Origin of the sequence: Flavobacterium gilvum (assembly GCF_001761465.1) — a bacterium.
Taxonomy (GTDB): domain Bacteria; phylum Bacteroidota; class Bacteroidia; order Flavobacteriales; family Flavobacteriaceae; genus Flavobacterium; species Flavobacterium gilvum.
The window spans coordinates 1,901,997-1,959,667 of sequence record NZ_CP017479.1 but is presented as its reverse complement, the minus strand read 5'-3'; the positions used below and the strand labels follow the sequence as shown (position 1 = coordinate 1,959,667).

General features: G+C 35.4%; 48 protein-coding genes and 4 tRNA genes (2 of these 52 cut by a window edge). 13 read left to right on the top strand and 39 right to left on the bottom strand.

Annotated features, from left to right (window positions below; all coding sequences use genetic code 11):
* From EM308_RS08200 to EM308_RS08175, 6 genes are all read left to right on the top strand, one after another.
* Positions 1–409: the 3' end of a hypothetical protein gene (locus EM308_RS08200; protein WP_051877626.1), read on the top strand. It extends 839 nt beyond the left edge of the window; only the last 409 of its 1,248 coding nucleotides appear in the window; its start codon lies beyond the left edge, outside the window; the stop codon is at positions 407–409.
* Positions 410–557: 148 nt separating this feature from the next.
* Complete coding sequence (gene udk, locus EM308_RS08195) at positions 558–1,166, top strand: uridine kinase (RefSeq protein ID WP_035633703.1); 609 nt, start codon at positions 558–560, stop codon at positions 1,164–1,166.
* Positions 1,167–1,288: 122 nt separating this feature from the next.
* Positions 1,289–1,615: an FtsB family cell division protein gene (locus EM308_RS08190; protein WP_035633700.1), complete on the top strand. Its 327-nt coding sequence runs from the start codon at positions 1,289–1,291 to the stop codon at positions 1,613–1,615.
* Positions 1,616–1,649: 34 nt separating this feature from the next.
* Positions 1,650–3,014 (top strand): methylmalonyl-CoA mutase subunit beta, encoded by a 1,365-nt coding sequence (locus EM308_RS08185; protein WP_035633697.1) that lies wholly within the window; start codon positions 1,650–1,652, stop codon positions 3,012–3,014.
* Between the two features lie 129 nt (positions 3,015–3,143).
* Positions 3,144–5,354: a methylmalonyl-CoA mutase gene (gene scpA, locus EM308_RS08180; RefSeq protein ID WP_035633695.1), complete on the top strand. Its 2,211-nt coding sequence runs from the start codon at positions 3,144–3,146 to the stop codon at positions 5,352–5,354.
* 479 nt (positions 5,355–5,833) lie between these two features.
* Entirely contained in the window at positions 5,834–6,373 is a 540-nt protein-coding gene (locus EM308_RS08175; RefSeq protein WP_035633693.1) for a hypothetical protein, read from the top strand.
* 62 nt (positions 6,374–6,435) lie between these two features.
* On the opposite strand, the gene EM308_RS08170 is transcribed toward EM308_RS08175, so the two are convergent.
* The 4 genes from EM308_RS08170 to dapF all read right to left on the bottom strand — a co-directional run bounded on the left by EM308_RS08170 (position 6,436) and on the right by dapF (position 9,942).
* The gene (locus EM308_RS08170) at positions 6,436–7,071 is read right to left on the bottom strand and encodes a hypothetical protein (RefSeq protein ID WP_035633726.1); all 636 of its coding nucleotides are present in this window, start codon (positions 7,069–7,071) and stop codon (positions 6,436–6,438) included.
* A gap of 397 nt (positions 7,072–7,468) precedes the next feature.
* Entirely contained in the window at positions 7,469–8,509 is a 1,041-nt protein-coding gene (gene mltG, locus EM308_RS08165) for an endolytic transglycosylase MltG (RefSeq protein ID WP_035633691.1), read from the bottom strand.
* Between the two features lie 27 nt (positions 8,510–8,536).
* Positions 8,537–9,079, bottom strand: coding sequence for a GNAT family N-acetyltransferase (locus tag EM308_RS08160; protein ID WP_035633689.1), 543 nt, complete (start codon positions 9,077–9,079; stop codon positions 8,537–8,539).
* Positions 9,080–9,159: 80 nt separating this feature from the next.
* Entirely contained in the window at positions 9,160–9,942 is a 783-nt protein-coding gene (dapF, locus tag EM308_RS08155; protein WP_035633687.1) for a diaminopimelate epimerase, read from the bottom strand.
* A 142-nt stretch (positions 9,943–10,084) separates the two neighbouring features.
* On the opposite strand from dapF, the gene EM308_RS08150 reads away from it, so the two are divergent.
* The 3 genes from EM308_RS08150 (at position 10,085) to EM308_RS08140 (ending at position 14,260) form a co-directional block, all read left to right on the top strand.
* On the top strand, positions 10,085–11,485 hold the full coding sequence (locus tag EM308_RS08150; RefSeq protein WP_035633686.1) for a S1C family serine protease: 1,401 nt from the start codon (positions 10,085–10,087) through the stop codon (positions 11,483–11,485).
* 167 nt (positions 11,486–11,652) lie between these two features.
* Positions 11,653–13,101, top strand: a complete 1,449-nt coding sequence (locus tag EM308_RS08145; RefSeq protein WP_035633684.1) for a glyceraldehyde-3-phosphate dehydrogenase — start codon at positions 11,653–11,655, stop codon at positions 13,099–13,101.
* Between the two features lie 334 nt (positions 13,102–13,435).
* Positions 13,436–14,260: an SDR family oxidoreductase gene (locus tag EM308_RS08140; RefSeq protein WP_035633675.1), complete on the top strand. Its 825-nt coding sequence runs from the start codon at positions 13,436–13,438 to the stop codon at positions 14,258–14,260.
* A 61-nt stretch (positions 14,261–14,321) separates the two neighbouring features.
* On the opposite strand, the gene EM308_RS08135 is transcribed toward EM308_RS08140, so the two are convergent.
* On the bottom strand, positions 14,322–14,780 hold the full coding sequence (locus EM308_RS08135) for an Lrp/AsnC family transcriptional regulator (RefSeq protein WP_035633673.1): 459 nt from the start codon (positions 14,778–14,780) through the stop codon (positions 14,322–14,324).
* Between the two features lie 212 nt (positions 14,781–14,992).
* On the opposite strand from EM308_RS08135, the gene ald reads away from it, so the two are divergent.
* On the top strand, positions 14,993–16,117 hold the full coding sequence (ald, locus tag EM308_RS08130) for an alanine dehydrogenase (protein WP_035633671.1): 1,125 nt from the start codon (positions 14,993–14,995) through the stop codon (positions 16,115–16,117).
* A 115-nt stretch (positions 16,118–16,232) separates the two neighbouring features.
* Here the strand turns inward: ald and EM308_RS08125 are convergent, their stop codons facing one another.
* The 8 genes from EM308_RS08125 to EM308_RS08085 form a co-directional block, all read right to left on the bottom strand.
* Entirely contained in the window at positions 16,233–17,642 is a 1,410-nt protein-coding gene (locus EM308_RS08125; RefSeq protein WP_035633668.1) for an APC family permease, read from the bottom strand.
* Between the two features lie 144 nt (positions 17,643–17,786).
* Positions 17,787–19,253, bottom strand: a complete 1,467-nt coding sequence (locus EM308_RS08120) for a C40 family peptidase (protein WP_081907217.1) — start codon at positions 19,251–19,253, stop codon at positions 17,787–17,789.
* Positions 19,254–19,449: 196 nt separating this feature from the next.
* Entirely contained in the window at positions 19,450–20,082 is a 633-nt protein-coding gene (trhA, locus tag EM308_RS08115; RefSeq protein ID WP_035633664.1) for a PAQR family membrane homeostasis protein TrhA, read from the bottom strand.
* A gap of 211 nt (positions 20,083–20,293) precedes the next feature.
* Positions 20,294–20,677 carry a SpoIIAA family protein gene (locus EM308_RS08110; protein WP_035633661.1) on the bottom strand — a complete coding sequence of 128 codons (384 nt, stop codon included), beginning with the start codon at positions 20,675–20,677 and terminating at the stop codon, positions 20,294–20,296.
* Between the two features lie 39 nt (positions 20,678–20,716).
* On the bottom strand, positions 20,717–22,981 hold the full coding sequence (locus tag EM308_RS08105; protein ID WP_035633658.1) for an aconitate hydratase: 2,265 nt from the start codon (positions 22,979–22,981) through the stop codon (positions 20,717–20,719).
* A 126-nt stretch (positions 22,982–23,107) separates the two neighbouring features.
* Positions 23,108–25,879, bottom strand: coding sequence for a bifunctional aconitate hydratase 2/2-methylisocitrate dehydratase (locus EM308_RS08100; RefSeq protein WP_035633656.1), 2,772 nt, complete (start codon positions 25,877–25,879; stop codon positions 23,108–23,110).
* Between the two features lie 336 nt (positions 25,880–26,215).
* Positions 26,216–27,169, bottom strand: coding sequence for an AAA family ATPase (locus EM308_RS08090; protein WP_035639339.1), 954 nt, complete (start codon positions 27,167–27,169; stop codon positions 26,216–26,218).
* 82 nt (positions 27,170–27,251) lie between these two features.
* A complete protein-coding gene (locus tag EM308_RS08085; protein ID WP_035639341.1) occupies positions 27,252–28,682 on the bottom strand; it encodes a peptidylprolyl isomerase in 1,431 nt (476 codons plus the stop codon).
* A 331-nt stretch (positions 28,683–29,013) separates the two neighbouring features.
* Between EM308_RS08085 and EM308_RS08080 the strand changes: the two genes are divergently transcribed.
* Positions 29,014–30,603 carry a peptide chain release factor 3 gene (locus EM308_RS08080; protein WP_035639343.1) on the top strand — a complete coding sequence of 530 codons (1,590 nt, stop codon included), beginning with the start codon at positions 29,014–29,016 and terminating at the stop codon, positions 30,601–30,603.
* 75 nt (positions 30,604–30,678) lie between these two features.
* Here the strand turns inward: EM308_RS08080 and EM308_RS08075 are convergent, their stop codons facing one another.
* The 20 genes from EM308_RS08075 to EM308_RS07980 form a co-directional block, all read right to left on the bottom strand.
* On the bottom strand, positions 30,679–31,026 hold the full coding sequence (locus EM308_RS08075) for a hypothetical protein (RefSeq protein WP_051877864.1): 348 nt from the start codon (positions 31,024–31,026) through the stop codon (positions 30,679–30,681).
* Between the two features lie 271 nt (positions 31,027–31,297).
* Positions 31,298–31,609, bottom strand: coding sequence for a DUF3467 domain-containing protein (locus EM308_RS08070; protein ID WP_035639346.1), 312 nt, complete (start codon positions 31,607–31,609; stop codon positions 31,298–31,300).
* A gap of 65 nt (positions 31,610–31,674) precedes the next feature.
* On the bottom strand, positions 31,675–35,982 hold the full coding sequence (rpoC, locus tag EM308_RS08065; protein ID WP_035639352.1) for a DNA-directed RNA polymerase subunit beta': 4,308 nt from the start codon (positions 35,980–35,982) through the stop codon (positions 31,675–31,677).
* A gap of 233 nt (positions 35,983–36,215) precedes the next feature.
* Positions 36,216–40,028 carry a DNA-directed RNA polymerase subunit beta gene (gene rpoB, locus EM308_RS08060; RefSeq protein WP_035639355.1) on the bottom strand — a complete coding sequence of 1,271 codons (3,813 nt, stop codon included), beginning with the start codon at positions 40,026–40,028 and terminating at the stop codon, positions 36,216–36,218.
* A 277-nt stretch (positions 40,029–40,305) separates the two neighbouring features.
* Positions 40,306–40,677 carry a 50S ribosomal protein L7/L12 gene (gene rplL, locus EM308_RS08055; protein ID WP_035639358.1) on the bottom strand — a complete coding sequence of 124 codons (372 nt, stop codon included), beginning with the start codon at positions 40,675–40,677 and terminating at the stop codon, positions 40,306–40,308.
* 91 nt (positions 40,678–40,768) lie between these two features.
* A complete protein-coding gene (rplJ, locus tag EM308_RS08050) occupies positions 40,769–41,269 on the bottom strand; it encodes a 50S ribosomal protein L10 (RefSeq protein ID WP_035639361.1) in 501 nt (166 codons plus the stop codon).
* Positions 41,270–41,291: 22 nt separating this feature from the next.
* Positions 41,292–41,981 (bottom strand): 50S ribosomal protein L1, encoded by a 690-nt coding sequence (gene rplA, locus EM308_RS08045; protein ID WP_035639364.1) that lies wholly within the window; start codon positions 41,979–41,981, stop codon positions 41,292–41,294.
* Between the two features lie 13 nt (positions 41,982–41,994).
* Positions 41,995–42,432 (bottom strand): 50S ribosomal protein L11, encoded by a 438-nt coding sequence (gene rplK, locus EM308_RS08040; protein ID WP_035639405.1) that lies wholly within the window; start codon positions 42,430–42,432, stop codon positions 41,995–41,997.
* Between the two features lie 65 nt (positions 42,433–42,497).
* Entirely contained in the window at positions 42,498–43,049 is a 552-nt protein-coding gene (nusG, locus tag EM308_RS08035) for a transcription termination/antitermination protein NusG (RefSeq protein ID WP_035639366.1), read from the bottom strand.
* A gap of 9 nt (positions 43,050–43,058) precedes the next feature.
* A complete protein-coding gene (secE, locus tag EM308_RS08030) occupies positions 43,059–43,256 on the bottom strand; it encodes a preprotein translocase subunit SecE (protein WP_035639370.1) in 198 nt (65 codons plus the stop codon).
* Positions 43,257–43,275: 19 nt separating this feature from the next.
* Positions 43,276–43,346: transfer RNA gene (locus EM308_RS08025), tRNA-Trp, on the bottom strand.
* A 54-nt stretch (positions 43,347–43,400) separates the two neighbouring features.
* Positions 43,401–44,588, bottom strand: a complete 1,188-nt coding sequence (gene tuf / locus EM308_RS08020; RefSeq protein ID WP_035639372.1) for an elongation factor Tu — start codon at positions 44,586–44,588, stop codon at positions 43,401–43,403.
* A 54-nt stretch (positions 44,589–44,642) separates the two neighbouring features.
* Positions 44,643–44,714, bottom strand: a tRNA-Thr gene (locus tag EM308_RS08015).
* Positions 44,715–44,801: 87 nt separating this feature from the next.
* A tRNA-Tyr gene (locus EM308_RS08010) sits at positions 44,802–44,882 on the bottom strand.
* 27 nt (positions 44,883–44,909) lie between these two features.
* Positions 44,910–44,983 (bottom strand) — tRNA-Thr (locus tag EM308_RS08005).
* Positions 44,984–45,074: 91 nt separating this feature from the next.
* Positions 45,075–45,377 carry a ribosome hibernation-promoting factor, HPF/YfiA family gene (gene hpf / locus EM308_RS08000; protein WP_035639374.1) on the bottom strand — a complete coding sequence of 101 codons (303 nt, stop codon included), beginning with the start codon at positions 45,375–45,377 and terminating at the stop codon, positions 45,075–45,077.
* Between the two features lie 35 nt (positions 45,378–45,412).
* Positions 45,413–46,312, bottom strand: a complete 900-nt coding sequence (locus EM308_RS07995) for a tyrosine-type recombinase/integrase (RefSeq protein ID WP_035639376.1) — start codon at positions 46,310–46,312, stop codon at positions 45,413–45,415.
* 75 nt (positions 46,313–46,387) lie between these two features.
* Complete coding sequence (gene rpsU / locus EM308_RS07990; RefSeq protein WP_035639407.1) at positions 46,388–46,585, bottom strand: 30S ribosomal protein S21; 198 nt, start codon at positions 46,583–46,585, stop codon at positions 46,388–46,390.
* A 202-nt stretch (positions 46,586–46,787) separates the two neighbouring features.
* A complete protein-coding gene (locus tag EM308_RS07985) occupies positions 46,788–47,930 on the bottom strand; it encodes an acyl-CoA dehydrogenase family protein (protein ID WP_035639378.1) in 1,143 nt (380 codons plus the stop codon).
* Positions 47,931–47,947: 17 nt separating this feature from the next.
* The gene (locus EM308_RS07980) at positions 47,948–48,832 is read right to left on the bottom strand and encodes a ComEA family DNA-binding protein (RefSeq protein WP_035639380.1); all 885 of its coding nucleotides are present in this window, start codon (positions 48,830–48,832) and stop codon (positions 47,948–47,950) included.
* 247 nt (positions 48,833–49,079) lie between these two features.
* On the opposite strand from EM308_RS07980, the gene EM308_RS07975 reads away from it, so the two are divergent.
* Positions 49,080–50,534 (top strand): amino acid permease, encoded by a 1,455-nt coding sequence (locus tag EM308_RS07975; RefSeq protein WP_035639382.1) that lies wholly within the window; start codon positions 49,080–49,082, stop codon positions 50,532–50,534.
* 73 nt (positions 50,535–50,607) lie between these two features.
* Here EM308_RS07975 and EM308_RS07970 read toward each other — a convergent pair whose 3' ends face one another.
* The 5 genes from EM308_RS07970 to EM308_RS07950 all read right to left on the bottom strand — a co-directional run bounded on the left by EM308_RS07970 (position 50,608) and on the right by EM308_RS07950 (position 56,288).
* The gene (locus tag EM308_RS07970) at positions 50,608–50,835 is read right to left on the bottom strand and encodes a PspC family transcriptional regulator (protein WP_035639383.1); all 228 of its coding nucleotides are present in this window, start codon (positions 50,833–50,835) and stop codon (positions 50,608–50,610) included.
* A 53-nt stretch (positions 50,836–50,888) separates the two neighbouring features.
* On the bottom strand, positions 50,889–52,160 hold the full coding sequence (locus EM308_RS07965) for a DUF2851 family protein (RefSeq protein WP_035639384.1): 1,272 nt from the start codon (positions 52,158–52,160) through the stop codon (positions 50,889–50,891).
* A 142-nt stretch (positions 52,161–52,302) separates the two neighbouring features.
* Positions 52,303–52,785, bottom strand: coding sequence for a 3'-5' exonuclease (locus EM308_RS07960; RefSeq protein ID WP_081907340.1), 483 nt, complete (start codon positions 52,783–52,785; stop codon positions 52,303–52,305).
* Positions 52,786–52,852: 67 nt separating this feature from the next.
* A complete protein-coding gene (locus EM308_RS07955) occupies positions 52,853–54,214 on the bottom strand; it encodes a pyridoxal-phosphate dependent enzyme (protein ID WP_035639386.1) in 1,362 nt (453 codons plus the stop codon).
* Between the two features lie 106 nt (positions 54,215–54,320).
* Positions 54,321–56,288, bottom strand: a complete 1,968-nt coding sequence (locus EM308_RS07950) for a putative porin (RefSeq protein WP_035639389.1) — start codon at positions 56,286–56,288, stop codon at positions 54,321–54,323.
* A gap of 622 nt (positions 56,289–56,910) precedes the next feature.
* Between EM308_RS07950 and EM308_RS07945 the strand changes: the two genes are divergently transcribed.
* Positions 56,911–57,570 carry a ribonuclease HII gene (locus EM308_RS07945; protein ID WP_035637743.1) on the top strand — a complete coding sequence of 220 codons (660 nt, stop codon included), beginning with the start codon at positions 56,911–56,913 and terminating at the stop codon, positions 57,568–57,570.
* 86 nt (positions 57,571–57,656) lie between these two features.
* Here EM308_RS07945 and lipB read toward each other — a convergent pair whose 3' ends face one another.
* Positions 57,657–57,671, bottom strand: partial view of a lipoyl(octanoyl) transferase LipB gene (gene lipB / locus EM308_RS07940; RefSeq protein WP_035637741.1) — the final stretch only. 687 nt of this gene lie beyond the right edge of the window; 15 of the gene's 702 nt are visible here — the last part of the coding sequence; its start codon lies off the right edge, out of view; its stop codon occupies positions 57,657–57,659.

Here is a 57,671-nt window from a genome sequence, read left to right as displayed (position 1 = left end):
TTCGAAAACAAAAAACACTTTCAATATTCCGGAAATATTCGAAAAAGAGATTTTTATAAAAATAGAAAATCAGGATAATCAGTCCCTCACAATCACTTCTGTAAAATGTATGCAGATTCCCGTTTCGATAATTGCCGATTTGAATGCAAATACTGAATACACCGTAAAAACTGGGAATCCAAAACTAAGTTCTCCACAATACGATCTTTCGAATTTCAAAAAAAACATTTCTGTTAATTTACCCGAAACCACTATTTATGATATAAAAAAGAATATCCTCAAAGAAAACAACGACACAGTCAAATCATTTTGGCAACAAGCCTGGTTTATGTGGGTTTGTATAGTATTAGGTGGTATCGCAATTTTCTATTTCACAACAAGTTTGATTAAAGATATGAAAACGGAATAGCCAATAAACCTTAAACCAACACACTCCAAAAATGGTGTCTTCGCAAAAAACAACAAAAAAGAATGAGTGTTATTAACTTTAATTCAAAAAAGAAAATTCAATATCGTTAAATTCCTATTTTTGCCACATAAAAATCAACAAAAAATTTATGCTCATTATAGGTATCGCAGGAGGAACGGGATCGGGAAAAACGACCGTAGTGCATCAAATCATGAATGAATTGCCCGAAGCCGAAGTAGGGATTATCGCCCAAGACTCTTATTATAAAGAAACTCACGACCTGAGTTACGAAGACCGGTCCAAAATTAATTTTGACCATCCAAGAGCTATTGATTTTGAATTGCTTGTGGCGCACCTAAAAGAATTAAAAGCAGGAAAGACTATCAATCAACCTGTTTATTCGTTTGTTCAACACAACAGAACCGACGACATCATAATTACACATCCTCGAAAAGTAATGATCGTAGAAGGGATTCTGATACTCACCAATCCCGAATTGAGAAATCTTTTTGACATCAAAATATTTGTTCATGCCGATTCTGACGAACGATTAATTCGACGCATGAAACGAGATATTGCCGAACGCGGAAGAGACATGCATGAAGTACTCAGCCGTTACCAAAGCACCCTGAAACCAATGCATGAGCAATTTATTGAACCCTCAAAAGCCTTTGCCGATATCATAATCCCAAATGACAAATTCAACACTGTAGCTATTGATGTAGTTCGTGCTGTAATTAATCAACGTATTTTATAATTTTATCGTAATTTTATCCTGTTCAATTCGCTGTAACTTTAATGCATCAGTAAATGATAAAATTAAAATGCAGCAATACAATTAATCGCTTTGTATTCAATTGGATTTAAAAAACATTCCCAATGAAAAACCCATTTAAAGGCAAATCCTGGTATAAAATTCTAAGCAACAGATATGTTTGGGTCTCACTATCTTTCATAACTTGGATGCTTTTTTTGGACAACTACTCTTATTTTGAACACCGCTTTTTGAATAAACAAATCGACGAACTTGAGGAAAACGCCAGCTATTATCAAAACGAAATAAAAAAAGATGAGGAAAAAATCAAGCAGTTGAAGAATCCTTTACAAATTGAAAAATATGCCCGCGAAAAATACTTTATGAAAAAAGACAGTGAAGATATTTACATCATCGAATTTAAAGGTGACACTGTTAAAAAAGAAAAGTAATCCTATCGCATTTCAAATTTAATTCCAATTAATAATGGACCAAAATTTATTCGAAGATTTCAGCCCGGTTTCTACAAAACTTTGGAAACAAAAAATCCAGTTTGAACTCAACGGAGCCGACTATAATGAAACTTTAATTTGGAATTCACCCGAAGAAATCAAGGTAAAACCTTTTTATGATAGAGAGGATTTGTCCAAAAAACTTCACGTCACCACAAAAGCCTCACAATTCAGAATATGCCAAAACATCTTTGTTTTTGATTTAGAAAAATCAATAAAAAAAGCACTGGATTCGCTCAATCGTGGAGCCGAAAGCATTCGCTTCACTATTCCTGAAAGCACAATTGACGTAGCAAAAATATTGGAAAAACTTCCTTTGGAAAGAATAGTTATTTACTTTCATTTCAATTTTCTTTCAATCGATTTCGTCAAAAAAATTGACGCTATTGCAAAAGAAAAAAAAGCAACAATCTATTGCATTTTAGACCCAATCGGGCAATTGGCTAAAGAAGGAAACTGGTATAATACCCCTGAAAAAAACAATTTTGACGCATTAAATATTCTTACCAAAGAAACCAAATCTATTTCGTTTATAAGCATCAATAGCGGATTATATCAAAATGCTGGAGCCACAATAGTTCAGCAAATCGCTTACAGTCTGGCTCATGCCAATGAATATTTCAACCGAATTACTACTATAAACAATCCTATTGTTTTTCAGATTTCTGTGGGCAGCAATTATTTTTTCGAAATAGCAAAATTGCGCGCATTTCGAATCCTTTTCAATATCATTGCCAAAGAATACAATCATAATTTGGATTGCCATTTACTGGTTACTCCCACAAAACGCAACAAAACTATTTATGATTATAATGTAAACATGTTGCGCACCACTACTGAGTGTATGGGAGCAATTCTTGGCGGAGCCAATGCCATCGCCAATTTACCCTATGATTCTTTGTACCACAAAGACAATGAATTTGGAGACAGAATTGCCAGAAATCAATTGTTGATTCTTAAAAACGAAAGTTACTTCGACAAAGTGGACAACCCGGCCGATGGAAGTTATTATATCGAAAGTCTGACCCAACAATTGGCAGAAAAGTCACTAATTTTATTCAAAAATCTAGAAACCAATGGCGGTTTTCTGAAACAACTAAATGAAGGAGTCATTAAACGAAAAATTCAAGAAAGTGCCGATGCAGAACAAAATCTGTTTGATTCTGGAAAAGAAACGCTTTTGGGAACCAACAAACATCCTAATCCAAACGACAGGATGAAAGGCGACTTAGAATTATTTCCTTTTGTTAAAATAAAACCCAGAAAAACACTGATTACTCCAATAATCGAAAAAAGACTGGCCGAAAAACTAGAACAGGAACGCCTTTCGAACGAATAACAGTTATCGGTTTTCGGTCATCATTTTTTAAGATTCGTCCAAAAACTTAAATGACCTTAAATGACTTATATGGTTTAAAAAAAGTGATTTAAAAAACTTAAATTGCTTGTATGGTTAACCCAAAAAAAGATGAAAAGAAAAGATTTACGACATATAACTTTAGAAAACTCAAAAAATAAAATTGCTTCGCCAGTTCGCTATCCCTCGAGCCCAAATTCCAACGATAGGAAACTTAGTAATAGTTTTGAGAACATTTCAGCAGAACAAAATTTAAATCAAAAACAAAATTTCCTCACTTCCGAAGGGATTGAGTTACACAAAACTTATTTCGAAAAAGATATTGAGTCCATCGGACATCTTGATTTTGGGGCTGGCTTTGCGCCAAATTTACGCGGGCCTTATACCACAATGTACGTTCAAAAACCATGGACAATACGGCAATATGCAGGATTTTCAACTGCCGAAGACAGTAATGCTTTTTACAGAAGAAACCTTGCCGCAGGTCAAAAAGGACTTTCAATCGCTTTTGATTTACCAACACACAGAGGCTACGACTCGGATCACGAACGCGTTGTAGGCGATGTTGGGAAAGCCGGAGTAGCCATAGATTCTGTAGAAGATATGAAAACACTTTTCGACCAGATTCCGCTCAACGAAATGTCGGTTTCCATGACAATGAACGGCGCAGTTTTACCAATAATGGCTTTCTATATTGTAGCCGCCGAAGAGCAAGGTGTAGAACCAGAACAACTTTCGGGAACCATCCAAAATGACATTCTGAAAGAATTTATGGTGCGCAACACTTACATCTACCCTCCTGCTCCATCGATGAAAATTATTGCTGATATTTTTGAATTCACCAGCAAAAAAATGCCGAAATTCAACTCTATTTCCATATCCGGGTATCATATGCAGGAAGCCGGAGCCACAGCCGATATCGAATTGGCTTACACCCTGGCAGATGGTTTGGAATATATAAAAACGGGACTTGCTACTGGAATGAAAATTGATGATTTTGCACCACGCCTCTCTTTTTTCTGGGCAATCGGCATGAACCATTTTATGGAAATAGCCAAAATGAGAGCTGGAAGAATGATTTGGGCCAAACTAATAAAACAATTCAACCCAAAAGACGAAAAATCATTGGCATTGAGAACCCATTGCCAAACCTCTGGTTGGAGTTTAACCCAACAAGATCCTTTCAACAATGTAGCGCGTACTTGTATCGAAGCAGCCGCAGCAGTTTTTGGAGGAACACAATCGCTGCACACTAATGCGCTCGACGAAGCGATTGCTTTACCTACCGATTTTTCGGCTAGAATTGCGCGAAATACCCAAATCTATCTACAGGAAGAAACCAAAATCACAAAAACCGTCGATCCTTGGGCCGGCAGTTATTATGTAGAAAGTCTGACCAATGAAATAGCCGAAAAAGCGTGGAAACTCATCGAAGAAGTAGAAGCACTGGGCGGAATGACCAAAGCCATTGAAACCGGAATTCCTAAAATTCGGATTGAGGAAGCCGCCGCGCGAAAACAAGCCCGAATAGACAGCAGCCAGGATATCATTGTTGGTGTTAACAAATACCGCCTGGAAAAAGAAGATCCATTACAAATTCTGGATGTGGACAATCAAATGGTTCGACAACAACAATTGGAACAATTGGACAGAATTAAAGCATCCAGAGATTCCATCAAAGTACAGGAATCGTTGCAAAAGTTAAAACTTTGTGCCGAAACTGGAGAAGGAAACTTACTCGAATTTGCTATTGAATCGGCAAGAAACCGTTGTACTTTGGGAGAAATCAGTGATGCACTCGAAACTGCATTTGGAAGATATAAAGCACATATTAAATCTTTTAGCGGAGTTTACAGCAAAGAAATGAAAGACGATAAAAGCTTTGAAAAAGCAAAACAACTGGCAGACCAATTTGCCAAACAGGAAGGGCGCAGACCAAGAATCATGATTGCCAAAATGGGACAGGATGGTCATGACCGCGGCGCCAAAGTAGTTGCAACCGGTTATGCCGATGTAGGTTTTGACGTAGATATTGGCCCATTATTTCAAACACCTGCAGAAACGGCAAAACAAGCTGTCGAAAATGATGTGCATATCCTCGGAATATCCTCACTCGCGGCAGGTCATAAAACATTGGTTCCGCAAGTAATTAAAGAACTCAAAAAATACGGAAGAGAAGACATTATGGTCATTGTAGGCGGAGTTATTCCACCTCAGGATTATCCATTTTTATTTGATGCCGGAGCAGTTGCCATTTTTGGCCCCGGAACAAAAATTAGCGATGCCGCGATTCAAATATTGGAAATTTTAATGGATTCATAAAAGTTCTCTTTTGAATTACATCTTGTACTATTTGAAACAGCCTTTTATCATCTTCATTCGATACTTTAGCAATCAGTTAGAGTATCGATTTTTTTTATCAAAATCACTAAGAAAAACGCTGTCATTTGTAAATACAAAAAAGGTAGTGAAACAAACAAAAGTAAATTCCAAAATCAGATAATCAGCTGCTTTTTGATTCCAAATATTTTAAAACCTAATCCTACTATTTTATCGTTATGTAAAAAATACGGATTAAATACTTTAGAACTAAATATTATAACATTCTATCTGAATAAAATCATTCTATAAATTAACACAAACACACAAACCGTTAACACACAGCAAGTTATAATTAAGCTACATTTATCATAGATTTTTAAAATAAATAAACAACAAAAAGGGGAAGCAACCATGATAGACCTTCATCTTTATTTTAAAAGTCAGCTTTCAAAATATAATATTAATTTAAAGAGAATATTATGAAAACAGTTTTGATTATAGTATTAATTTTAGGAGTTCATCTCACCACATTCTCACAGAACAAAGAAATGGAAGGAAACGATGAAAAAGCAATGAAGTCAGTAGAACTGCCTGAGATTGTTGTTAGAAATGCAGGAAAAGATTTTTCATATTATTTGCCCGACAAAAATCCAGACCCAAGTGTAAAAAAACTTCAAAGTGATTTTGTTGCCTATAATTTAGGCAAAGATTACGAAGGTTATGACAATTTTCTCGTAATCTTGGAAGGAGAAAAAGGAATTTTGACCGCCACTTATGATGCAAATGGAAAACTTACCAGCGTTATAGAAAAATACAATAATACACAACTGCCCGTTCAAGTAATCTACTCTATCTACAAAGCTTACCCAGGTTGGCAAATTGTAAATGACAAATTTTTATACTCACAAGAAAATGGCAATATTAAGAAAAAAGAGTACAGCCTAAAACTGAAAAAAGAAAATGAAATAATTAAACTAAAAGTCGATCCCAATGGTCAGATTATTGCCAATGTAGATTGAATTTAAGAGGCGGTTTTGAAATTTTCAAACCGCCTCTTAAATATAATTTAAAATTCAAGAATTTATTCAAGACTTGGAGTACTGTCAGCTACAATAAAGGAAGTATCGTAACCTCCAAAATTTTTCAGATAACTTCTTAGTGAAGTTCCGTAAATGTCTCTAAAAAAACGTTTCCCATTGTATCTGAAAAACTTTTTTACAGATCCCACACCAGCAAGATGAGCAGCTGCCAAAATACCAGACTCCGTAATTCGGATTCCATTCAAAATGGTGCCGTCATACTTTTCAATTACCCCTCTTAATTCCCATTTGTTTTTGGATAAAAGGGCCACAAAAGCTTTTTCCTGCAATCGTGGACTGTTTAAGAATGCATCACTATTGTGAATTCCAATAGTTTTTAAAGTTTCTATACCAAATTGGTATTTTCCTAAATAGCCGAGAGAATTAATTTTTTTGTATTTTCCCTGTGATTCTTTGAAGCCTATCGCTTCCTTATAACCAATAAAAAAGTTCCCTGTATATGGAATCTCAGATTTGGTATAATCGCTCACATTTAATGATGGTAGTAAGTAGGATGTATCATCTGTTTCGTTAATTAGAAACCATGGGGTAGATTCTAATTTGGAGGGTTTAAAACCTAAGCTTAAAAAAGCAACTACGACAATTAAACTTGTGTAATAATACCATTTTTTTATCATATTTGAGTTTTCTTCAAAACCTGTCACATTCTGAAATTTCTACATCGCAAAGATACGACTTAAAAAACAAAGCTGAAAATCAACACTTTAAACTTATCAACTTTTTAAAATTTTCCCACCTTAAGCAACTGGTAGCTCGAGGGTTCTGACTTTCAGAAAAAAATGAAAAAGTTGCAAAAACACAAAATAATCAAACAAAATATATAAGTTTATTCTTGTTTAAAAAAAGTAAAAAAGTCTAAAAGAAATCAAAATAACACTGAAATAATTACAAAAAACCTATTTCATGATAACGTTTGAAATGATAATAATATATTTTTTTAAAGCAAAAAAAAACTTCAAAACTGTCCTTAAACAATTTTGAAGTTTTTTAAAATTTTCTTTTGATATAAAAAAACTATCGCTGTACTCCTTGGCCATTAATCCAATCCGAATATTTTTTGGCATTGACATTATGCTCCGCCAAAGTAGCGGCAAATTCGTGATAACCAAAACGGTCTACACTGGCACAAAAATAAATATAATTGTTCTTTTCGGGATTTAAAACCGCCTCTAGTGCCGTAATATCAGGCATGGCGATTGGTCCTGGAGGAAGCCCAACATTTACATAAGTGTTATAAGGCGATTTCATTATCAAATCATTATAAAAAACTCTTTTGATAACCTGATTAAAATCGTTGGATTTCTTTTTCATCGCAAAAATCACGGTTGGATCTGCCTGCAATGGCATTCCCAATTTCAACCTGTTCAAATAAACGCCTGCAATTCTAGGTCTTTCATCTTTTTTAACCGACTCTTTATGCACTATCGAAGCCAAAATCGTTGCCTGAACGGGAGTTAAACCTTGTGCTTCTGCTTTTGCGGTACGCTCTTTGTTCCAAAATTTATTATATTCCTTTATCATTTTATCACGGAACTTTACCGCCGGAGTATTCCAATAAACTTCGTATGTATTTGGAATAAACATAGCCAGTACGTTCTCTTCAGTAAATCCGTTTTCTTTCAAAAAAATGGAATCTCTAAATGTATTTAAAAGTTCCAAACTGTCCGGTTCGATTTGTGAACCCACTCTGCCAGCCAAATTCTCAATACGCTCTTGATTATTAAAAGCCAAACTTACGGGATCGTTTTTTCGCATCGCTCGAACCAAGTCATAGCTGCTCATTCCGTTTTTTAATAAAAAACGCCCTGGTTTTACATTTTCAGGATAGCTTGCTTTATTGGCAACCAACTCAAAACGATCCAAATTCTCTACATACGGCGCAATTATTTTCTTTACCTGCTCATAATCAGAACCTGTAGGTACATAAACGTACACTTCTTTTTCTTTAAATTTAGTGTTGCCACTAAAAACCTTATACATCAAAACTGCTCCACAAACAATCAATATGGATATTAATGCAACCGCAACTAATGAGATTATTTTTTTTTGCTTCAAAATAAAAAATTTAGATTACTGCGACAGTTAGCTGTCACTTGTTTGATTATTAATTAACTGAAAAATTGCCTCGTCTTTGTAAACTCCATTTATCAAAGTCCAATCTTTTTTTACGCCTATTTTTTCGAAACCAAATTTAGTAAAAAGAGACAAACTTGCCTTATTTTCGCAACCAATATTTGCATATAATTGGTGCAAATTAAGATTTATAAAAGCATATCGAATAAGTAAGCCCAAAGCTTCGGAACCAATATTTTGATTTCTGTTCTCTTCGCCCTGAATCACGATGCCAATTCCTGCTCTATTATTTTTTGGATCAAAATCAAATAAATCAATCAAACCCAAAGCCGGAAAGTCTTGATCCTGACAAATCGCTAATCGCAATTGTTTGGCTTCATAAATATCCTGATGGGCATTTTCCAAATACTGCTTCACCAAAAAACGACTGTAAGGCGTATGAGTATTGCTCACCTCCCAAATGCTTTGGTCATTTTCCATCGCATAAATAAATTCCAAATCATTGGGTTCAAGTGCTCGAAGGTAAATAGTATCGCCTTTTAATGTTATCATTAAGATTTCTGATTGTTGATTTCTGATTGTTGATTGCAGATAGCAGAAAATCTAAAATCTGCCATATTAAATCTACAATCTTAAATTTCTATTGTTCCTTTGAAAACGAATTCTGCTGGCCCTTTCAAGAAAACATTTGTAAAACCGTTTTCTCCTTTATCGAATGAAACTACTAATTTCCCACCTTCAACATTTACGTTAATGGCCGTAGCAGCTGTTTGTCCTGTTGCGTTCATAGCGATTGCGACTGCAGTTGCTCCAGTTCCACAAGCCAAAGTCTCGTCTTCAACTCCTCTTTCGTAGGTACGAAGTCTAAAAGTGGTATCGTCAATTTTTTTCACAAAATTAATATTACTTCCAGCTGCGCCGTATAATTCGCCATAACGAATTGCAGCACCTTCTGCTTTTATATTATAATGCTCTAAATCCTCAACCATTTGAACATGATGCGGAGAACCAGTATTCAAAAAGGAGTGGTCTTTTTTGATATCAATTATTGGAACATCAATCATTTGCAAAGAAACCAAGCCATTATCTTCAAATGAAGCGTGGTGTAATCCATCTGTAGCTATAAATGTGGTAGCATTTTCAATCACATTCAAATCTTTGGCGAAAGCCACTAAACATCTTCCACCGTTACCGCACATTGAACTTTGATTTCCGTCTGAGTTGTAATACACCATTTTGAAATCGGTTTCAGAATCATTTTCCAATAAAATAAGACCGTCTCCGCCTATTCCAAAACGTCTGTCACACAAATGAGCAATTAATTGCGTGTCTTCTTTTGGAAAAAAACCAGAACGATTGTCAATCATAACAAAATCGTTTCCAGTACCTTGGTATTTATAAAATTCTAATTGCATTATTATTTCAATTTTTTACCACACAAAAGTACAAACTATTAATGAATTGTTAATCATTGTTAAAGAGCGTTAATCCATATTCAACGAAAAAAAAAATCTGTTAAATTCGTTATCAGATAACTAAATAAAATATGTTTTAATCATGAAACAAATTTCAAAATTATTTCTGGTATCATTGTTGAGCGGCGCTACCACCCTGGGCGCATACAAATTATTATTTGACAACAATGGTTATTTTTCTTCCAACAAAAATGGAATTACTACAATCGCCCCCGACTACTACAATCGACAAACTAGTTTGGGCGCTGAAAACGTTGACTTTACAGTCGCGGCAGAAAAAACAATTCACACCGTAGTACACGTAAAAAATGTATCGGTACGAACTGTTACCAATCCTATTATGGAATATTTTTACGGTTATGGAGGCCAGCAACAACAGGAACAAGTTGGAACTGGATCGGGAGTTATTATTTCTGAAGACGGATATATTGTAACCAATAATCACGTGGTGAAAGATGCAACCGACATTGAAATAACCCTGAACAACAAAAAAACGTATAAGGCAAAACTTATCGGAACCGATTCCAAAATGGACATTGCCTTGCTAAAAATCAATGCCGATGAAAAATTGCCGTATTCCACATTTGCCAATTCCGATTCGGTTAAAGTAGGCGAATGGGTATTGGCTGTTGGTAATCCGTACAACTTGACATCAACCGTAACTGCAGGTATTATTTCGGCGAAAGCCAGAAACCTAGACACAAGAGGAATTCAGTCTTTCATTCAAACTGATGCCGCCGTAAACCCTGGAAACAGCGGAGGCGCACTTGTAAATACTCGTGGTGAACTGATAGGAATCAACACTATGATTTCGTCAATGACTGGTTCTTATGTTGGCTATTCCTTTGCTGTTCCTTCTAATAATGCCCGAAAAATAATCGAAGACATTATGGAATTTGGAAATGTGCAAAGAGGAATTCTGGGAGTTGAAGGCGGAGAACTAAACGGTACCGCTTCCAAAGAACTGGGAGTTACACAAACCGAAGGCTTTTACATTAAAGCTGTATCCAAAAACTCGGGTGCCGAAAAAGCCAAATTGCAAAAAGGTGATATTATTGTCAAGATAGACAATCAAGATATTAACACATTTGCCGATCTTTCGGGATATGTAAACACCAAAAGACCGAATGACAAAGTACAGGTAACCATTATAAGAGACAACAAAAATTTAGTGGTTCCTGTTGTGTTGAGTAAAAACGACAACTTTAATACAGAATTCAAAGGAATCGAACTTGAAAACATCGATGCTGCCGACAAAAAGAAATTCAAATTGGGCTATGGTGTGAAAATCAAATCCATTAACAACGAGAATTTGGAGCAATATAGTAATGAACTTGTCGGAAATATAATTTTGAGTATTGACAACGTAAAAGCAACCAATGTAGAAACGGTTTCTAAACTTTTGAATAATAAAGACGATAAACAAAGTATCCGTATCGAAATGATAAATAAAAACGGTGAGATCATGCGAATCATCATCTAAAAAGTTAAAACCATAAATTCTAAGCCAGCTTGTTTCTACAAGTTGGCTTTTTTTATTTCAAAAAAACACAAAAAAAGTTATAAAAAAAGTTACGAAATCGATTGAAATAAATACTTTTGCACAAAAATCACAAAAAAACATATTTATATAACAAGTAGCTTTTCAAAATGACTTACATAGATTTATACGAAAAAGAGGTCACGTTTCAAGCCGACAGAAGACGTTCCGGAGTAGAATTAATTAAAATAATTAGTGATTTATGGTACGACAAATCAATTGAACTTGTTTTGTTCCGCAATCAATTAATCGACAAAAATGTAAGCGAAATAATCAACTTACACGAATACGCAGGGAAGTTTGTAGGCAAACCAATCTCTGTTTCAGATTCTGTTGAAATTGCCAATGTTATCCTGACTTTGGATTTACCGCCTGCAAAACTAGACATCGGGAAACTCACTTACGAATACCGATTGGAAGATGAAAAATATCCAGATGCCAGACATTTTGTTTTGGACAAACTAAAGCAAGCCAAATTCTCAGAAGAAATCCAACCCAAAGATGTAGTACTTTATGGCTTTGGACGAATTGGCCGATTATTGGCACGAGAATTAATGTCCAAAACAGGAAAAGGAGAACAAATGCGTTTGAGAGCCATTGTAACAAGAGACAAAAACGATGCAACGAGCCTGGAAAAAAGAGCTTCTTTATTACGTTATGATTCCATTCATGGCGATTTTCAAGGTTCTGTAATTGCCGATGCAAAAAACAATGCGCTCATCATAAATGGAACTACTGTTCATATGATCACCGCCAATATTCCTGAAGAAATCGATTATACCCAATACGGAATCGATAATGCATTGGTAATTGACAACACAGGAGCATTCACAACAAAAGAAGCCTTGAGCCGTCACTTAATTTCAAAAGGCGTAGACAAAGTATTGCTTACTGCTCCTGGAAAAGGAATTCCAAACATTGTTCATGGAGTAAACCAAAACGAATACAACCCGGACGAAATTGACATTTTTTCGGCAGCATCCTGTACAACCAATGCAATTACGCCAATCCTAAAAGCTATTGAAGACACATTAGGCGTCGTAAAAGGACACTTGGAAACGATTCACGCTTATACAAACGATCAAAATCTGGTCGATAACATGCACAAAAAATACCGTCGTGGCAGAGCAGCCGCTCTCAATATGATCATCACCGAAACCGGTGCCGGATCTGCCGTAGCTAAAGCATTACCTTCACTGGAAGGAAAATTGACATCAAATGCTATTCGTGTGCCCGTTCCGAACGGTTCACTGGTAGTATTAAATCTTGAAGTAAACAAAAAAGCTTCCGTTGAAACCATTAACAACATCATAAAAAAATACGCACTCGAAGGCGAATTGGTAGAACAAATAAAATATTCTATCAACAACGAATTGGTTTCCTCAGACATTGTTGGAACTTCGGCACCATCGATTTACGACAGCAACGCCACAATTGTTTCCAATAACGGCAAAAATATAGTGCTTTACATTTGGTATGACAATGAATATGGCTACAGTCACCAAGTTATCCGACTGGCCAAATATATTGCCAAAGTAAGACGCTTCACATACTACTAACCAAAACCCCTGGACTGGGAATACTTTTTCTTCTTAATTACTCAGTTTTTCAACCATCAATTCCCAGTCCAAAATCACCAAAATCCGCCTTGTTTAACCAACTTGGCGGATTTTTTAATTTAAGCTGCACCATAAAACAACGTCAAATCCAACGAAAAGTTTCAAATTTAGCAGAATCATTTTTTTCTGATATCTTTGTTAAAAAACCAAAATACCAAATATTTATTTTCTCCAAAATAATAAAAAATGTTATTTTCACACTTTTTATTATTCAGCAAAAATTATCAAGAAAAAAAAGAAGAATTCGATATATAATAATTAATACAAATACTAAATGAAAACAGTAGTAATTACAGGAGCCGGAGGGATTTTGTGCAGTACACTAGCAAAAGCATTAGCCGCACAAGGGCATAAAATAGCTCTTTTGGATTTAAAGAAAGAAGCAGCCGACAAAGTGGCTCAAGAAATTAACGCAGAAGGAGGAATTGCAATAGGAGTTGAAGCAAATGTTTTGAAGAAAGAATCGCTGGAAGCAGCAAAAAAGGAGGTAAATTCAAAGTTAGGACCTTGTGATATTTTGGTAAATGGAGCTGGAGGAAATCACCCACTTGGAACTACAACTAATCCTCATTTATTGGCAGAAGATTTAATCAATGCAAAAGAAGGTTTTAAAACTTTCTTCGATCTGGATGCCGAAGGAATTCAGTTTGTTTTTAATCTAAATTTCATAGGTACTTTACTTCCAACACAAGTATTTGCTATTGATATGGTGGGAAGACAAGGATGTAGCGTATTGAACATTTCGTCAATGAACGCTTATACTCCTTTAACCAAAATTCCAGCTTACAGTGGCGCCAAAGCAGCAGTATCTAATTTTACGCAATGGCTAGCCGTTCACTTTTCAAAAGTTGGAATTCGTGTAAATGCACTTGCACCTGGTTTCTTTTTGACAGATCAAAACCGCACACTTTTAACTACAGAAAACGGTGAATTAACTGCCCGTGGAAACACAATTATTGAGCAAACTCCAATGGGACGATTTGGAGAGCCAAAGGATTTAATAAGTACGACACTCTTTTTGTGCGATGATGCCTCATCGTTTGTAACTGGAGTTGTTATCCCTATCGATGGAGGATTTAGTGCATTTAGCGGGGTATAAAAATCAATGAAAAAATATTTAGCAGCGGTAGACTTCGGTTTACTGCTGTTTTTTTTTACATCTAAATTGGCAATACCGTTGTGCTCTTCACTTCTGAAATGATAAAAAAACTATTTATCAATGAAACTTCAGGCAAAATCGAGAGTTTCATTTGATGAAAATGATGATAACTTTCCATATCAGGCAAAACAATTTTCAATAAATAATCAAAACTTCCCGAAACGAAATTACATTCCACTACTTCGGGTAAATTCAATATCGCCTGATTAAAACTTTCAGAAATATCGAAGGTTTGTTTTACCAACGTCACCTGACAGTAAACCGTCAAATTTATTCCCAATTTTTTTTTATTCAAAACAGACACATATCGCTCAATAATCCCCTCTTTTTCAAGTCTTTTGACCCGATCATGAACAGGAGTTAACGAAAGATTTATTCGATTTGAAATGTCTTTCAATGTCAAATGCGCATCATCCTGCAGGAGACGCAAAATTTTTCTGTCATTTTCATCTAAAATCATAACAAAAATTGAATTAAAAATATCGATTTATAACAAAACAATCCGATTAATTTTCTTTTTACAAATATAAAAAGACATGCATACCAAATTATTTTCTACCAAAGTACTAATTTAAAATAAAATTTTCTTATTTTTTATTATCATAAATAAAAATTTTCTTTATCTGTTAAATTTGTAATTATAATAAGATTTAACAATTAAACACAATAGTTATGATAATTGGTGTACCAAAAGAAATCAAGAATAACGAAAACCGTGTTGCTTTAACTCCAGGAGGAGTTGCCGAAATGAAAAATAACGGGCACAGTGTTTATGTTCAGGCAACAGCGGGTGAAGGAAGTGGATTTGCAGATGAAGAATATGTAACGGCTGGTGCGGTAATCTTACCTACTATCGAAGAAGTGTACAGTATTGCTGAGATGATTATCAAAGTAAAAGAGCCTATCGCTTCTGAATATCCTTTAATCAAAAAAGATCAGTTACTTTTTACGTACTTCCATTTTGCTTCATCAGAACCTTTGACTCACGCCATGATTGAGCGTCAAGCCGTTTGTTTAGCCTACGAAACCGTAGAAAAAGCAGACCGTAGCTTACCATTATTGGTTCCAATGTCTGAAGTAGCAGGTCGTATGTCAATACAGGAAGGTGCCAAATACTTGGAAAAACCATTAAAAGGAAGAGGAATTCTTCTTGGTGGTGTACCAGGAGTTCCTCCTGCCAAAGTATTAGTCCTTGGTGGTGGAATCGTAGGAACCCAAGCTGCAAAAATGGCCGCAGGTTTAGGAGCCCAAGTAACAATTATGGATGTAAGTTTACCACGTTTACGTCAATTGAGCGATATTATGCCTGCCAATGTGACAACCATAATGTCTAATGATTATAATATTAAAAAAGCTATAACCGAATCTGATTTGGTAGTTGGAGCCGTGTTAATCCCAGGAGCAAAAGCACCGCATTTGATTAAACGCGATATGCTAAAATTAATGCGCCCTGGTACCGTACTTGTAGACGTAGCTGTAGACCAAGGCGGATGTATCGAGACTTGTACTCCTACGACTCACGAAAACCCAACGTTCATTATAGATAATATTGTACATTACTGTGTGGCCAATATGCCAGGAGCAGTCCCATATACTTCGACATTAGCACTTACAAATGCCACTTTACCTTACGCATTGCAATTGGCAAACAAAGGATGGCAAGTAGCCTGTGCTGAAAATGAAGAATTAAAAAAAGGATTAAACATTGCCAACGGAAAAATCCTTTACAAAGGAGTCGCCGATGCCTGGAATCTTCCTTTTAATGAAGAGTTAATATTAGAAAACGCTGTTTGCTAATATTAAAATAAGTGCTTACTAAACACTGGAAAAGCCCGTTATGGTGATCATAATGGGCTTTCTGCTTTTTTGTATAACTGCTTACTCAAAAACTGTACACTGAATACTAAACCCTTTATTCTTTTGGTTTTGACAAATAATAAATTGGAATACCTGACAACATAATCAAAACTCCCCAACCACAGGTAGAAAACTTTGTAGCCAATAATCCAATACAAATTGCGATTGCCACAACAATATACACTAATGGTAAAAATGGATATCCAAAAGCCTTGTATGGTCTTTCTACTTCTGGCATTTTTTTTCTTAGAATAAAAATTCCGTAAATAGTAAGGATATAAAAAATCAATACGATGATAATTACAAAATCCAATAAATCACCATATTTTCCGGTCAAACACAAAGCCGAAGCCCAAAAACACTGAACCCACAAAGCCCATGCCGGTACACTGGCATCATTAAGAACAGCAGCTTTCTTGAAAAACAGACCATCTTTCGCCATTGTATAATACACTCTAGCTCCCGCCATAATTAATCCGTTGTTACAGGCAAAAGTTGAAATCATAATCATCAAAGCAATAATTATCGTTCCCATATCCCCAAAAGTATATTGCGAAGCTACAACTGCAACCCTATCCGATTTTGCGGTGGCGATTTCCTGCATTGGAATCACAGCCAGATACATCAAATTCGCCAAAATATAAATAATTGTCACAATAAAAGTTCCCAAAAACAAACTCAATCCTACGTTCCGTTCCGGTTTTTTTATTTCTCCCGCAATAAAAGTCACACCCACCCAGGCGTCACTTGAAAACAAAGCTCCTACCATTGCAGCAGAAATCCCGGTTAACAATGCAGTCCCTCCAATAGGTGACCACGATCCAGCCTCTGTATCATAAGCTCTTGAACTCCAGGCATCAGACCAGTTGGCATTCCAAATATCAGCTTTGGCAGCCAACACAAAGCCAAAAACAATCAATCCGAACAATGACAAAATCTTAATTATTGTCAAAATCGTTTGAAGAATTTTACTGTTCTTCACTCCACGGCTATTGATATAAGTCAATAAAACAATTGTAATTATGGAGACAATCTGAGCCGCATTCAATTTAAAAGCTCCAATTTCACATAAAATATTTTCATCACTCAAAGGCGGATACAAATAGGCCGCAAATTTGGAAAAACCAACACCAACCGCTGCAATTGTTCCTGTTTGAATTACAGCAAAGAAACTCCATCCGTACAAAAAGGCAACTAATTTATTATAAGCTTCCTTGAGATAAACGTATTGTCCTCCGGCGTTTGGAAACATGGCACTTAATTCTCCATAACTCACAGCAGCAATCATGGTAATCAATCCCGAAATTAGCCATATTAACACTAGCCAACCTGCCGACCCAACTTGTCTGGCAATATCGGCACTTACAATAAATATTCCGGATCCAATCATCGACCCTACAACAAGCATGGTTCCATCAAGTAATCCGAGTTCTCTTTTAAATTCTACAGGTTTATTCTCTTCCATTTTTTGGTTAATTATTTGGTTGGCTAAAGATATACTTTTTTTGGAAAATGAATGATATTATCCTTTCTACAGAAAAATATATTCTAAAAAAACAAAAACCCTTAGAAAATCTAAGGGTTTTTGTTAAAAATATTTTTTTTCGCTTTATTTTATTACTCTATTTACCTGAGCAAAGTTTCGTTGATAATAAGGTTCTTTTGTAGATGATATAATTACTCCGGAATGAATCGAAGAATGAATAAATTTAATTTCATCCTCAGCCACTTCAATCACCATACCGACATGATTGATCTGACGCCTTCCATTGGTCTTAAAAAAAATCAAATCCCCTTTTTGGACATCTTCGTCATTAACTTTTTCCCCAATAGCAGCCTGTTCTATAGAGGATCTAGGCAATTTTAAATCAAATTCAGCAAAAGTAGAATACAACAAACCAGAACAATCAAATCCTGCTGTTGTTGTACCACCGGTTCTATATCTAACACCTATCTTTTCGGATGCAGATTGAATAATTTTATCAATTAAATCAACATTCGGAATTGCAACAAATACTCTAGCTGTGTCTTTTACCTCAGTTGCTTTTACAATCTCCCTTGGAGATTCTTTTGCAATTTCTTCTTTATTCTCAACAATTTTGTCTTTATTTATTTCTTCAAATTTTTCATTGGAAACCTGAATATTCAACTTAGAACCAACCAGCAACTTTTGACGAGTCGCAGGATTTTGTTTTTCTAATTCCGAAACAGAAATCCCATACTTTTTGGCAATTCCGTACTTTGTTTCTTTAGTTAAAACTTCATGAATGATTTCTGACGTTTGAGTTTGAGGCTCTGTATTTTGCTCTTTTACTTTCGTTTCTTTTTCAACTACAGTAGGAACAATCTCTTTATTGCCTTTAACAGAAATTGGATTTTCATTAATTACCGTTTTTTTATCTTCAACTACAACTTCATTATCAGGCATTTTTCCGTTACTTGGAATCTGGATAATTTGACCAACACCCAAACCTTTTTTACCTATTGATGGATTCGCATTTTGAATTTCTTTCAACGTAACTCCATACATTTTTGCAATAGCGTACAAAGACTCTTTAGCTTTAACTTCATGCGTTAAAGAAACTTCTGTTTCAACTTTCGCAACCGACTCTTGTGTTGTTGAACTTGACAATCCTGCAATTTCTGCTTTGGTCAAAGTTGACGGAATAACAATAGTCTGTCCTATTTTCAAACCTTCCGTTTCTAATTTTGGATTGGCCTTATAGAGTAATTTTATATTTGTCTTATATTGTTTGATAAACCCGTACAATGTTTCCTTTGGCAGTACCACATGTGAAACTTCTATTGTTTTTTCAGAAACTTCACTTTCTGCAGTAATAGATTTATCTTTATCTGATTCTGATTTTGGAATACTCAAAACCTGATTGAGTTGCAGCGTCTTTTTGGCTTTAGGATTTAATTTATAAATATCAGAAATGGAAACATTATATTTTTGGGCTATACTGGAAATCGTTTCACCTTTTACTATAGTGTGTTTAATCGTATTTTCTTGCGAAAAAACACTCATACTACATAAAAAAAAGGCTATAACAATTAATTTAAAAAACTTCATCATTTTATTTTTTTCCTCATTATTTAAACATACACACTATCGAGGACTTTTTTTAATTAGTGCATTTTAAACCTCAAAAAACACTTTTTTTTTGAAGAATTACAAATATAAGTCTTTAACTAGATTTGAAAGCTAAAAGATTACCAAAAAATCGCTAAAAAAACAACAATCATCATCGTTTCAGCTTCAAAATACTAACTCACAAACTTTTCAAAACAGCAATATAATGGAATACGGTTCCGAGAAGCACAAAAAAATGCCAAACCGCATGAAAGTACTTTTTATAACTATTTACATAAAAATAGACACCCACCGAATAACTTATCCCTCCTGCCAGAATCCACAAAAAAACCGACAAAGGCATGATTCCCCACAAGGGTTTTATGACAAATACAATCATCCAGCCCATCAATAGATACATGACAACCGAAGCCTTTTTAAAACGATTACTATTGATTATCTTAAAAAAAGTTCCCAACAAAGCAATCAACCACATTATTCCCAAAAAAATCAAAGCTGTACTTCTATTCAAATAAGCAATCATCAATGGCGAATAGGTTCCTGCAATCAGGTAATAAATACTGATATGATCGGCTATTTTGAGCAATTGTTTTCTTTTCTTATTTTGCACTAAATGGTACAAAGTAGAAAATGAATACACCATTAACATCCCAATTCCAAATACAATAACGGAAGTTAGTGTCATAAAATTGTGATGCTCATTTGCTTTTGCAATGAGAAAAGGCATTCCGATCAAACAAAAAAGTATCCCGAAAAGGTGAGAAATCCCATTAACTTGCTCTTCTCTATGGGTTTGAATTCTCTTTGTCATTGTATTTATTGTTAATAAAAAAAGAATTTATTTTATTAAAGATAACCATCATAAGCTACATCATTAATCATCCTATTCAACATTTATTTTGATTCTTTCTATCAGATTTTCCTAAAAACATCTTGCAAAACAAGAAAGAAAACAAGAATAGCTCAACAAAAAAACTCCCAACTTGTCGTGAGAGTTTTGAATAAAAAAATGTTTAAGATATTTATCCTTCTATAAATTTTAATGCCTCGTCTAATTGCTCTGTATCAAAATATTTTTCTTCAAGTGCATTATTAAAAAAATGAAGCACTTTGTTTTCGACCTTGACTACTGTCTTGATAAAATCAGAATGTGCGACAACTGCGCAACGACCTATTTTACCAAAATGCTTGATCCCCCATATTTCGCCATCCCAAAAAGCTTTCAACTCCATGTTCTTGAGTATAGACATATCTTTTACCTTAATCAATATATTGACATGTTTGTGACCAGCACTCAATTTTTCCTCAAAAAGCTGTTCTATCAAAAGAGCATCACTCATAGTGAATGAATCCGTCAACTCCAATGCGATGGAATCACCTTCGAATATTTTGATTTGTTTTACCATAATTTAAAATTTAATAAATGTCCCGAAATATAAAACTGACTATACTTTGCCAGCAGCTATCAAATTAAGAGCCGAACCAGCTTTGTACCAACCAATTTGACTCTCGTTGTAACTGTGGTTCGCCAAGATACTATCTTTGCTTCCGTCTGTGTGAACGAATTCTAAAGTCAACGGTTTTCCGGGAGCGAAATCTATCAAATCAGTAAAATTGATGGTGTCATCTTCCTGAATTTTGTCGTAGTCTGTTTCATTGACAAATGTAAGTGCCAACATTCCTTGTTTTTTCAGGTTGGTTTCGTGGATACGGGCAAATGATTTTACCAGAACCGCTTTTACACCCAAAAAACGAGGCTCCATAGCGGCATGTTCACGGGAAGAACCTTCACCGTAATTGTGATCTCCTACAACAATTGAAGGGATTCCAGCGGCTTTGTAAGCACGAGCTACGGCTGGAACTGCATCATAAGTAGCTGTCAATTGGTTTTTAACCGAATTTGCTTTTTCATTAAAAGCATTAACGGCTCCAATCAACATATTGTTTGAAATATTATCCAAATGCCCACGGAAACGCAACCAAGGACCTGCCATAGAAATGTGGTCTGTGGTACATTTTCCGAAAGCTTTAATCAAAAGTTTTGCGCCCGTGATATTTTTTCCGTCCCAAGGATCAAATGGAGCCAAAAGCTGCAATCTATCCGATGTTTCAGAAACCACCACTTGAACCGAAGAACCATCAACTGCCGGAGCCTGAAAACCGGCATCCTCTACATCAAAACCTCTTTTAGGAAGTTCATCACCAAAAGGTGCGTTTAATTTTATAGCTTCTCCATTATCATTCAGCAAAGTATCTGTCAGCGGATTAAAATCCAATCTTCCCGAAATTGCCAATGCAGCCACCATTTCTGGCGAAGTCACAAAAGCATGTGTATTTGGGTTACCATCGGCTCTTTTGGAGAAATTACGGTTGAAAGAATGAACGATAGTGTTTTTCTCTCCTTTATCGGCTCCTGCCCTGTCCCATTGTCCGATACAAGGTCCACATGCATTAGTAAACACTTTGGTTCCCAATTTTTCGAAAGTGGCAATAATGCCGTCTCTTTCGATAGTATAACGAATTTGTTCTGAACCAGGATTAATTCCGAATTCGGCCTTGGGAGTGATTCCGTGTTCAACCGCTTGGTTAACTATGGATGCAGCCCGAGCCATGTCTTCGTAAGATGAATTGGTACAAGAACCTATTAACCCCCATTCTATTTTTATTGGCCATCCGTTTGCGGCGGCTTCGGCTTTCATTTTGGAAACAGGTGTTCCTCGATCTGGCGTAAAAGGGCCGTTGATATGCGGTTCTAATTCGGATAAATTGATTTCGATAAGTTGATCGAAATATTGTTCCGGATTTGCGTAAACTTCAGGATCTGCAGTCAGGTAAGAAGCTACTTTGTCGGCAGCATCCACTACATCCTGACGATCTGTTGCCGTCAAATACCTGCGCATCGAATCATCGTAACCAAATGTTGATGTAGTTGCACCAATTTCGGCACCCATATTACAGATAGTACCTTTTCCAGTGCAAGACATCGAAGTTGCTCCTTCGCCAAAATATTCTACAACAGCACCGGTTCCTCCCTTTACGGTAAGAATGTCGGCCACTTTTAGAATAACGTCTTTTGGTGCCGTCCAACCGGATAATTTCCCAGTTAATTTCACTCCAATTAATTTAGGAAATTTCAATTCCCAAGACATTCCAGACATTACATCGACAGCATCGGCACCACCAACCCCAATAGCCAACATTCCCAATCCACCAGCGTTTACGGTATGTGAATCGGTACCAATCATCATTCCTCCGGGGAAAGCGTAATTTTCTAAAACAATTTGATGAATAATTCCCGAACCTGGTTTCCAGAAACCTATTCCATATTTATTGGATACTGATGATAGAAAATCAAAAACTTCTTTTGACTGGGTATTGGCTACAGCCAAATCTGTAGAAGCTCCGACCTTGGCCTGTATTAAGTGGTCACAATGCACAGTTGTTGGCACCGCAACTTTACTTTTCCCTGCATGCATGAATTGCAACAAAGCCATCTGAGCCGTTGCATCCTGACAAGCAACTCTATCTGGAGCAAAATCTACATAATCCCCCCCTCGGGAAAAGGCTTTAGAAGCGATTCCATCCCAAAGGTGACTGTATAAAATTTTCTCTGTTAAAGTAAGCGGACGACCAACTATCTCACGCGCTTTATCCACACGTTCTTTCATATTTGCGTACACTTTTTCGATCATTTCAATATCAAAAGCCATAATTATGTAATTGTTTTGTTATTAAATCTTTGAACATTACAAGGTACGAAAAAATAGAGTAGCTATAAAGAAAAAGCCCGAGTTTTACGACTCGGGCTTTTAGAATATGATTAATTTATCTTTCGATTATTTTACCAATTGTTTGTGTGAAGGAGCAAACTTAGTTAAGTTAATGCCGTTCACTGCAGCGGTATATTCATCGATTGTTGGAGTTCTACCAAGAATTGTAGACAATACTACAACTGGAGTAGAAGAAAGCAATGATTCTCCTTTTTTCTCAGCAGAATCCTCCACAACTCTTCCTTGAAAAAGACGAGTAGAAGTTGCCATTACCGTATCACCTTTAGCTGCTTTTTCCTGATTACCCATACAAAGGTTACATCCTGGGCGCTCTAGATACAACATCTTTTCGTATTCAGTACGAGCTGCTCCTTTCGGTGCGTTATCGTCAAATTCGAAACCAGAGTATTTCTGTAAAACTTCCCAGTCACCTTCGGCTTTCAATTCATCAACAATATTGTAAGTTGGTGGAGCAACGACAAGCGGTGCATTGAATTCTACTTTACCATTTTGCTCTTCAATGTTTTTAAGTATTTGAGCAAGGATTTTCATATCGCCTTTGTGAACCATACAAGAACCGATAAATCCAAGATCTACTTTTTTCACACCTCCATAAAAAGAAAGCGGTCTGATAGTATCGTGAGTATATCGCTTAGAAACATCTGCATTATTTACGTCTGGATCTGCAATCATTGGCTCTGCAATTAGATCCAAATCAACAACAACTTCAGCATAATATTTTGCATTTGCATCTGGAGTCAAAGCAGGTTTTTCACCCGATTTAATCTCAGCAATTCTCTTATCTGCTTTATTAATTAACCCCTGAAGAACCTGATTGTGATTATCCATGCCTTTGTTGATCATAATCTGGATTCTTCCTTTAGCGATTTCCAATGATTCAATTAAAGTAGCATCTTCAGAAATACAAATAGAAGCTTTTGCTTTCATTTCTGCAGTCCAGTCAGTAAATGTAAATGCCTGATCAGCTGTAAGTGTCCCAATGTGAACCTCAATGATTCTACCTTGGAATACATTTTCACCACCAAACTGTTTAAGCATTTGAGACTGTGTAGCGTGAACCACATCACGGAAATCCATATACGATTTCATATCTCCTTTGAAAGTAACTTTCACAGATTCTGGAATTGGCATAGAAGCTTCTCCTGTAGCCAATGCAAGTGCAACAGTTCCTGAATCTGCACCAAAAGCAACTCCTTTAGACATTCTGGTATGAGAATCACCACCGATAATGATTGCCCATTCATCTATAGTAATATCGTTAAGAACTTTGTGAATTACATCTGTCATTGAGTGGTAAACACCTTTCGGGTCACGAGCTGTGATCAAACCGAAATCATTCATAAACTTCATCAATTTTGGAATGTTTGCCTGCGCTTTTTTATCCCAAACCGAAGCTGTGTGACAACCAGATTGGTAAGCACCGTCAACAATTGGCGAAATCACAGTAGCTGCCATAGACTCCAATTCCTGAGCAGTCATAAGACCAGTTGTGTCCTGAGATCCTACGATATTCACTTCTACACGAACATCCGAACCAGCATGCAATACTTTTCCTGGAGTTGTACCCACAGCGTTCCTGTTGAAGATTTTTTCAACTGCTGTAAGACCTTGTCCCTCGTGCGATATTTCTTTTGACGGAGCAAATACAAGAGGTGCTTCAACACCTAGAATCTTTGCTGCCAATGTTTGAAGTTTTTTTCCGAAAACAATAGCATATGACCCACCCGCTTTGATGAATTCCAATTTTTGAGGCGTGAATGCCTTAGAAATATCTATTAACTCTTGGTCGCCATTATAAAGTTTCTTTGTCTTTGTGTTTATGGTAAGAACCGTTCCGGTAGCAACAGAATAGGCTTGCTCAAGAATAGGTTCATTATTTTCATTACGAACAGGATTACCATTCGCGTCAAGCTTTTTTACCCAGTTTTTAAGGTCAAGTCCAATACCTCCTGTTACATCAACAGTAGTAAGGAAAATTGGAGAGATACCATTTGTTCCTCCAACAATTGGAGCAAAATTAACAAATGGAACATACGGGCTAGCTTGTTTACCTGTCCAAAGTGCCACGTTGTTTACACCAGACATTCTTGAAGAACCTACACCCATAGTACCTTTTTCTGCAATCAACATTACAGATTTATCAGGATGTTGCGCTTGCAACGCTTTGATTTCGTCTTGTGCTTGAGGCGTAATCATACATTTACCGTGAAGTTCACGGTCTGATCTTGAGTGCGCTTGGTTTCCTGGAGAAAGCAAGTCAGTCGAAATATCTCCTTCACCAGCGATAAAAGTAACCACTTTAATTTCTTCAGCTATCTCTGGTAAATTTGTAAAAAACTCAGCCTTAGCATAACTTTCTAGAATTTCTTTGGCGATTACGTTACCACTTTTGAATGCCGCAATCAAACGGTCTGTGTCCGCCTCATAAAGATAAACCTGAGTCTTAAGAACATTTGCAGCTTCTTTGGCAATCGAAGCATCATTACCCAAAGCCAAATCAAGCAATACCTCAATAGAAGGACCACCTTTCATATGTGATAATAATTCAAAACCGAAAGCAGGTGTGATTTCTTTAACAACAGATTCTCCAAGAATAATTTCCTTTAAGAATTTAGCCTTTGCCCCAGCGGCAGGAGTTGTTCCCGGCAGTGTATTATAAATAAAATACTTAACCGAATCTTCACGATTTGGGTTATTCAAATCTTTAATTTGCGCGATTATTTCGCTTAGCAATTCGGCACCATCAATTGGTTTAGGATGAAGTCCCTGAGCTTTTCTTTCTTCGATTTCTTTAAGATAATCGTTATAAATATTCATAATAGAGGCTTTTCGAGTTAAAGACAAGTTTTTTTGATTAATTCAAAACCAAATGCCATAAATAATAGGTGTTTTTGTTTATTTGAACGGCAAATTTAATAATTAAAGATGATAATTTGAAAAAATTTAACGGATGGACCATTTTCAAAAATTATTATTGCAAAATAAAAGATTTTACTGCGTTAAAATAATAAATAAGCATAATTCAGGTGTCAAATTTGTAAAATTCACAATTTCGATTCCTGATTTAACAAAAATTAAATCTTTTGTAAAAACAAAAAGTGTTGCATTCATAACTAAATGCAACACTTTTCAATAATTTATTGTTTTTTTCTTTTAAATCAGCTTATCGATTATCATTTCCTCAGAAATCCCCTCAGCATCAGCTTTGTAGTTTTTAACGATTCTGTGTCGCAAGATTCCAGTAGCAACCGCTTTTACATCTTCAATATCCGGTGAAAATTTCCCATTGAAAGCAGCATGAGCCTTGGCCGCCAAAATTAAATTCTGCGAAGCTCTTGGTCCCGCACCCCAATCCAGATAGTTTTTCACAAATCCATTGGAAAGTTCATTATCTGGACGTGTTTTACTCACTAGTGTCACAGCATATTCCACCACATTATCAGCAACAGGAATTCGACGAATCAAATGTTGAAAATCTATAATTTCCTGAGCCGTAAACAACGCATTAACTTCAGTATTCAAATCTGCCGTAGTGCGTTTTACCACCTGAACTTCTTCCTCAAACGAAGGATATTCCAGTTTGATTGCAAACATAAATCGGTCTAGTTGCGCTTCAGGCAAAGGATAAGTCCCCTCCTGTTCGATTGGATTTTGTGTTGCAAGCACAAAATAAGGGAGGCTCAATTTATGATTCACTCCTGCAATTGTAACCGATCTTTCCTGCATAGCCTCCAACAAAGCCGACTGTGTTTTTGGTGGTGTCCTATTGATTTCATCTGCCAAAATAATATTAGAAAACAACGGTCCTTTTATAAATTTAAACTGTCTGTTTTCGTCCAATATTTCACTTCCTAAAATGTCCGAAGGCATCAAATCCGGTGTAAATTGAATTCTTTTAAAATCCAATCCCAAAGCTTTTGCCAAAGTATTCACCAATAACGTTTTTGCCAATCCAGGAACTCCAACCAACAACGCGTGTCCTCCTGAAAATATACAAAGTAAAATTTGATCTACAACCTCTTCTTGACCAACAATGATTTTGGCAATTTCTTTTTTTAATTCATTTCGTTTTTCAACTAAATTTTGAATCGCAGTTACATCCGACATTTTTACTGTATTTTTTAAAAAATTAAAAAGAGTTAGTTCTATGAAAACATAAAACTAACTCTTTTTATCTATTTATCGAAAATTATTTTTTTAACCAATTATTGGTAAAAGGGCAATCTTTATATTCGTCAACAATCTTGATATAGGTATCTTTAATTTTTGTATCAAACCATTTTCCGATAGCTTTGAATTGTTTGTCCTTCAAGGCTAAATCTTTAATTTTAACGTAATCCTTAGCATAATCAGCAGTATGCGAATCTATCCTATTGGTTACAGTCATAATCTTATAATCTTTTTTCCCTTGAACATCTTCAAGATAAGGCATTGAAATTTCGTTATCCTTCAAATTAGAAACTTGGCTATAAATAGACGGATCCATATTTGTCAACTCAAAACGGGTATCCTGCGTTTTTGGATTCACTAAAATTCCACCATTAGCTCTTGTTTCTTTTTGATCAGACATAGTTCTTGCCGCTTCCGCAAAAGTGATTTCTTTATCCAAAATCTTTTTTCTTATTAGCGTAATTTTATCATTCGCTTCTTTCAAAGATTCTTTATTTACTTCAGGAGAAATCAAAATATGTCTCAATTCTATTTCCTGCCCTTTTATCTTTTCTACATAAATAATATGAAATCCATATTGGGATTCAAAAGGTTCTGAAATTTCACCTTCAGCAAGACTAAAAGCCACATCTTTAAACTCTTTTACAAATGGTGTTTTACGAGTCATTTTATAATAACCTCCATTTTTACTAGATCCAGGATCTTCAGAATACAAAACTGCTTTGGTTGCAAAACTTGCTCCCTCAAGACATTCTTTCCTATAACCTTTCAGCCTCTCAATAACTTTTTGCTTATCTGCATCAGTAACTTTCGGTAGTATAACGATTTGAGCCACTTCTAATTCTGCACCAAAAACAGGCAAATCTGCAGCAGGTATTTTTTTGAAAAATTCACGAACTTCTTCAGGAGTAATTTCTACTTTTTCAACAATTTTCTTCTGCATTTGCTTAGTAAGTTCCTGCTCTTTCAAAACATCAAAAAAATAGGTTCTGAATTCTTCTTCTGAACTTTTCTGATAATAAGCAACCAATTTATCCATTGACCCAATTTGTTCCAACATATAATTCAATCTTTCATCCATCTGCCCTTTCACTTCAGAGTCAGAAACATTTATACTATCCTGAACTGCTTGATGCGCATATAATTTATCTTCGAGTAATTTACCTAAAATCTGACATCTGGTTATATCTTTTACAGAACCACCTTGAGCTGTAATCTCCAAAAATCCTTTATCAATATCTGAATCCAAAATAATATAATCCCCTACGGTTGCTACTACTCCATCAACTTTTAGTTTTTTAGTGGACGGCACGGTCTCTTTGACAGGAGCAACAGTATTATCTTTTATAATTTCTTGAGCATTTACAAAGCTAAAAACAGAAAACAAAAGAAAAAAAGTCAACACAACTTTATTAGTTATGGATTTCATTTGTGCATTTTTTAAAGGCATTTTTTATATTTTATATTAATATTATTTCAACAAAAGCTACTTTACAAAAGCATTCTGACCGAAACCGAATATTTTATAACGGAACTATTTTGTTTATTATTTTTTTAACAAAGAACTAAAACGCATTAATTCTGAAAATCACTTACAATTCCTCAAACTTAAAGCCAACAAAAATAACAATTCGGAGGCATTAAACAAGTTTCCCTAGTACTATTAACAAAAAATTATTAAGTTATATAATAAAGAGTAAAACGGTGTTTGTTTTAATACCCATATATTTTTTTAAATAGCATTATTAAATAGTACTTTTGCAAACTATTGAAATAAAAATATGAGTTTTTTAAAAGAAATACAGCGAAGACGCACTTTTGGGATTATTTCACACCCCGATGCAGGAAAAACAACGCTAACTGAAAAATTACTTCTTTTTGGAGGAGCAATTCAGGAAGCTGGTGCGGTAAAAAACAATAAAATAAAAAAAGGAGCCACCAGTGACTTTATGGAAATTGAACGCCAGAGAGGAATCTCGGTTTCAACTTCTGTTTTGGCCTTCAATTATAAAGAAAAAAAAATCAATATTCTAGACACACCCGGTCATAAGGATTTTGCCGAAGACACCTTTAGAACACTGACCGCTGTTGACAGCGTTATTGTTGTAATCGACGTAGCAAAAGGTGTCGAAGAACAAACCGAAAAACTGGTTGCCGTATGTAGAATGCGTAACATCCCGATGATTGTTTTTATCAACAAATTAGACCGAGAAGGAAAAGACGCATTTGATTTGATGGATGAAGTAGAGCAAAAACTTGGCTTAACCGTAACACCTTTAAGTTTCCCAATCGGAATGGGATATGACTTTCAGGGAATCTACAATCTTTGGGAGCAAAACATCAATTTATTTAGTGGTGACAGCCGTAAAAACATTGAAGAGACAATTGCATTTTCAGATGTTCAAAGTCCCGAATTGGAAAAAATAATCGGTCAAAAACCTGCAGATCGACTACGTGAAGAACTGGAATTAATTGACGAAGTGTATCCCAAATTTAATCAACAAGATTATTTGGACGGAAAATTACAGCCAGTCTTTTTTGGATCTGCCCTAAACAACTTTGGCGTTAGAGAATTATTAGACTGTTTTGTTTCTATCGCACCATCGCCAAGGCCAAAAGATTCTGAAACCCGATTGGTTGATCCGAAAGAAGAAAAAATGTCGGGATTTGTTTTTAAAATTCATGCCAATATGGACCCAAAACACAGAGATCGATTGGCATTTATAAAAATTGTTTCGGGAACTTTTGAAAGAAACAAACCTTATTTTCATGTTCGTCAGAAAAAAAACTTAAAATTCTCAAGCCCTAATGCTTTCTTTGCCGAAAAGAAAGAAATAGTCGATATTTCCTATCCTGGTGATATTGTTGGATTGCATGATACAGGAAATTTCAAAATTGGGGACACTTTGACAGAGGGTGAAATCATGAGTTTCAAAGGAATCCCAAGTTTCTCTCCAGAACATTTTAGATACATCAATAATGCCGATCCGATGAAAGCCAAACAGCTTGACAAAGGTGTTGACCAATTGATGGATGAGGGTGTAGCACAATTATTCACTCTGGAAATGAATAACCGAAAAGTAATTGGAACCGTAGGAGCATTACAATACGAAGTTATCCAATACCGACTGGAACACGAATATGGGGCAAAATGTACCTATGAAAACTTTCCTGTTCACAAAGCTTGCTGGGTAAAACCAGATGATGCTAAAAATGAAGAATTTAAAGAATTCAAAAGAATAAAACAGAAGTATTTGGCAAAAGATAAATACAACCAACTGGTTTTTCTTGCCGATTCGGATTTTACCATTCAGATGACGCAAAGTAAATATCCAAGTGTCAAATTATTTTTCACTTCTGAATTTGATTAAATAAAAATAGAAACAAAAACGCCAGCATTTTAGCTGGCGTTTTTTATATATGCAAATTAAATTTAACCTTAAATTCTAGCAAGATTCATTATTAATTGTTTTCTTCAAAAGCGTTTTCAACAACAAATGATTCGGTTCTCTACCCGATGTCAAAATACTTTTTTTAGTATAAAATCTTTCGCTTGACTTAGCACTATTCACATCTTCTTTTGTACCCATAAACCATAAAATAAAATTCATATTAGAATTCAATTCAGACGACACTTTAGAAGTTGCAGTACCAACTGCATTATCGTTAGGATTTATTAGAACCTCATTTAGAGAAGAATTGGCAGTAGCATTTTGAGCAAATGCAACTGAACCGGTAAAAAACACAAACAGAATTAAAAACAAAAATTGTTTTTGATTGTTATTATTTCTCATTCTTAAAACGTTATTTATATTCCTCTTTATGACAAAATAAGATTATCAATAGTGTACGAAACTAATCGAATAGATTTCGAGGAAAAAAAATAGTCGTTGAAAAACAAAAAAATACGTTTAAATGCAGGAAGTGATAATTATGCAATAAACCAAAATATTTTTTTTCTTATTATCAATTTGGCTTCCAAAATAAATCAAAACAGTTGATTTAGAATCATTTTCAAACAAATTAAAACAAAAAAAAGACTCCGTTTCCGGAGTCTTTATGATTTTATGCTTGACCAGTTGGACCAAAGTTTAGCGGAATAGGAGGCTGTTCTACATCCTTAATTTCACCATGCGACATTTCATAACGATGAATGTTTTCGCCAATTGCATTGAGCAATCTTTTAGCATGCTGCGGAGTCAAAACAATTCTTGATTTCACTTTTGCTTTTGGAACACCAGGCATAATACATACAAAATCTAATACAAATTCAGATGAAGAATGATTAATTATAGCTAAATTGGAATAAATACCTTCGGCTACAGTTTCGTCTAATTCAATGTTAATCTGTTCTTGTTGTTGTTTAGAATTGCTCATAGAATCTATGTTTTTTTCAACATTCTCTCTCTGCCTAAACAAAGAGAGAAATGTTGTAAAAAGAATTAATAAATATATTCTTCTTTATTAGCCATCATATCATTGTAGTCTTCTCTAGAACCTACAATTGCATTATCATACTCTCTCATACCAGTACCGGCTGGGATTCTATGACCTACAATTACATTTTCTTTCAATCCTTCTAACAAATCAAGTTTACCTGCTACAGCAGCTTCATTCAACACTTTTGTTGTTTCCTGGAACGAAGCAGCAGAAATAAATGATTTCGTTTGAAGAGAAGCTCTAGTAATACCTTGAAGTACCGGAGTAGCAGTTGCAGTAATTACATCACGTGCAACAACAAGGTTTTTATCTGTACGCTTCAACAATGAATTTTCATCACGCAATTGACGTGGCGAAATAATCTGACCTGGTTTTAAAACACTTGAATCTCCAGCATCTTCAACTACTTTCATTCCATATAATTTATCATTTTCAACGATAAAATCTTTGGTATGAATTAATTGATCTTCTAAGAATAAAGTATCTCCAGGATCTTCAACTTGTACTTTACGCATCATTTGACGTATTACTACTTCAAAGTGCTTATCGTTAATTTTAACCCCTTGAAGACGGTATACCTCTTGAATTTCATTTACCAAATACTGTTGAACAGCAGCAGGTCCTTGAATTCTCAAAATATCATCCGGTGTAATAGCACCGTCAGATAATGGAGCACCAGCTCTTACGAAGTCATTTTCCTGAACTAAGATCTGACTTGATAATTTAACCAAGTATTTTCTAACGTCACCAAATTTAGATTCGATAACAATTTCACGGTTACCTCTCTTGATTTTCCCGAAAGAAACAACACCATCAATCTCAGAAACTACAGCTGGATTCGAAGGATTACGAGCTTCTAACAACTCAGTAATTCTTGGTAGACCTCCTGTAATATCCCCAGATTTTGAAGAACGACGTGGAATTTTCACCAAAACTTTACCAGCTTTAATTTTTTCTCCGTTATCAACCATCAAGTGCGCTCCAACTGGTAAGTTGTAAGAACGAATTAATTCTCCTTCTTTACCGTAAACCAATAATGTTGGGATTAATTTTTTGTTTCTTGATTCAGAGATTACTTTTTCTTGGAAACCAGTTTGCTCATCAATTTCAACCATGAACGATTGTCCTTGCTCTAAATCTTCGTAAGCAATTTTTCCGGTAAACTCAGAAACGATAACCCCATTATATGGATCCCATTTACAGATAACAGTTCCTTTTGCAACAGATTCACCATCATTAACAAAGATACTTGAACCGTAAGGAATGTTATGTGTACTCAATAGAATACCAGTTTTCTCATCAATTAATTTCAACTCTGTTGAACGAGAAACAACAATATCAACTGAATTACCTTCGCTGTCTTCACCTTTTACAGTTTTCAAATCTTCAATCTCTAGTTTACCTGCAAAACGAGTAATAATACTAGAATCTTCAGAAATACCTCCTGCAACCCCTCCAACGTGGAACGTACGTAATGTCAACTGTGTACCTGGTTCACCAATAGATTGTGCTGCAATTACACCAACTGCCTCACCTCTTTGAGTCATTTTACCAGTAGCTAAGTTTCTACCGTAACATTTAGCACAAATACCTTTAGTAGCCTCACAAACCAATGGAGAACGTACTTCTACTTTCTCTACTGGAGAAGCTTCGATACCTTTTACTAAAGCTTCGGTGATTTGCTCTCCAGCGTGAACTAAAATCTCGCTTGTCAAAGGATTAATCACATCTTGCAATGCAACACGTCCTAAGATTCTTTCACCCAATGATTCAACAATTTCCTCATTTTTCTTCAAAGCAGAAACTTCAATACCTCTTAGAGTACCACAATCCTCGATATTAACAATAACATCCTGAGAAACGTCATGTAATCTTCTTGTCAAGTATCCAGCATCAGCTGTTTTCAAAGCGGTATCCGCAAGACCTTTACGAGCACCGTGAGTAGAGATAAAGTACTCAAGGATAGAAAGACCTTCTTTAAAGTTCGAAAGAATCGGGTTCTCAATAATTTCACCACCACCAGCAGTCGATTTTTTAGGCTTAGCCATCAAACCACGCATACCGGTTAACTGACGAATTTGTTCTTTAGATCCCCTTGCTCCAGAGTCAAGCATCATATACACAGAGTTGAAACCTTGTTGGTCTTCTCTAATGTTTTTCATTGCCAACTCCGTCAATTGAGCATTTGCTGAAGTCCATACATCAATAACTTGGTTGTAACGTTCGTTATTGGTGATAAGACCCATGTTATAGTTAGCAGAAATACCTTCAACTTGCTCTCTGGCATCTGCAATTAATTTTGGTTTTTGTTCTGGGATTCTAATATCACCAAGAGAGAATGACAATCCTCCTTTAAATGCGAATTTATAACCCATATCTTTCATATTGTCCAAGAAAGCCGCTGTTGTAGGAACATCAGTCGAACTCAATACGTGTCCGATGATATCTCTCAAGTTTTTCTTAGTTAATACATCATTGATATATCCAGCTGCTTCGGGTACCACTTCGTTAAACAATACACGTCCAGCAGTTGTTTGGATAATTTGATACACCAATTCTCCATTCTCATTAAAATCTTTTGCTCTAATTTTCACTCGAGCATTCAATTCTAATCTTCCTTCGTTTAATGCGATATTAACCTCCTCAGCAGAATAGAATGTAATTCCTTCTCCTAAAATAGTTTTCTCAGGTGTAGACAAACGTTCTTTGGTCATATAATAAAGACCCAAAACCATGTCCTGAGAAGGTACTGTGATAGGAGCACCATTTGCAGGGTTCAAGATATTATGAGAGGCCAACATTAACAATTGTGCTTCCAAAATAGCTTCTGGCCCTAATGGCAAGTGAACTGCCATCTGGTCACCATCGAAATCCGCGTTGAACGCCGTACATACTAATGGGTGCAATTGGATTGCTTTTCCTTCAATCAATTTTGGTTGGAAAGCTTGAATACCTAACCTGTGCAAAGTAGGAGCACGGTTCAGTAATACTGGGTGTCCTTTGATTACGTTTTCAAGAATATCCCAAACTACCGGCTCTTTTTTGTCAATTATTTTCTTAGCAGATTTTACTGTTTTTACAATTCCTCTTTCTATCAATTTACGGATAACGAAAGGTTTGTATAACTCAGCAGCCATATCTTTTGGCAAACCGCATTCAAACAATTTCAACTCAGGCCCAACAACAATTACCGAACGAGCAGAATAATCCACACGTTTTCCAAGTAAGTTTTGACGGAAACGCCCTTGTTTACCTTTTAAGGAATCAGATAATGATTTCAAAGGTCTGTTTGATTCCGTTTTTACTGCAGAAGCTTTACGAGTATTATCGAAAAGTGAATCTACAGATTCCTGCAACATACGTTTTTCGTTTCTCAAGATTACTTCAGGAGCTTTAATCTCGATTAATCTTTTCAAACGGTTGTTACGGATGATTACACGACGGTATAAATCATTCAAATCTGAAGTCGCAAAACGACCACCATCAAGTGGCACAAGAGGACGCAATTCTGGTGGAATTACCGGAATTACTTTCATAATCATCCATTCAGGACGATTCTCTCTGTTCAAAGTAGACTCACGGAAAGATTCTACAACCTGAAGTCTTTTTAAAGCTTCAGTTTTTCTTTGTTTAGATGTCTCGTTATTAGCTTTATGTCTTAAATCGTATGACAATTCGTCAAGATCAATACGAGCCAATAAATCCATAATACACTCTGCTCCCATTTTGGCAACAAATTTATTTGGATCAAAATCGTCTAAATATTGGTTATCTGCAGGAAGAGTATCCAAAATATTCAAATATTCCTCTTCTGTCAAGAAATCCAATCTTTGTATTGATTCACCATCTGTATTTTTGGCGATACCTGGCTGAATAACTACATATCTTTCGTAGTAGATAATCATATCTAATTTCTTAGAAGGAAGACCAAGGATATAACCAATTTTATTAGGAAGTGAACGGAAATACCAAATGTGAGCAATAGGCACAACAAGGTTGATGTGTCCTACTCTGTCTCTACGTACTTTCTTTTCAGTTACTTCAACACCACAACGGTCACAGATGATACCTTTGTAACGTATTCTTTTATATTTACCACAAGCACATTCAAAATCTTTTACTGGTCCAAAAATTCTTTCGCAGAAAAGACCATCGCGCTCTGGTTTGTGAGTTCTGTAATTAATGGTTTCTGGTTTTAAAACCTCACCTCTTGACTCTTTCAAGATTGATTCCGGAGAAGCCAATCCAATTGAAATTTTGTCAAATCTTTTTACAGTATTTTTCTCTTTATTATTTCTATTATTTATCATAGTTTTTACTATTGATTTATTTGCAATTAAAATTGATTTTAGACTTATCTAATTAAGTCACACCTCGAATTACTTCTCTAAACCTCAAATCGTCTATTTGTAGGTGCTAGTTATAGGCTATAAAGCATATAAAAAATCGGAACGGTTTACGGGTATAAATCCTAAAAACTCGTAAAAATGAGTAATCAGTTTTCAGATACTGCTACCTGAAAACTGAAAACTGCAAACTTTTTTTATTCTTCTAAACGAATATCAAGTCCTAGACCTTTCAATTCGTGCATCAATACGTTGAATGATTCTGGTAATCCTGGTTCTGGCATAGTTTCACCTTTTACGATTGCTTCGTAAGTTTTGGCTCTACCAATAACATCATCAGATTTAACAGTCAAGATTTCTCTAAGAGTACTAGATGCTCCATAAGCCTCAAGTGCCCAAACCTCCATCTCTCCAAAACGCTGACCTCCAAATTGAGCTTTACCTCCAAGTGGTTGTTGAGTAATCAATGAGTATGGTCCGATAGAACGTGCGTGCATCTTATCATCAACCATATGTCCTAATTTCAACATATAGATAACTCCTACTGTCGCCGCTTGGTGGAAACGCTCTCCTGTACCTCCGTCATAAAGATGTGTATGTCCAAAACGTGGCACACCAGCTTCATCAGTCAAGGCATTTATTTCTTCAAGAGAAGCTCCGTCAAAAATTGGAGTAGCAAATTTTCTACCCAAATTCATACCGGCCCATCCTAATACTGTTTCATAGATTTGTCCGATGTTCATACGCGAAGGTACCCCAAGTGGATTCAACACGATATCAACAGGTGTTCCATCTTCAAGGAAAGGCATATCTTCATGACGAACAATACGAGCAACAATACCTTTGTTACCGTGACGTCCCGCCATTTTATCCCCAACTTTCAATTTACGTTTTTTAGCAATGTAAACTTTAGCCAATTTCAAGATTCCTGATGGCAATTCATCTCCAACAGTAATTGTGAATTTCTCTCTACGTAAAGCACCTTGTAAATCGTTCAATTTAATTTTATAGTTATGAATCAAATCATTAACCATTTTATTGGTAGCATCATCAGCAACCCATTGACCTTTACTTAAGTGAGCAAAATCTTCAACAGCGTAAAGCATTTTTTGAGTATATTTTTTACCTTTTGGTAAAACTTCCTCACCCAAATCATTCATTACACCTTGAGAAGTTTTTCCGTTTACGATATTGAAAAGTTTCTCAATCAATTTATCTTTAAGCTCAACAAACTTCACTTCAAACTCCATTTCAAGTGCTCCTAAAGCATCTTTGTCTTGAGTACGTTTACGTTTGTCTTTTACCGCTCTTGCAAATAATTTTTTATCCAAAACCACACCATGTAAAGAAGGAGAAGCTTTCAATGAAGCATCTTTTACATCACCTGCTTTATCACCGAAGATTGCGCGAAGCAATTTCTCTTCTGGAGTAGGATCTGATTCTCCTTTTGGCGTAATTTTACCGATAAGAATATCACCAGGTTTAACCTCGGCACCAATTCTAATCATACCATTTTCATCCAAATCTTTAGTAGCTTCTTCAGAAACGTTTGGTATATCGTTCGTTAATTCTTCATTACCTAATTTAGTATCTCTAACTTCCAATGAATAATCATCGATGTGGATAGAGGTAAAGATATCATCACGAACCACTTTCTCAGAAATCACAATCGCATCCTCAAAGTTATATCCTTTCCATGGCATGAACGCAACTTTAAGGTTTCTACCTAAAGCCAATTCTCCATTTTGGGTTGCATAACCTTCAGACAATACTTGTCCAGGAATCACTCTATCCCCTTTTCTTACGATAGGTTTAAGATTGATGCTGGTTCCTTGATTGGTTTTTCTAAATTTAATTAAATTATATGTTTTCTCATCAGTTTCAAAACTAACCATTCTTTCTTCCTCAGAACGATCATATTTAATAGTGATGATATTGGCATCAACGTATTCTACAACTCCATTTCCTTCAGCATTAATCAAAACTCTGGAATCTGAAGCTACTTGACGCTCTAAACCGGTACCAACAATTGGAGCTTCAGGACGTATCAATGGCACGGCCTGACGCATCATGTTTGATCCCATCAACGCACGGTTCGCATCATCATGCTCCAAGAAAGGAATCAAAGATGCAGAAATCGAAGCAATTTGGTTAGGTGCTACGTCTGTATAATGTACTTGAGAAGGATCAATTACAGGGAAGTCACCCTCTTGACGTGCAATTACGTTTTCGGCAGTGATTTTTCCCGAAGCTTCCATTTTAATGTTAGCTTGAGCAATTAACATACCTTCTTCCTCTTCAGCACTTAAATATATAGGTGTTGATTCTAAATCTACAACTCCATTGCTTACTTTACGGTAAGGTGTTTCAATGAAACCCATTCCGTTTACTTTAGCATAAACTCCAAGAGAAGAAATCAAACCAATATTTGGTCCCTCTGGCGTTTCAATTGGACACAAACGTCCATAATGCGTATAGTGAACGTCACGAACCTCAAATCCAGCTCTTTCTCTCGAAAGTCCACCTGGTCCAAGTGCCGACAATCTTCTTTTGTGTGTAATCTCAGCCAATGGATTCGTTTGGTCCATAAATTGAGATAATTGGTTTGTTCCAAAGAAAGAGTTGATAACCGATGACAATGTTTTAGCATTAATCAAATCAATTGGTGTAAACACCTCGTTATCTCTAACGTTCATTCTCTCACGAATGGTTCTAGCCATACGAGCCAAACCAACTCCAAATTGTTGAGACAATTGCTCACCAACTGTTCTTACACGACGGTTCGATAAGTGATCAATATCATCAATCTCAGCTTTAGAGTTGATCAATTCAATCAAATATTTAACGATAGTAATGATATCTTCTTTGGTAAGCACTTGCTTTTCCATTGGAGTATCAAGACCAAGTTTTTTATTAATTCTATAACGACCTACTTCACCTAAGTTATAACGTTGGTCAGAGAAGAATAATTTATCTATAATACCACGAGCAGTTTCTTCATCAGGCGGTTCTGCGTTACGCAATTGTCTGTAGATATGCTCAACAGCTTCTTTTTCGGAGTTTGTTGGGTCTTTTTGTAGCGTATTATGAATGATAGAATAATCTACTAGATTATTATCTTCTTTATGCAACAAAATAGATTTAACGTTTGAATCAATGATTTCTTCCACATTATCTTTGTCGATAATAGTATCACGATCAAGGATAATTTCATTACGCTCAATAGATACCACCTCACCAGTATCCTCATCTACGAAATCCTCATGCCAAGTGTTCAATACACGCGCGGCTAATTTTCTTCCAATATATTTTTTAAGTCCTGTTTTAGAAACTTTAATTTCTTCAGCCAAGTCAAAAATCTCAAGGATATCCTTGTCTCTTTCAAAACCGATAGCGCGGAATAAAGTTGTAACAGGTAATTTTTTCTTTCTATCGATATATGCATACATTACGCTGTTGATATCGGTAGAGAATTCTATCCAAGACCCTTTAAAAGGAATAACTCTCGCAGAATATAATTTTGTTCCATTTGCATGGAATGACTGTCCAAAGAAAACACCAGGAGAACGGTGTAATTGTGAAACCACAACTCGCTCAGCTCCGTTGATAACAAAAGTACCACTTGGTGTCATATAAGGTATTGTTCCAAGATAAACATCTTGTACAATAGTTTCAAAATCTTCGTGTTCAGGATCTGTACAATATAGTTTTAACCTTGCTTTTAAAGGCACACTATACGTAAGACCTCTTTCTATACATTCTTGAATGGTGTAACGTGGCGGATCTACAAAATAATCAAGGAATTCCAAAACAAAGTTATTTCTTGTATCTGTAATTGGAAAGTTTTCCATGAAGGTATTGTATAATCCTTCGTCGCCTCTTTCGTCAGATTTTGTTTCTAATTGAAAAAAATCTTTAAACGATTTTACCTGAACATCTAGAAAATCTGGATAGTCAGGTATGTTTTTTGTAGAGGCAAAATTCAATCTTTCAGTCTGATTTGTTATCATCAATGGACAAAATTTTGATTAAAAAAAAGTAGTTTTTTGTGTAAAAACACTGTTCAATTTATAAAACAATCTATACTTTCTTTTTATAATCGATACATCTTTAAAAACAAACAAATTAAAACTTTGTAAATTTTCTTTCTTCGTATTGACTAAAAACTTTTTCGTATTCTAAACTATTTTATAATAAAACTTGATATAATTTTATTATACGAAAAATGGTTTAGACCCTTGGACACTTCTGTCCAAGGTCTAAACCTACTTTTAAACTGGCGTTTTGTTATTTTAACTCAACAACAGCTCCAGCTTCTTCTAAAGATTTTTTAAGACCTTCAGCCTCTTCTTTAGTTACACCTTCTTTAACGTTACTTGGAGCGCTATCAACTACATCTTTAGCTTCTTTAAGACCTAAACCTGTAAGTTCTTTCACTAATTTCACTACAGCTAATTTAGAAGCTCCTGCATCTTTCAATACAACTGTAAATTCTGTTTGAGCCTCTTCAGCAGCACCTTCACCACCACCAGCAGCAACTACTACAGCTGCAGCAGCTGGTTCGATACCGTACTCATCTTTTAATATTGTTGCTAATTCGTTAACTTCTTTTACAGTTAAGTTAACTAATTGCTCTGCGAATTGTTTCAAATCTGCCATTTTTTCTATTTTTTTAAAATGATTTGTAAAAATATAATTTATTTATTGTGCGCTAATTCAAGCAACAAGGAGAATCTCCTCGTTTTGGTTATTATGCTTCAGTCTCTTCGCTATTTGCGAATTGATTTTGTAAAGCAGAAATAACTCTTTGAGCTGGTGATTGCAATAATCCAATGATTTCACCGATAAGCTCTTCTCTAGATTTAATTGTAGCCAATGCATCTAATTGGTCATCACCGATATAAATCTCAGAATTAATAAAAGCACCTTTCAATAAAGGTTTTGCTGATTTTTTTCTAAAATCTTTAATGATTTTTCCAGGAGCATTTGCAACATCTGCAATGAAAATAGCGCTATTCCCTGTCAATACAGAAGGTAAATCTCCATAATCATTATCAGAAGCTTCCATTGCTTTTGCAAGCAAAGTGTTTTTAACCACTTCTAATTTAACACCTGCTTTAAAACAAGCTCTTCTCAAGTTTGAAGTTGTTTCTGCGTCTAACCCAGAAATATCAGATACATAAATAATGTTTGTACCAGCTAACTGTGCAGTTAAATCTTCAATCGCGATTGATTTTTCTTCTCTAGTCATACTAAAAATTATTAACTACCAATTATACTGCTTTTGGGTCCAATGCAATTGCAGGACTCATTGTGCTTGTAAGGTGAATACCTTTAATGTAGGTACCTTTAGCAGCAGTTGGTTTAAGTTTGATTAATGTTTGAATAATTTCGTGTGCGTTGTCAACAATTTGTTCAGCTCCAAAAGAAACTTTACCAATTCCTGCGTGTACGATACCTGTTTTATCAACTTTAAAGTCAATTTTACCAGCTTTTACCTCTGCAACAGCTTTAGCAACATCCATAGTTACAGTACCTGTTTTAGGGTTTGGCATTAAACCTCTAGGTCCTAAAATACGACCTAATGGACCTAATTTACCCATAACAGCAGGCATAGTGATAATTACATCAACATCTGTCCAACCGTCTTTAATTTTTTGAAGGTAATCATCAAGACCAACATGATCTGCACCAGCTTCTCTAGCTTCCGCTTCTTTATCTGGAGTAACCAATGCCAATACTTTTACATCTTTTCCTGTTCCATGAGGTAATGTTACTACACCTCTCACCATTTGATTCGCTTTTCTTGGATCAACACCCAAACGAACCGCGATATCAACTGACTCATCAAATTTTGCAGAAGCAACCTCTTTAATCAATGCAGCAGCATCTTTCAAAGAGTATAATTTGTTCTTCTCAATTTTTGAAGCAGCCACTTTTTGCTTTTTTGTCAATTTTGCCATGTCTTTCTCTTAATTAAAAAGGAGAATCTCCTGATACAGTTATACCCATAGATCTAGCTGTTCCAGCAATCATGCTCATAGCAGATTCGATTGTGAATGCATTTAAATCTACCATTTTATCTTCAGCAATTGCCTTGATAACATCCCAAGTAACGCTAGCTACTTTTTTACGATTTGGTTCACCAGATCCTGACTTTAGCTTCGCAGCTTCCAATAACTGTACTGCCGCTGGAGGAGTCTTTACAACAAAATCAAATGATTTGTCTTTATACACAGTAATTTGTACTGGGCATATTTTGCCAGGTTTATCCTGAGTTCTAGCATTAAATTGCTTACAGAACTCCATGATGTTTACCCCAGCAGCTCCTAAAGCAGGTCCAACCGGTGGCGACGGATTCGCAGCACCTCCCTTAACTTGTAGTTTAACTACCTTACTAATTTCTTTAGCCATTTTTAAAAAATTTAACACAGCAATCATTGGAAGCGATTGCGGTGGATATTATAGTGTAACAAAAATTATACTTTTTCAACTTGCATAAAACTCAACTCCAGTGGTGTTTTTCTACCGAAAATTTTCACCATTACTTCAAGTTTACGCTTCTCTTCATTTATTTTTTCAACAGTTCCGTTAAAACCATTAAAAGGACCATCAATCACTTTTATAGTCTCACCAACGTTGAAAGGAATAGCACGAGTATCTGTATTAACAGCCAACTCATCAACTTTACCTAACATTCTATTTACTTCAGACATTCTTAAAGGAACAGGCTCACCACCTTTAGTCTCCCCTAAAAAACCAATAACACTTGTAATAGACTTAATGATATGAGGAATCTCACCAACTAAATTGGCCTCCAACATAACATATCCCGGAAAGTAAACTTTATCCTTAGATAACTTCTTACCTTCTTTTACAGTAACTACTTTTTCTGTAGGCACAAGAACCTGCGAAACATAATCACTCATTCCTAAACGAGCAATTTCTGTTTCGATATAAGCTTTCACTTTATTTTCTTGTCCGCTTACTGCACGAACGACATACCACTTTTTTATATTATTATCTGCCATTAGAAAAAATTATGCTTTTATCCAATTAAAAAACACTGCTAATGTTTTTGCAAATAGTTCATCTACTCCCCATGTTGCTAAAGCGAATACCACTGAAAAAACAGCTACAACAATCGTAAGACGTTGCACTTCAGCCCAAGCTGGCCAAGTTACATTTGATTTTAATTCTTCAAATGATTCTGATATATAATTAACAACTTTTGTCATAGTGATAAGTTTATTTTTGCACGGGCGGAGGGATTCGAACCCCCATCAACGGTTTTGGAGACCGCTATTCTACCCTTGAACTACGCCCGTCAATAAAAACCAGTGTCATCATAAACACGACACTGGCTTAGTATTATAATAGTATTAAGCTACAATTTCAGTTACCTGACCAGCTCCTACTGTTCTACCACCCTCACGGATAGCGAAACGTAAACCTACGCTCATCGCGATTGGGCTTAACAAAGAAACATTGATAGTCAAGTTGTCACCTGGCATTACCATCTCTACACCTTCTGGTAAAGTAATAACTCCTGTTACATCAGTTGTACGTACATAGAACTGTGGACGGTAGTTATTGTGGAATGGAGTATGACGTCCACCTTCTTCTTTTTTCAAGATATACACCTCAGCTTTGAAAGTAGCGTGTGGTTTTACAGATCCTGGCTTAATGATAACCATACCTCTTTTGATATCAGCTTTATCAATACCTCTCAACAATAAACCTACGTTATCTCCAGCTTCACCTCTGTCAAGGATTTTACGGAACATCTCAACTCCTGTAATTGTAGAAGTCAATTTCTCAGCTCCCATACCAATGATTTCAACTGGATCTCCAGTATTAGCAACTCCAGTTTCGATACGACCTGTAGCAACAGTTCCACGACCTGTAATTGTAAATACGTCCTCAACTGGCATCAAGAATGGTTTTGCAACGTCACGTACTGGCTCTTCGATCCAGTTGTCAACAGCTTCCATCAATTCAATGATTTTAGGAACCCAAGCAGCGTCATTGTTCAATCCACCCAAAGCAGAACCTTGGATAACTGGACAGTTGTCACCATCATACTCATAGAAAGACAATAAGTCTCTAATTTCCATTTCAACTAACTCTAATAACTCAGCATCATCAACCATATCCACTTTGTTCATGAAAACAACGATACGTGGAATACCTACTTGACGTCCTAAAAGGATGTGCTCACGAGTTTGTGGCATTGGACCATCTGTAGCAGCAACTACTAAGATAGCACCATCCATTTGAGCAGCACCAGTAACCATGTTTTTTACGTAATCCGCGTGACCTGGACAGTCAACGTGTGCGTAGTGACGGTTAGCAGTTTCATACTCTACGTGTGAAGTATTAATAGTAATACCTCTTTCTTTTTCTTCAGGAGCATTATCAATTTGATCAAATGATTTTGCTTGACAGTAACCAGCATCAGATAACACTTTTGTGATTGCTGCTGTTAAAGTAGTTTTACCGTGATCTACGTGTCCGATCGTACCGATATTTAAGTGTGGTTTCGAACGGTTAAAGGTTTCTTTTGCCATTTTACTTAATTTTTAATCTAGTTTATATATTTATTTCAATTTCCTACATACTTGAGCCAACTACGGGATTTGAACCCGTGACCTCTTCCTTACCAAGGAAGCACTCTACCCCTGAGCTAAGTCGGCGGTAAAGTTTTTTGTTTCAAGTTTAAAGTTTCAAGTTTTTTCCGGAATAACTTAAAACTTGAAACTTTAAACCTTCAAACTTTTTTGTGGGAAGAGCAGGATTCGAACCTGCGAAGTTTTCACAACGGATTTACAGTCCGTCCTCGTTGGCCGCTTGAGTATCTTCCCTGACCTTAAACAATATTTCAAAAAAAGAGCCGATAGAGGGACTCGAACCCACGACCTGCTGATTACAAATCAGCTGCTCTAGCCAGCTGAGCTACATCGGCATTTTCAATAAAAAAAGTCCGCTATTTCTAACGGACTGCAAATGTATAGATTTTATCCTTTAATCAAAACATTTTTTGAAAAAAAATTAAATTAAATATGAGCTCTTAACTTTTCCTTACGTTTTACAAGCAATCGCTCCAGCGATTCCGCTGATTGCTCAACAGCTTCTTCAAAGGATTTACATTGTTTTTTAACCAAAAAATCGTCCCCTGGAACATTAATCTTTATCTCCACTATTTTATTTTCCTTTTCACTTGTCTTCTCCACCTTCATAAAAACATCAGAAGAGACAACCCTATCATAATATTTCTCCAATTTATCCATTCTCTCTTGAACGAAATCTACCAGCTTTCTGTCAACAGTAAAGTTAACTGCATGAACATTTACCTTCATAATCAATCTTTTTTAATGGTTACACATTTCCAGAATTATTTTTTATTTCTAGGATGCGCCTCCTGATATACCTTTTTGAGTTCTGACAAACTACTATGCGTATAAATTTGCGTGGAAGCCAAACTAGAATGCCCTAACAACTCTTTTACTGAATTCAAATCAGCTCCGTTATTTAATAGGTGAGTCGCAAACGTATGCCTTAATATATGAGGACTTTTTTTTACCTTTTCGGAGACAGTACTAAAGTATGAATTTATTAAACGATACACAAAAGAATCGCTTAATTTTAACCCTTTTTTTGTTAGAAATAAATAATCCTCATCCTCAATAGTTTCCAACAAAGAACGCTCCTCTATATACAAGGACAACTGCTCTGCCACAATCGGCAAAATTGGCAAAACTCGCTCTTTATTCCTCTTGCCCAACACCTTAAGAGTATTGCTCGAAAAATTAACATTAAAACACTTTAAATGTATAAGCTCAGTTCTACGCATTCCCGAAGTATAAAACAACTCCACAATAAGCCTATCCCTTATTTCCTGAAAATCATCTGAAGTCGGCGTTTGAGACAATGCTTCAGCCAATTCTTTTTCAGAAAAAGGAATCTGAAGTTTTTTTTCCGTTTTCAAAACTTTGTGTTTCAACAACGGATTAACTTGAATTTGTTTTGTTTTTAAAAGAAATTTATAAAAAGATTTTAAAGAAGCAATCTTTCTATTTATAGTAGTATTCGAAATTCCGTCTTCAACAAGCGAGACAATCCAGGTTCGGATTTGACTATAATTCACCTGATCGACTGTTTCCTGACCAAAACCCTCCTTATTAAATGACTCAAAGTAACCAATATCATTCAAATAAGCAGTTATGGTGTGTGGGGAATATTTTTTTTCTAATTGCAAATAATCTCTAAATGCATCTTTGTTATTTTTAGCCATAAAAAAACCGTTAGCATCAAAGTTAAAAAACTTTAACCACTAACGGTAATTTATTTTAAAATGTAATGAAGAATATTAGATATTCTCAATACTATCTCTCAAACCTTGGATATAAGCCGCTTTTTGAAATTTCATTCTGTTTACAACTGAAGGTTTTATGAAAGCAGTACGTGCTCTCAACTGTCTTACAGTTCCAGTTTTATCAAATTTTCTTTTATAGCGCTTTAATGCTCTATCGATATTTTCTCCGTCTTTAATTGGTATAATTAGCATAATTTTATCACCCCCTTTCGTTAAGGCTGCAAAATTAAACATTATTTTGGATTTCGAATTATAAATTGCAAATTATTTTTTCTAAAAGAAAGAGGAGAGAGAAAAGAATAAAGAAAATACACCCAAAACTAATAAATACTCAGCTGCACGTTTTTCAAAGCCTCCCCTCTATTTTCTTTACTCTATTTTCTAGACTCTTTTTCTAGTCCTTAAGCAAATCCCTTGAAATTACCAATTTCTGAATTTCGGTTGTACCTTCACCAATGGTACATAATTTCGAATCCCGATAGAATTTCTCAACCGGATAATCTTTGGTATAACCATAACCTCCGTGAATTTGAACAGCATCATTGGCTACTTTTACACACATTTCGGAGGAATACATTTTTGCCATCGCCCCCAATCTTGTTACCGGTCTATTCTGTTCTTTCAAAAAAGCCGCTTTGTGCAATAACAATTCTGAAGCTTCTATATCGGTAGCCATATCAACCAACTTGAAAGAAATTGCCTGAAATTCAGATATCGGTTGCCCAAACTGATATCGTTCTTTTGAATATTTTAAAGCCGCCTCATAAGCCCCTTTTGCAATCCCCAAAGCCAAAGCACCAATAGATATACGACCTCCGTCCAAAATTTTCATTGCCTGCACGAATCCCTGCCCTACTTCACCCAACCGGTTAGCATCTGGAATCCTGCAATTGTCAAAAATTAATTCGGCCGTTTCACTCGCTCGCATTCCTAATTTATTTTCTTTTTTACCAGAAGTAAATCCTGCCATTCCTTTTTCAAAAACAAATGCAGTCATTCCTTTAGAATCTCCCTTTTCACCGGTGCGAACAATCACCACAGCAATATCACCCGAAATACCATGGGTAATAAAATTTTTAGCTCCATTGATTACCCAAAAATCTCCATCACGAACAGCAGTAGTATTCATCCCTCCCGCATCAGATCCAGTATTATGCTCGGTCAATCCCCACGCCCCTATATGTTCTCCGCTGGCTAGTTTTGGAATCCATTTTTTCTTTTGTTCATCATTTCCGAAAGTCAAAATATGATTCACACACAACGAATTGTGAGCCGCAACAGACAGCCCAATAGAAGGATCGACTTTGGAAATTTCTTCCACAACGGTAATATATTCATGGTAACTCAGTCCAGAGCCTCCCAATTCGACAGGAACAAGCGCACCCATAAAACCCATTTCACCCAGTTTTTTGAAAAGCGGAACAGGGAAAATCTGAACTTCATCCCATTCCATTATATAAGGTCTAATATTTTTTTCGGCAAAATCCTTAATAGATTGCGCTATCAAAGATTGAGTTTCACTATAATCAAAATTCATCATAAATATCCTTCGTGTTAAAAGCTCAAATATAAAGCAATAAAATTTGCCTTTTCAGCAGGAAAGCCATTAATTTTTACTAAATCCTCAATATTTTTAAAATCCCCATTCATGCTTCTATATTTTACAATTTGTCGAGCCAAATCATTTTTGAAATAAAAAAATTGAGATAGTTCCTTTAATGAGGCATTATTAATATCAATTTTATTCAAAGGCGGAAGCTTCATAACAGAAAAATGCTCATTTAAATTATGAATCACTTCCGGCGACAAACCCCAAACTTCTTTAAGCTGTTCCATCGAAACAAATGCCCCAAGTTTTTCTTTTTGAGTTAAAATTCGAAGCGAAATCACCTCTCCGATTCCACTTATTTTTATCAAATCTTCCTTTGTAGCCTGATTAATATCGATTAGAATAATTTTTTCTTTTTTAGCAAAAGTTGGAAACTGCGTATTTTTATAACCTGAAAACTCCTTCTTTCGACTTACCCAATCGGGGAATTTGAAAAAAGGCGAAATCACATTCAGCAATGAATCAGAAACCTTTGTTACCTCTTGAAATTCCTTGGCAGAATTAACAAATTTATTCTCTTTTCTAAATGCAAGAAGTCTGTCAATTTCCCGAACAGACATTCCTAATTTATACCCTTTGTAATCTGAAATAAAATTAGGATTGAAAGGAAATATTTTAGGTTTATCATTAAAATTGGCTCTTTTAGCATCATCAACTTCTGATTGCAACGAAAGCCATTTTTGTTTATCGGGATATTCCTTTTCAATTCCATTAAAATCTATAAAAAAGTAAGCTAATTGCAGGACTACTATAATACCAAACAAAACAAGAATTCCTGCTCGTTGTTCACGGGAAAATTTAAAATAATCTTTAATAGTTTTCATATTCATAGTGGATTCATTTGTACTAAATAACCAATGAAAATCTAAAAATATGAAATATCCGAAATAAATCAATTTTTTTATAAGAAAAATAGCAAGCAGAAATTTCTTAATCGTTTTCGGAAAATCAGTACTGTTTTTTGACCTAATAAAAAAACAGAAATCGCAGTAAAATTGTTATCAAAATGAAAATATTGTTTTTATTTTTTATAAAAAACTATACATTTGGCACTTAATAACATTTAAACGATAAAACATGTCTATTTGGAAAAGAAAACCATTAGGTCTACTTCTGGCAGAAGCTAGTGATTCTGAAAAAGGATTAAAAAGAACCTTATCATCAGGATCACTCGTAGCGTTAGGAGTAGGAGCCATCATTGGAGCTGGATTATTCTCTTTAACAGGAATTGCTGCAGCAGAACATGCAGGGCCTGCAGTTACTCTTTCATTTATTTTGGCAGCAGTAGGATGTGCTTTTGCAGGACTATGTTATGCAGAATTTGCTTCGATGATTCCTGTCGCAGGTAGTGCATACACCTACTCATATGCTACAATGGGAGAATTTATGGCATGGATTATTGGATGGGATTTAGTTCTAGAATATGCTTTGGGAGCAGCAACTGTTGGAGTAAGCTGGTCACGTTATTTGCTCGAATTACTGAATAAATATGGCATTCATCTACCTCATAACTTGATTTGCTCGCCTTGGGAAACACTTAAACTGAGCGATGGTACGATAGTAGAAGGCGGAATTATAAATTTACCCGCAATATTTATTGTCTCTTTATTATCCTTACTATTAATCCGAGGAACAAAAGAATCAGCCTCTCTGAACAACATCCTTGTTATAGTAAAAGTTGCCGTTGTGATTATGTTTATCACTTTAGGATGGGGCTTTATTGACCAAGCAAATTACACTCCATATATCCCTAAAAACACAGGTGTTTTTGGCGAATTTGGATGGTCTGGTATAGCTGCTGGTGCGGGAACTGTGTTTTTTGCATTCATTGGTTTTGATGCCGTATCAACAGCAGCGCAAGAAGCCAAAAATCCTCAAAAAGGAATGCCAATAGGTATTTTGGGTTCACTTATAATATGTACCATACTATATGTATTATTTGCACACGTTATGACAGGACTTGTTAACTACACCGTATTTGCAGGAGATGCGAAACCTGCAGCAACAGCATTTGCGAAAACAGGATATGACTTTTTACAAACAGGTCTAATTGTAGCTATTTTAGCAGGTTATACTTCGGTAATGTTAGTGATGCTAATGGGACAAAGTCGTGTGTTTTATACAATGAGTAAAGATGGTTTATTGCCTCCATTCTTTAGTTCAATCCATGCTAAATACCGTACACCTTGGAAAACCAATCTTTTCTTCTTATTCTTCGTAAGTATTTTTGCTGGTTTTGTTCCAGTAAGTGACTTAGGACATATGGTAAGTATTGGAACATTATTAGCTTTCGTTTTGGTTTGTATTGGTGTAATGGTAATGCGTAAAAAAATGCCAGATGCCGAAAGATCGTTCAGAACACCATTGGTTCCATTTGTTCCAATTGCTGGTATTGTAGTTTGTTTGGCTTTAATGTACTCTTTACCTAATGAAAGTTGGATTCGTCTGGTAGTTTGGATGGCATTAGGAATCGTAATCTACTTCCTCTACGGAAAGAAAAACAGTAAATTATCTGATACTCCGGAAAATTAATTTTTCGAAACAAATAAAAAAGGGATTTTAAAGTGGTCAAACTTTAAAATCCCTTTTTTAATTATCGCTATTTCTACAAATCAAATACTGAAGTTCTTTTCGCACGAATTAAATCTTTTAGTCTTATCCAAAAAGCCAAAGTAAGATAGACTCCAAATCCTAAACCTACGGTAACAAACGAAATATAAATAAAAAATAAACGAACATTTGTCACACGCATTCCTAATTTATCAGCCAAGCGGGATGATACGTGAAACCCGTATTTCTCGAAAAAGAACTTTAGTTTTAAAATTGCTCGCATTTTTTATTTTTTACAAACTTACAAATTATCCATTTACCTAATTTTCAAATTCTCTAATTATTTTTCAGCAACTCCATTCCTATAGCACAATCCAAACATTTATTCCTATCGCAATATTCTTTTTTTAATTGCAAAAGTGATTGCGTTTCGAAAGCATTTTTTGCCTTTATTCCAAACGAACCAAACTTATCAATTATAGAATTCTTTTCGGGTTCAACATCATTTAAAACAGCAATTAAATCTTCGGAGATTTCTTTGCCTTGACTCTTGGTATAGGCAAATTGAAGCGGAATAACCGCATTCAAAACAATCAAATCCATAAAAGATTGTGTCAAAGTTTTCTTTTTCCACGGACTTTGTTTATCAAACTGATAATGCGTTTCCCAATAGGGAGCTACCGAAACACGTAAAACCTCATATATTGCTTCGAGCGAATGTAAATCTATTATTTTAGAAAAAAGATTTTGCTGTTTGTGATATAAGTTGGCTAATTGAGAAAGTCGAATCGTGGGAAAATTATCTGGACGATGTTTAAAAAACTGAATGGGTTCAAAATAGCTTTTCTCGATTTGGTATTTGTGAAGCAGATAAAAATACCTAAATTTTAAATCGTTGAAATAAGTATCCTCTTTTTCTGTATCCAGTAATCCTGCGAATCCAAACAACAAAGCCTCTAGATTTTCTACTTCAAAACATTCTTTTCGAATAACCGAAAAAGGAATGGACTGAGCAATTTTGAGAAAAATTTCACCATTTGTATTCAAACCAAAATTCTTTGCCAAAAGACAAAACAAAACCGCTTCCCAATCATTATTGGCCGATTGCAATAAAACCAAAATTAATTCTGATTTTCGCTGTAAACGCTCAAAAAACAAACGTTCCTGCCAATTTATCAATACAAATTGGGAAATTTCAATCAATTGCTTTTCACAATAAATCCATGATTTTGGAGAAACCAATTTTTGATAATTATTTATAGTCTCCTTGTCGACATATTTTTTAAGTTCAAGAACAGGGATTTCGGTGTTATTACTCCTAAAAATTTCGGAATCATGTTCCCAAACCACATGCAAAATCACATTCTCATAACCCGAATCTTTTTCATGATTATGCACATACCAATCAGAGGATTTAACATGAATTTCAACATTTCCTGCCCATTTTTGATTACCAATAGTAATTTGGGCATTAAAAAAATCGGGGCCTGCCAATTCCAGATACTGACCAACATTACTGATAATGATTTCCTCTTGGCTACAAGTTTTTAAATTTAAAGTATCAAACTTTTTGAACTTCCAAAGGTAATGGAGAAAATCTTCTTTCATTTTGCAACTTTTTTTGAATGCTTTTTGGCACTTAGATTATTTGTCTTTTTATCTAAAGTAGCAAAAAAAAGACAAATTAACTTACAAAATGAAATATATTTAGCAATTATTGTAAAAATAATCTTTTTTTTAAAAAAGAGCTTCATCTGAGTAAATACAATTGAGCACAAGCACGAGCATCAGATAATGCCTCGTGATGATTCAACTCAATTTGCATAACCCTACAACATTCGCTTAAAGTGGCGGGCTTCAATCCTATGGATTTATAGATTTTCACGGTACATTCCCAACGGAAACCAATATTCAAATCTTCATAATTCAAACCATAAAAAGCCATAGTTTTGGACAAAACATTACGATCAAAACTTTCGTTATGAGCGACAACAACCCTATTTTGAAGTCTTTTTTTAATTTCGGGGAATACCTCCAGAAAAGTCCTGGCATTTATTGTATCACTCGGATGAATTCCATGAACCCTAATCGTATAGGGATTATATTCATTATTATGCGGTTTGATTAAAGTCACAAACTCATCTACAATAATCCCATTTTCGACAGTAACAATTCCGACGGAACACGGATGGTAACCAGTTGCAGTTTCAAAATCTATGGCGGTAAAAGTCAATTTAATTTCAGATTTAAGATTAATGATTGTTGATTTCAGATTTTCAAAATTAAATCTGTAATTGATACTACTTCATCGACTTAATAATATCCGATTTCGTAATAATTTGATGATGTCCATTTTCAAGATCTACCAATACCGCATCATTTTCTTTGGTAAATAATCGAGATACTTTTTCGATTGAAGTGTTTAGTTTTACAACCGGAAAAGCTTTTCCCATCACTTCTTTGATGGGCTTGTCAATTACATTTTTATCAGCGATATAACTTCGAAACAAATCCGTTTCATCAACAGAACCCACAAAACCAGAAATATCAACCACAGGCAGTTGCGAAATATTATGTTTACGCATTCTTTCGATAGCGTGCGAAACCAATTCCTCTGTACGAACCACAATCAATTGTTTGTCCATATGATCTTTGATTACATCTTCGGCTTTGGTATAATCTTCCTCAAGAAACCCTCTCTCTCGCATCCAGTCGTCGTTGAACATTTTGCCCACATAACGACTTCCGGAGTCATGAAATAATACTACCACAACGTCATCGGGCTTAAAATGCTCCTTAAGTTGCAGCAGTCCTTTTATGGCAGCTCCTGCAGAATTCCCAACAAAAACCCCTTCCTCGAGTGCAATTTTTCGGGTATAGATTGCGGCATCTTTATCTGTAACTTTGGTAAACCCATCTATTATGGAAAAATCCACATTCTTTGGCAAAATATCTTCCCCGATTCCTTCGGTTATATAAGAGTAAATTTCATTTTCATCAAAAATTCCCGTTTCATGGTACTTTTTGAAAACCGAACCATACGTATCGATTCCCCAAATTTTTATATTTGGATTTTTCTCTTTTAAGTATTTCCCAACTCCAGAAATAGTTCCACCCGTCCCAACACCAACAACAAAATGGGTAATTTTACCTTCTGTCTGTTTCCAAATTTCGGGGCCAGTTTGTTCATAATGTGCCACCGTATTGGATAAATTGTCGTATTGATTTGCATACCAGGAATTAGGAGTTTCCTCCGCCAATTTTTTGGACACCGAATAATAAGAACGCGGATCGGTGGGTTCAACATCGGTGGGACAAACTATTACTTTGGCTCCCACCGCACGAAGAATATCCATTTTTTCTTTGGATTGCTTATCAGACATTACACAAATCAGCTTATAGCCTTTTACAATAGCTACCAATGCCAGTCCCATCCCTGTATTCCCCGAAGTTCCTTCTATTATAGTTCCTCCAGGTTTCAATCGCCCATCAGCTTCTGCATCTTCAATCATTTTCACGGCCATCCGGTCTTTTACCGAATTACCCGGATTGAAAGTTTCTACTTTTGCAAGAACCAAAGCCTTTACCTCGGCAGTCACTTTATTAAGTTTTACCAATGGTGTATTACCAATCGTTCCTAATATATTTTCTGAATATTCCATTTTGATTTCTTTTGAGTTAGTTAAAACTATACTTGTTCTATATAGTTAATATACAAAGTAAAGATAATCATAATTTCAATAATAATTTAAAACACTAAGTTCCAAATTAATTGAAGAAATTCCAAACTAATCCAAAACGAATTAAGAAATCACGATACGGATAATCGGGTGCAGAAAAATAGTTACTTTTTGAAAACAACGAATTTAGGTGTTCCGCTTTGAGATAAAATCTGGTGCGTTGAATTTTTGCATTGATAAAATAATCAACCAATGGAAAATTCCCAATTTTTACTTTATCCTGTACAAAAAACTCTCCAACCAATGGATTGTAACTATTACTGTAGTAGCTTGAGAAATAATTGAATTCTATTCCCGTTTGAAAAAATAATTTTTTATTAAAAATCTTGTCTGTATAATACAAGGTGTTTCGGGTTACAAATTCCGGTACATTCAAAACATTATTAGACTGATCCACTTTTTGAAACAATAAAGTATTATCCAATGCAAATTTACCCACAACAAACTCTCTCGCAACCTTCAACGAAGCATAATTAATTATCTGTCCGTATTGTGACGGAGCAACAATTTGCGTTTTGGCAGCTCTTTCAGCGTCCGTAGAAATATCAGCAAAATACAAATAATCTTTTATCGAATTATATTGTAGGGACAAAGAAACCCATTTGGTATCAGCATTAACACTGATAGAATTTAATTTTTCGTTTACAAAATCATTGGACCAATTGTATTTTTTATAACTGCTTTGGTACAGATTATAATTATTGTTAGGCAATCGGTTCATGTTTTGATAACGAAACGAAATTTGATTTTCGTCATTCAAATCATATATCGCCGACGCGTCAAGATTTGATAAATTTTGATTGGTAATCGATTTCGAATATGAAAATTTCCCATTCCATTTGTCCTTGCGGTAATTGTATTGCCCTCCAATATCATTAATGGCTTGACTCAATAGATTAGGCACCGTTTCCGAGTCAAAATACAATATATTATTATAAAAATAATTGGAATGTAAATCATCAACAAAAAAAGTAAAAGAACCTAGTGTCATGTTTTCATACACCGCCCCTAGCCTGTTGTAAACCTTATTATAAGTAGTTCTGTCGTTCATCCCGCTAGTCACAAAACTTTCACCAAAACGATCCACAATTTCACCACCAACATTCGAAGCTATCGTTTGTTGTGAATAATTAAAAAAAATAGTTTCGTAATTAAACTGTTCCGTAACATACAAATTATTCTCTCCTTTTTTTGGATTTATCCTAAAAGTTTGGTCAACAAAAAAACGTTTCCCTTTAAGTATAGACATAGCATCTTCAAAATAAACACCCAATCGTGCTCTATTGTCAAAAGAAGAATCGCCACTTTCAAAGTTACTCACATTGCTAATACCTCCATTTTCTTCATTCTGAATCTTTTGGGCCACATAATGCGATTTCAACACATACCTTTCGTCTTTGGTATTATAACTTGCGGTAAATCTAAAATTATTTGTTCTGGCTTCTTGATTAATGTACCTACCTTCGGAACGCAATGCCCTGTAGGCAACCGAAAAATTTAATTGAGGAGAAGGATTCAACGAAAAAAACACATCTGTAGATTGTCCTCTTACAATAGTTGTCCTAAAATATAACTCCGTTACTGGAGTCGCAACATTAGCATATCGTATTTCCTCGGGCTTGCTATAATTAAACTGTTTTGCGGTAAACCCAAACCCTGGATAAGGAGAAAAACCATTAAGTCCGTATTGCAAAGTATTATAGGTTTCCCCAATATTAGAAAAGCTCATAAGACCAAAATTATCTTTTCTCAAATAATTAAAACCATAAGCTTTACGTATAGACTGAGTGGTATCGATATAAGTAGTATCTTTTTCCAACGAAATAATTCGATACATATCAATAGTTGCTTCCGGGGCCTTTTTCTTCTTTATGGTATCCGATGAATTGTATTTGGTATTATAATCCATTTCTTTAGCACTATTCACATCCTTTTTTCGCTGTGAAAAAAGAAGAACCGGAAGAGCTAAAAAAATTGACAAAAAGAAAATCCTCATTTGAAAAAGTTATAATTAGGCAATGATTATATAGATATGCCGAGCAAAGGTAAAAGATAAAAACATATAAATAAAAAAACACCTCAATTTATGAAATAAACTACAATAACAAAAATTTGCTGAAAAGCGTAATATTTCCTTTTCAAATTATTTGGGCGAGCCACCATCCCGATAAAAGGGCTATTTCACTTTGCGGTTATACGCCCTTTTATCATGATGCTGTCGGGCTATCCGCGCTACTTTGGTAGCTAGCTTCTATCCCTCTCGCACAATGTCATTAAGTTAAGCTCTTTTTATGTCATTTCGACGGAGGAGAAATCACATAACGTGAGTCTCTAGTGAGATTCCTCGTGCCTCGGAATGACAAAACTATGGTTTTTATCCTTAACTTAATGACATTGTCCTCTAGCGGTCGCGCAATGTCATTAAACAATAAAAAAATTGCTGATTTTGGATTTAAAAAGTAAAATACAGAACCTACAATTTAGTCACACCAAATCAAAAATCGACAATCGTTACACGAGCCTGCAAGGCGAACTGGCGAAGCAATCTAAAATCTAAAATCTCTTAAATTAATTTATAAAAAAAAATTACAATATTTGTGCCTCGAAAAAATCTCAATATGCTTCAAAATAATTTTTCCTCTTTCCTGCTTGAAACCGGCACCGACGAAGCCGGACGAGGCTGTCTTGCTGGTCCGGTAACCGCCGCCGCTGTAATTTTGCCAATTGATTTTAAAAACGAAATACTAAACGACAGCAAGCAACTAACCGAAAAAGCAAGAGAAAAACTCAGACCTATTATAGAAGCAGAAGCCATTTCATTTGCCGTGACACACTTGCATCCCAACGAAATTGACGAAATAAACATACTAAACGCTTCGATGAAAGGAATGCAGGAATGCATTTTGAAACTGAATCAAACTCCCGAATTTATTATCGTGGATGGCAACCGTTCTTTGAATGCCAAATTGGGCTTAAAAAATACTTTCGGAAAACAATTTTCCAAAGCCGAAATCGAATTATTAAAATCAATCCCGAACCAAAGCATCATCAAAGGAGATTCAAAATACCTGAGTATTGCAGCCGCTTCTATTTTGGCAAAAACCTATCGGGATGAATATATGGACAAAATTCACGAAGAATTCCCCATGTACAATTGGAAAAAAAACAAAGGCTATCCAACAAAAGAACACCGCGAAGCCATCAAAAAATACGGCTCCACAAAATACCACCGAATGAGTTTTAGACTTTTACCAGATCAACTTACGTTAGATTTTTGATTGTAGATTTCTAAACTGACGGATAAAAAAATAACGATTAACAAGTACGCCAAACATCTGAAATCAAAAATCGTTAATCAACAATCTTAAATAAGAAACTC

What these genes read in the sequence shown, in the direction of transcription:
- rpoC (WP_035639352.1), bottom strand. Translation starts at nt 35,982, where the DNA reads ATGATAAATAATAGAAATAATAAAGAGAAAAATACTGTAAAAAGATTT.
- EM308_RS08160 (WP_035633689.1), bottom strand. Translation starts at nt 9,079, where the DNA reads ATGATAACATTAAAAGGCGATACTATTTACCTTCGAGCACTTGAACCC.
- rplJ (WP_035639361.1), bottom strand. Translation starts at nt 41,269, where the DNA reads ATGACTAGAGAAGAAAAATCAATCGCGATTGAAGATTTAACTGCACAG.
- EM308_RS08110 (WP_035633661.1), bottom strand. Translation starts at nt 20,677, where the DNA reads ATGGTAAAACAAATCAAAATATTCGAAGGTGATTCCATCGCATTGGAG.
- dapF (WP_035633687.1), bottom strand. Translation starts at nt 9,942, where the DNA reads ATGCAATTAGAATTTTATAAATACCAAGGTACTGGAAACGATTTTGTT.
- trhA (WP_035633664.1), bottom strand. Translation starts at nt 20,082, where the DNA reads ATGACAAAGAGAATTCAAACCCATAGAGAAGAGCAAGTTAATGGGATT.
- EM308_RS08135 (WP_035633673.1), bottom strand. Translation starts at nt 14,780, where the DNA reads ATGATTTTAGATGAAAATGACAGAAAAATTTTGCGTCTCCTGCAGGAT.
- EM308_RS08145 (WP_035633684.1), top strand. Translation starts at nt 11,653, where the DNA reads ATGACTTACATAGATTTATACGAAAAAGAGGTCACGTTTCAAGCCGAC.
- EM308_RS07950 (WP_035639389.1), bottom strand. Translation starts at nt 56,288, where the DNA reads ATGAGGATTTTCTTTTTGTCAATTTTTTTAGCTCTTCCGGTTCTTCTT.
- EM308_RS07995 (WP_035639376.1), bottom strand. Translation starts at nt 46,312, where the DNA reads ATGGCTAAAAATAACAAAGATGCATTTAGAGATTATTTGCAATTAGAA.
- EM308_RS08125 (WP_035633668.1), bottom strand. Translation starts at nt 17,642, where the DNA reads ATGGAAGAGAATAAACCTGTAGAATTTAAAAGAGAACTCGGATTACTT.
- EM308_RS07985 (WP_035639378.1), bottom strand. Translation starts at nt 47,930, where the DNA reads ATGAATTTTGATTATAGTGAAACTCAATCTTTGATAGCGCAATCTATT.
- scpA (WP_035633695.1), top strand. Translation starts at nt 3,144, where the DNA reads ATGAAAAGAAAAGATTTACGACATATAACTTTAGAAAACTCAAAAAAT.
- udk (WP_035633703.1), top strand. Translation starts at nt 558, where the DNA reads ATGCTCATTATAGGTATCGCAGGAGGAACGGGATCGGGAAAAACGACC.
- EM308_RS08185 (WP_035633697.1), top strand. Translation starts at nt 1,650, where the DNA reads ATGGACCAAAATTTATTCGAAGATTTCAGCCCGGTTTCTACAAAACTT.
- EM308_RS08085 (WP_035639341.1), bottom strand. Translation starts at nt 28,682, where the DNA reads ATGCCTTTAAAAAATGCACAAATGAAATCCATAACTAATAAAGTTGTG.
- EM308_RS08120 (WP_081907217.1), bottom strand. Translation starts at nt 19,253, where the DNA reads ATGATGAAGTTTTTTAAATTAATTGTTATAGCCTTTTTTTTATGTAGT.
- EM308_RS07975 (WP_035639382.1), top strand. Translation starts at nt 49,080, where the DNA reads ATGTCTATTTGGAAAAGAAAACCATTAGGTCTACTTCTGGCAGAAGCT.
- EM308_RS08090 (WP_035639339.1), bottom strand. Translation starts at nt 27,169, where the DNA reads ATGTCGGATGTAACTGCGATTCAAAATTTAGTTGAAAAACGAAATGAA.
- EM308_RS07970 (WP_035639383.1), bottom strand. Translation starts at nt 50,835, where the DNA reads ATGCGAGCAATTTTAAAACTAAAGTTCTTTTTCGAGAAATACGGGTTT.
- EM308_RS08140 (WP_035633675.1), top strand. Translation starts at nt 13,436, where the DNA reads ATGAAAACAGTAGTAATTACAGGAGCCGGAGGGATTTTGTGCAGTACA.
- EM308_RS07955 (WP_035639386.1), bottom strand. Translation starts at nt 54,214, where the DNA reads ATGGAATATTCAGAAAATATATTAGGAACGATTGGTAATACACCATTG.
- tuf (WP_035639372.1), bottom strand. Translation starts at nt 44,588, where the DNA reads ATGGCAAAAGAAACCTTTAACCGTTCGAAACCACACTTAAATATCGGT.
- EM308_RS08175 (WP_035633693.1), top strand. Translation starts at nt 5,834, where the DNA reads ATGAAAACAGTTTTGATTATAGTATTAATTTTAGGAGTTCATCTCACC.
- rplL (WP_035639358.1), bottom strand. Translation starts at nt 40,677, where the DNA reads ATGGCAGATTTGAAACAATTCGCAGAGCAATTAGTTAACTTAACTGTA.
- EM308_RS08070 (WP_035639346.1), bottom strand. Translation starts at nt 31,609, where the DNA reads ATGAGCAATTCTAAACAACAACAAGAACAGATTAACATTGAATTAGAC.
- EM308_RS07965 (WP_035639384.1), bottom strand. Translation starts at nt 52,160, where the DNA reads ATGAAAGAAGATTTTCTCCATTACCTTTGGAAGTTCAAAAAGTTTGAT.
- rpoB (WP_035639355.1), bottom strand. Translation starts at nt 40,028, where the DNA reads ATGATAACAAATCAGACTGAAAGATTGAATTTTGCCTCTACAAAAAAC.
- EM308_RS08075 (WP_051877864.1), bottom strand. Translation starts at nt 31,026, where the DNA reads ATGAGAAATAATAACAATCAAAAACAATTTTTGTTTTTAATTCTGTTT.
- hpf (WP_035639374.1), bottom strand. Translation starts at nt 45,377, where the DNA reads ATGAAGGTAAATGTTCATGCAGTTAACTTTACTGTTGACAGAAAGCTG.
- EM308_RS08150 (WP_035633686.1), top strand. Translation starts at nt 10,085, where the DNA reads ATGAAACAAATTTCAAAATTATTTCTGGTATCATTGTTGAGCGGCGCT.
- ald (WP_035633671.1), top strand. Translation starts at nt 14,993, where the DNA reads ATGATAATTGGTGTACCAAAAGAAATCAAGAATAACGAAAACCGTGTT.
- EM308_RS08080 (WP_035639343.1), top strand. Translation starts at nt 29,014, where the DNA reads ATGAGTTTTTTAAAAGAAATACAGCGAAGACGCACTTTTGGGATTATT.
- EM308_RS08170 (WP_035633726.1), bottom strand. Translation starts at nt 7,071, where the DNA reads ATGATAAAAAAATGGTATTATTACACAAGTTTAATTGTCGTAGTTGCT.
- rplK (WP_035639405.1), bottom strand. Translation starts at nt 42,432, where the DNA reads ATGGCTAAAGAAATTAGTAAGGTAGTTAAACTACAAGTTAAGGGAGGT.
- EM308_RS07945 (WP_035637743.1), top strand. Translation starts at nt 56,911, where the DNA reads ATGCTTCAAAATAATTTTTCCTCTTTCCTGCTTGAAACCGGCACCGAC.
- EM308_RS08100 (WP_035633656.1), bottom strand. Translation starts at nt 25,879, where the DNA reads ATGAATATTTATAACGATTATCTTAAAGAAATCGAAGAAAGAAAAGCT.
- EM308_RS07980 (WP_035639380.1), bottom strand. Translation starts at nt 48,832, where the DNA reads ATGAATATGAAAACTATTAAAGATTATTTTAAATTTTCCCGTGAACAA.
- EM308_RS08105 (WP_035633658.1), bottom strand. Translation starts at nt 22,981, where the DNA reads ATGGCTTTTGATATTGAAATGATCGAAAAAGTGTACGCAAATATGAAA.
- secE (WP_035639370.1), bottom strand. Translation starts at nt 43,256, where the DNA reads ATGACAAAAGTTGTTAATTATATATCAGAATCATTTGAAGAATTAAAA.
- nusG (WP_035639366.1), bottom strand. Translation starts at nt 43,049, where the DNA reads ATGGCAGATAATAATATAAAAAAGTGGTATGTCGTTCGTGCAGTAAGC.
- rplA (WP_035639364.1), bottom strand. Translation starts at nt 41,981, where the DNA reads ATGGCAAAATTGACAAAAAAGCAAAAAGTGGCTGCTTCAAAAATTGAG.
- EM308_RS08190 (WP_035633700.1), top strand. Translation starts at nt 1,289, where the DNA reads ATGAAAAACCCATTTAAAGGCAAATCCTGGTATAAAATTCTAAGCAAC.
- rpsU (WP_035639407.1), bottom strand. Translation starts at nt 46,585, where the DNA reads ATGCTAATTATACCAATTAAAGACGGAGAAAATATCGATAGAGCATTA.